The following is a 56101-nucleotide window of genomic DNA, read 5'->3' on the forward strand; positions in this document are numbered from 1 at the left end:
GGCCTTCAGCCATCTGTACATGCCGCACATGCATCGCCAGGGCTTTGTCGCGCCCAATCTCGGCGATACGCCGCCGGAGTCAAGTCCGGGTGGCTTCGTCATGGATTCGCAGGCGGGTCTCTACGATTCGGTGCTGGTGCTGGATTACAAGAGCCTGTATCCGTCCATCATTCGTACCTTTCTGATCGATCCGGTGGGTCTGATCGAGGGGCTGGCGCATCCGGATGACGCCGATTCGATACCGGGATTTCGCGGGGCGCGCTTCTCGCGCACCAAGCACAGCTTGCCGGCCATCATCGCAAAGATCTGGCAGGGGCGTGAAGCCGCCAAACGTCAGCAAAACAAGCCCCTGTCGCAGGCTTTGAAAATCATCATGAACTCCCTGTATGGCGTGCTCGGCGCGACCATCTGCCGCTTCTTCGATGCGCGGCTGGCGTCGTCGATCACCATGCGCGGCCACGAGATCATGCATCGCACCCGTGAGCTGATCGAGGCGCAGGGGTATCAGGTGATTTACGGTGATACCGACTCTACCTTTGTCTGGCTGAAATCGGCGCATGACGAGCAGGAAGCCGATGCCATCGGTAATGCGCTGGTTCAGCACGTCAACAACTGGTGGCGTGCCCATCTGGAGGAGCAATACGGACTGGATAGTGCACTGGAGCTGCAATACGAAACACATTACCGCCGCTTCCTCATGCCCAACGTGCGCGGTACCGACTTCGGCAGCAAGAAACGTTACGCAGGCATGATCGTCAAGCCCGACGGCAGCGAGGAAATGGTCTATAAAGGGCTGGAAACCGTACGCACCGACTGGACGCCGTTGGCGCAGCAGTTCCAGCAAGAACTGTATCGGCGCATCTTCCGGCGTGAGCCTTACCAGGCCTACGTGCGCGACTACGTGGCAAGCACGCTGCGCGGTGAACGCGACGATGCGCTGGTCTACCGCAAGCGTCTGCGCCGTCCGTTGGATGCCTACGAGCGCAATGTGCCGCCACACGTGCGCGCGGCGCGTATGGCGGACGAATTGAACCGTGAGCAGGGACGTCCGCTGCAATATCAGAACCGTGGCTGGATCAGCTATCTCATGACCACAACAGGCCCGGAACCATTGGAGATGCCTGAGACGCGGCGTTCGGCGATCGACTACGACCACTACGTCACGCGCCAGTTGCAGCCGGTGGCGGACGCCATCCTGCCTTTTTTGCAAGATGACTTTGCGGCACTGATTACCGGGCAAAAGGAATTGTTCTGATCGGTCGACGATGCGAATTCAATGACTCAATGCATTGAGCAAGATCGGTCAGGTCGCTGTGATCGTATTTCGATAGTCTTTGGATACCAGGTTCCAGGGAAAACAGATGAATGGCCATATGAACGATGATGCAGGCGACAACTTGACCGGAGAAAAGCCCGGACGCGAAGACAGCCGATTGTATAGCCGCTTCTACAGCCGATTCCGCAGGGTTCTTGACCATATCGACAATCACCTCGATGGTGATTTGTCGGTGGAGCGGCTGAGCGGCGTGGCGGCATTTTCGAAGTATCACTTTCATCGGCAGTTCAGCGGCTTGTTCGGCGTCAACGTGTATCGCTACGTGCAGTTGAGGCGTATGCGGCGCGCGTCGTATCAATTGGCGTTTCGGAATGATCAGATCATCGACATCGCATTGGCCAATGGCTACGAAACACCCGAATCGTTTTCCCGCGCATTCAAGAAGGAGAGCGGTCAGTCACCGTCCAGTTTTCGTGAACAGCCGCAGTGGGATCCCTGGTATGCCATCTATCAATCATTGAAAGAACTGAGGATCCTCACCATGCAAAATACGTATAGCATTGAAGACGTCAAGATCGTCGATTTCAACGACACGCGGGTTGCCGCATTCGAGCATCGCGGCGACCCACGCGGTATCGGCGACTCGGTGCGTCGCTTCATCGATTGGCGCAAGCAACACCACCTGCCGCCTTCTGTCAGTGCAACCTTCAACATCCTCTATGACAATCCTGCAGAGGTCGCGCCGCAAGATTTTCGTCTTGATATTTGTGCTGCCACGGCGCAAGCGATTGAGGCGAATGCCGCAGGCATCGTCGAAAAGACAATTCCCGCCGGTCGCTGTGCGGTACTGCGGGTAATCGGGCCGGAAGAAATGCTGGAGCAGGCAGCGCACTATCTGTACCTGGAGTGGTTGCCGCCGAGCGGCGAAGAGTTGCGCGACTTTCCGTTGTTTGCACAGCGTATCAGGTTCTTTCCTGATGTCCCGGAAGGCGAGGCCGTACTTGATCTGTTTTTACCGATTTGCTGAAGTAAAAAAAGGCCGGATTGAAGCAGATGTGGTTACTTTGCTATTGAAAACTTAGTTCCTTCTGACGGTGTCATACTTTGCAACGACATCCTGAATGGCTAAACGATGAAGGTAGAGATATGAGTCTGTCCGGCAAGATACTAATGGTGGCAGGTGTGCTGATTCTGGCCGGCGGTAGTCTGGTGGCCTGCTCGCCACTGAAGGTGCTCAATGCGATGACGCCGGGCGCTGCTTATCAAAAGACTGCAGATATTCCTTATGGCACGAATCCGCGCCAGCAACTGGATATCTATGTTCCTCGCGAGCCGGCGGCCGGCAAAGCGCTGCCTGTCGTGGTGTTTTTCTACGGCGGCAGCTGGAATGACGGCAGCCGCAAGGATTATGGCTTCGTCGGCGAGGCTCTGAGTTCGCGTGGATTTATCGTGGTAGTGGCGGATTACCGTGTTTATCCGGAGGTGAAGTATCCGGAGTTTCTTAAAGACAGCGCGCAGGCTGTCGCATGGACGCTTCAGCACGCCGGAGAATACGGCGGCGACCTGAAGCGCATCTTCGTCATGGGCCATAGTGCCGGGGCATATAACGCCGCGATGGTCGCCCTGGATGCGCGCTGGTTGAAAGAAGCCGGCGCCTCGCCGCAGCAATTGCGCGGCTGGATTGGTCTCGCCGGGCCTTACGATTTTCTGCCGATTGAAAATGCGGATGTCAAACCCGTATTCTGGTTTCCCGATTCACCGCTGGATTCGCAACCGGTGCGGCATGTCGGCGATGACAGTCCGGCTGCTTTGCTGATTGCTTCGCACAAGGACAAGATCGTCAATGCCGTGCGCAATACCGGTGGCATGGCGCAGCTGTTGCGTGATCATCACGTGCCTGTCGAGGAAATCTATTTTGACAATACAACCCACGCTACGCTTGTTGCGAGCCTGTCGCGTCCGTTGCGCCATCTTGCGCCGACGCTGGATCGTGTTGCGGATTTCATTGAAAATACGCCATCGAGATAAGATCGTTGTACCAAGAGGCCCGCAGCGGCAACCATAGCGATAACCACCATGACGCCAGAACGAAAGACACCGGAAAGTTTGCTGTCGGTACAAGAGCAACTGATCGCACGTGAACCGATTTTTCATCGTCCGGAATTTGGCGTTACCCGCGCTGATTTCGAAGCGATGATGGCCGAGGAATTCTGGGAAACCGGCGCTTCCGGCCAGCGCTACAGCAAGCAATTCATTCTCGATACCTTGGCGGCGCGCCACGCACAGCCGCATGACGACCCTTGGCAAACTTCGGATTTTTATTGCCAGCAAATTTCACCGGACAATTTTTTGCTGACGTATACGTTGACGCAAGGAGCGCGCATCACGCAGCGTATGACCTTGTGGCGACGAGAGTCGACGCGCTGGCTGATTGTCTATCACCAAGGGACGGTGGCCTGAATGTCGTGTTTTTCCAGGTAAATTCAAGGTTCGTCTTACGTGGTGGCGGTCGTTTCTCTGACGATGGCAAGGGACTCGCTCTGACTTCATTTTCTTGACGATGCTCTTAAGATGGACTCACGCCGGGCGCATTGCAGCGGCGACCACTAATCCAAGGAGATACCTATGAAAAAGCAACTCGCTCTGTTGTTGATGGCCGGCGCATTGAGTGTCGGCGCACACGCTCAGACCAAGGGCGGCGAAGGCGACACCAAGGCAGGCGCCGGCGCCAATAGCGCCAATGAAGTCCGCGACAATGCGCAAGGCAAGTCGCGCGCAACCAAGTCGGCAGAACGCAAGGAAAAGCGCGCTTCTGAGGCCGGCACCAAGACACCGACCTCTGGCGGCGATGGCGACGACAAGAGTATTCCAGCCAATAGTCCTAACATGCCGGGTAATCCTGGTGCGAAGAAGTAAGTTATGGAATGACGATTCAGTGCGAAGAGACTGGATGTCGGATGGATAAAAAAAGCGCCTGATTCGAGGCGCTTTTTTACTTTCTTCAAACCAGATTCCGGGCTGGATTCTTAGCCGGAATTCGGGCGAAAACTGACGCTGAAACTCAGATCGGGACTCAGATCGGGACTTAGACCGTAAACCATTCGTTGCCACGTTGCTCGAACTCTTGCGTGGCCGTTTGGACAAATTTTCCTTCCTCGTCTTGCCAATGCATGCGTTCAACGGCAATGCGATGCGGATCCACGCGCAAGACGTTGAACGAGTTCGCTTCACCACGGCTGCGGGTGGAAGTCGCTGTGCCGGCTTGCACCACCAATGCGGAATAGCCCGCGATGTCGTAGCGTGCTGCACTGCTGGCGGCGGAACTGGTATGAACATGTCCGGCAAGTAGCACGTCGGCGCCGCAGATGGCGAATGCACGCATGGCCGGTAAGGCTTTGCCGACCAGATCGTGATGCTGCGGGCCCGGTGGCAGATCGAAGGGATGATGGGTGACGATGATTTTGACGACATGGTCGCCGACGGCAGCCAGCTCTCGGCGCGCCAGTTCGATCTGGCGATCGTTGACGCGTCCATCTTTAATGGTGAGCGAGCGCGCGGTATTGATGCCGATCACGGCAATCTCTTCATCGATAAAAATCGGTTGTAACTGCTGCGTGATGTAGCGGCGGTATTTTGTCAATGGACGGAAAAAACGCGCTATCACATTGAACAGCGGCACATCGTGATTTCCCGGTACGACGATCTGCGGTTGCGGCAGGGCGTCGAGAAACTGACGCGCTTCTCTGAATTGTTCAGACTTTGCCCGTTGCGTCAGGTCACCGGAAACGACGATCAGGTCCGGTGCAATCTCGTGTATCTGCGCAATGATGGGGGCAATCAGCGCCTCGTCAATGCGGCCGAAATGAAGGTCGGAGAGATGAACGATGGTGCGCATGATCAAGCCTTTCCGGTAGTTGTGGACGTGGCATTGACTGGCGCCGGTGCGGTCGTGTCTGCATTGGGCACGATAACGGTCAGTGACGCAGGATTGATGCGATAGAGCAATGGCGTCTGCATGATGTTGACTTCGCCATCAGTAGCGACGCGTAGTCGTTTCGCGCGGCGATGGTGGGTTTCAATTTCGATCTCGGTAGTGCTGAGCATGTCGAAATCCCGCGCTTCCTTCAGCTTCCCGAACAAGGCATGCAGCGCCAGGCGCACCAGCCCCAGCCGGCCGGTGCGATGGCAGACATAAAGGCTCAGCTTGCCGGCTGAAAGAGTTTTACGCGTGCCGATATTCAGGCCGTCCATTAGATATTCGTTGTTGCCGATAAAGACGAAGGGCGTGCGCCGACGATGTTCGGCGTTGTCGATACGCAGTCGGACATCGAGGAAGGGATACCGCCGCAGCGCCTCCATGGCGGCCCAGCAAAAGGCCAGCCACTTGCCACGTCCGAGGCGGCTTTGCTGTTTTTCCCGATCACGCACGATGTCCGGATAGAGACCCAGGCTGGAGTTGTTGATGAATAGCACGCCGTTGACTTCGCCGGTATCGATTGCCAGCGGGCTACCTTGGGCGATAGTGCGGATGGCATCTTCCAGTACGAGTGGAATTTGCAGATCCTTGGCAAAATGGTTGAGCGTTCCCAGAGGCAGCACACCGAATGCTGACCGGCTGCCGGCGACTTTCGAGGCGACCGCGTTGACGCTGCCATCACCGCCACCGGCGACAACGATTGCCGCGCCTTCCTGTACGGCTTTCTCTGCCGCACTGATGAGCTGTGCGCCGTCTTCGGCCAGCGTGACATGGGCTTGTATTGCGTAATGCTGGAAACCGTCGATGACGCGTTGTGCTAATTCTTGTGCATGGCCGGCGCCCGCGTGGGCGTTGATGATGACGGCAATGTGGCGAGACGATTCGGGCTTTACTGTCATGGGCAAATTGAAATGGAGAATGGTCAAGTCAGTTTGAAGACATTCGCGTCGATTGGTGCCGCTGTATTGTAAAAATAATCGTTGTCCAAAAAGCAAACCATCCCCAGCCTTCCAGCATGGCGGCGATTACATCGCTAAAAAAATGTACGCCCAGGTAGATGCGGCTCAGTCCTGTCAGCACGGTCAGCGCAACTGCTGCGGCAACGATGGGAAAGCGTCGTTGGGCACCGGCCGGCCGCGTCGTCAGCCAGGCCGCCAGTACGCTGTAGAACACTGCTGCGCCGATGGTGTGACCGCTTGGAAAGCTGTAGCTATGCAAGACCAGAATAGGTTGCTCGAACTGCGGACGCACGCGCTGGAAGATGAATTTCAATCCATAGTTGAACAGCATGCCGCCTGGCACCGATACGAGCAGCAACAGCAGCCACACCCAGGCTTTGTCGCGGATCAGCCGCGCCGCCAGCAGGGCGCTCATGGCAAGAATCCCTATGGTGCCGTGCAGATGGGTGAAAGCCAGCACGGCAATCGTCAAGCTGCTTGATGCACGGACGTGAAACCAGTCGGCAATCTGTTGATCGAGATTCGGCAAGGCGCCGGGATTAAGCGCGTGCAAGGCGACCAGTGCAAACAACGCCGCAGTGCAGAGTACGGCCAGAATGCCGGTGGTCAGTGGCAGGCCGAGGTAATGATCCCGGGCCAGCCGGGCTTGCAGGAAGGATGGTTTAGATGATTTCAGAGTGTCTTGATTCGCCATGCGCTTGTGGTTGTGTTGGGGGCCTTTTGCCGGGGTGGTTCTGCGGCAGATCAGCAGGCTGGCGTACCTAGCGCAATCGAGCGCAGCGCAGGCAAGTCCAGCAGTTCCAGATCGCGATGATTGACGTCGACGATGCCGTTCTTCTTGAAGCTGGACAAGAGTCGGCTGACACTTTCGACGGCCAGACCGAGGTAATTGCCGATTTCTTCCCGCGTCATGCGCAGCTGAAAGCGCGTGGCCGAATAGCCGCGTGTGACATAGCGTGACGACAGGTTGACCAGGAAGGCGGCGAGTTTTTGCTGGGCGCTCATGTTGTTGAGCGCCAGCATGACGCCTTGCTCGCGCGAGATTTCTTTACTCATGATGCGGTGAAACTGGCGTAGCAATACCGGCATGTCCTGGAACAGTGCTTCGAGCTGGACGAATGGGATTTCACAGACCTCGCTGTCTTCCAGCGCCACCGCTTCGCATTGGTGACGGCTGGTGCCGATCGCATCCATGCCCAGCAACTCGCCGGCCATCTGGAAGCCGGTGATCTGCTGGCTGCCATTGCTGTTCATCTGATAGGTCTTGAAATGCCCCAGGCGAATTGCGTACAGCGTATTGAAGGTATCGCCCATGCGGTACAGGCTCTGATCGCGTTTGACGCGGCGACGGCGCCCGATGATCTGATCAAGGCGAAGCATGTCGGCTTCATCCAGACCCATGGGCAGGCACAGCTGGTGCATGCTGCAGGCAGCACAACCTTCCTGAAGCGCCTGCACTGTCAATATCGGCGCGGTATTGGTGGGACTGGACATACTATTTTTTGCTCCTCGGCAATGACATGGTTGCGAGTTCATCTGAACTGACTCGGCTTGTCGGTTTGGTAACTTGCTTGATAGTTACACAATATGGGTAAGAGTTTACTTGATTAGCTTGAGGACTTCGCGAAATAACGGGTGACGGCTGTCTCGCATCCATTCGAACGCCACCATCTCCAACGTCACCAGATGCGCCCCGGCCTGCGCCAGACGGGTGAAGGCCGCGTCGCGGTCGGCGATTTTGCGTGAGCCCGTGGCGTCCGTTACCACCCAGACGCGATAGCCGTTCTGCAGTAGCGTCATCGCGGTTTGCAGCATGCAGACGTGTGCCTCGCAACCGCTGATGACGACTTCCTTGCACGCCGACAGAAAGGCCGCCGGCAGACCATCGACGCAGGCATCGAAGTGCGTCTTGACCAGGGTGCGATCGCACAGGCGTTTGATGTCGGGATGGTTCGCTCCCAGTTTTTCGGGCGTCTGCTCGGTCGCAATGACGGGCAGGCCGAGGAGGCTGGCGATGGTTGCCAGTTTGATGTTTTGCGCCAGAACGGCAGCGCCGTCGTGGATGGCCGGCATCAGCTTTTCCTGCACATCGATGATCAGCAAGGCGGATTCATTGGCATTCATCAGCATAAGCGCTCCTCAGGTGTTTTTTCATTCTTTGGCATTTTCGCCCGGATGGTCGCGCCGGACGCATTGGCAGAAATTGAAAGTTTTGTGTCATTGACGACATTTTGCGCGGATTCGACAATTCCACTCAACTGTTCGTGTCGGCTGACGTAGAGCCAACTTCCGCAGATTACAGTCGATTTCACTATAGGGATGGAACGTGAGCGAGCCAAAATCACATCAAGAGTCAAATCAAAAATCAGATCAAAAGCTGAAGGATGGCCAGCCTCTGCTACCTGAGGCTGATGAAACGAGTACTGTTAAAACAGGGTATCGCAATGCCCGTATCTTGGCTATATGCCAGGGCTTGTTCACCTGTGCCATCTCGATCGATCTGACCCTGACCGCGCTGACAGGGTATCAGTTGGCCCCCGACAAATCGTTGGCGACCTTGCCGTTTGCACTGATCACTGTGGCCGGTGCGGTAGTGACGTGGTTTGCGGCTTTTCTGATCCAGCGGCTGGGGCGGCGGCTCAGTTTTTCGCTGGGCGCCCTGGCAGGGGCTATCGGCGGGGCGATTTCGGTGTGGTCGGTATTCAACGGACATTTCTGGAGTTTTTGTATTGGCACGGCGGGCGTCGGTGTGTTTCAGGCCTTTGCCCAGTACTACCGGTTAGCCGCTGCCGATGCGGTCGGACCGGAACTCAAGAGCAAGGCGATCTCTACCGTGCTTACCGGCGGTGTGATTGCCGCAGTGTTGGGGCCGGCGCTCGCTGCCTGGAGCAAAGACTTGTTTCCTGCCGCCTTGTTTTCCGGCGCCTATCTGATGGTGGCCTTGCTCAGTCTGCTGTCGATGATCGTGTTGCTGGCGTTCTACCGCGACGTGGAAAATACCGAAGCCGCCATCGACACAGCAATGTCAGCGCCACCAGCGCCGCCACGCTCAACCGGTGAAATCGCGCGTCAGCCGGTGTTCATCGCGGCGCTGGCAAACAACGTCGTCGGCTCGATGGTGATGATGTTCATCATGACTGCCGCGCCTTTGGCTGCTGTGGCCTGCCATCACGGCATTAATGATGGCGCCAACATCATTCAGTGGCATCTGGTCGGGATGTACGCGCCGTCGTTCTTTGCCGGTCACCTGATCAAACGCTTTGGACTGGGGCCGATTGTGCTCAGCGGCGTGGTGCTGAATCTGGCGTGCGCGCTGATCGCCATGGCGTCGACGACTTTGCCGGCGTTCTATGTCGCCTTGCTGTGTCTGGGCATCGGCTGGAATTTCATGTTCGTCTGCGGCACGACCTTGCTGGCGCAATCGTATCGTCCCAATGAGCGCGCCAGGGCGCAGGGTCTGTCGGAATTTTTACGCTATGCTGCTACCGCACTGGCGACGCTGGCAGCGGGGCCGCTGTTGGAGCATTACGGCTGGCAGGCGCTGAATATTGCCATCTTGCCCTTGCTGGCGGTGTGCGCGATTCTTAGTATTCGCTGGATGGCGGCAAGCTCTACGAAAACCGTCCCGGCCTGATCACCCTACATCGCATCATTTACTTCAGAAACACGAGAACATCATGAAGCACGGTAAGACCTTGCGCATTGTCTTGTTGGCCTATCCAGGCATGAACCTGATCGACCTCAGCGGCCCGCTGCAAACCTTCGTGACCGCCACCCGTACCGCACTGTCAGCAGGCGTGAGCGAGCCGCGCCCCTTGTATGAAGTCCAGGTACTGTCCTCGCAAGGCGGTCCGTTGCTGACGGGGGCAGGTCTGACCGTGATGACGGAGCCGCTGGAAGCTTTCGAAGGCCAAAGCATGGATACGCTGATCGTCCCGGGCGGCAGCATCGGTGCAACGTTTGAGGCCGATCCGGCGTTGGTTGCATGGATCGGTCGCCATGCCGGCAAGGCGCGCCGGGTGTGTTCCGTCTGCACCGGCGCATTCCTGCTGGCCGCCGCCGGATTGCTAAAAGGCAGGCGCGTGACCACGCATTGGGACTGGGCCTTGCGCCTGCAGCAGCAATATCCGGACATCGAAGTCGATCCTGAGCCGATCTTCATCCGCGAAGGGGATGTCTGGACCTCGGCCGGCGTCACGGCCGGCATCGATCTGTCGCTGGCGCTGGTGGAAGAAGACTATGGCCACAAGGTCGCCATTGCGACGGCGCGGCAACTGGTGATGTTCATCAAACGGCCGGGCGGGCAGTCGCAGTTCAGCGTGCCGCTAGTGTCGCAATCATCCGAAAACGCGCGCTTCGCCGAGCTGCACGCCTGGATTGCGTCCAATTTGAAAAACGACCTGCGGGTGGAAAATCTTGCCAATCGCGTCAACATGAGTCCGCGTACTTTCGCCCGTACTTATGTCGCCGAGCAAGGGCGCACGCCAGCCAAGACGGTCGAGGCGATGCGATTGGAGGCGGCTTGCCGCGCGCTGGAAGAAACCGACCTGCCGCTCAAGAGCATCGCCACCGAAACCGGCCACGGCGAAGAGCAGAACCTGCGACGCGTGTTTCAGCGCCAGCTTGGCGTGAGCCCGGCGCAGTATCGGAGCCGGTTTTCAGCGCATTGAACTTGACACCGTACGTCGTCCTGACGGAAGTCAGGACCCAGCGTCGTAGCTGCGGTCTTCACGACACTGGATCCCAGCATGCGCTGGTACGACGGTGGAATGCAATGACGGGTATGAACTGAACATGCCTCACTCGGTGACGTTGATCCCATCCAGCGTCTTCAACGCCGCCAGCGAGTCCAGCCACCACGACAAGGCCGGTCCCGCACGATAGTCGGGCCGGTAGACACACTGGATCGGCAGGGCCATGCCTTCCGGCGCATGTTGCGAGGTCAGGATTCTGACCAGCTTGCCATTGTGCAGATCGTCTTTCACCACATGCTGCGGCATGTATCCCCATCCCATGCCGGCCCGCAGCAGGGCGTGTTTGGTGCCGAGATCGCTCATGCGCCAGGACAGGCGCGAATGCACCGAGAAATCCTGGCGCGCCGTCAGTTCGCTGCGGTCGCTGAGCACCAGTTGCGTTTGTTGCGCCAGCAGTTTGTCGGGAATTCGTCCTTTGACTGCCGCCAGCGGATGCTGGGGCGAGACGACGCCGACCACCATCACGCTGGGCAGGCTCACGCGTAACAGATTGGGTGGCGTGGTCGGCAGGGTGCCGAGAATACCGAGCATGGAGCGGCCGTCGAGTACGCGTTCCGCCACAGCGCCCAGGGCTTCGATTTCCAGTCGCACCGTCACCGCAGGAAAGGCGTCGCGAAAGCGCCGCAGCAGATCCACCAGACAGTCGGTGGGAAAGAACACGTCCACCGCCAGCGCCACTTCCAGTTCCTGCCCTTGCGAAAACGCATTGGCGCGCACTTGCAGCGAATCCACCTGATCCAGTACCTGGCGCGCGTCGCGCAGCAAGGCTTCGCCCGCGTCGGTCAGTTGCGGACGGTAACCACTGCGGTCGAACAAGGAGACATTGAGCTGGCTTTCCAGCGTGCCGATGGCGTAGCTGACCGCCGACTGGGCGCGGGTAAGGATGCGGGAAGCCGCCAGAAAGCTGCCGCTGTCGGCAACCTGGACGAACACGCGTAACTGGTCGAGGGAGAAACGTTCTATGTTCATGATGGCAACACTATCTATTTATTAGATATTGATTATAGAAAAATAATCAATTTCATGTTGCGCTTATTCGCATTATTCTGACTGTGCTTTCTGATTCATCTCGGTTTCAGAGTTTTAAAAGTTACTAACCACACACATACGTCGTTATCCAAAACAATTTTTAGGGAGTTTCATCATGACCATTTCCAAATCCACTTATACCTTCGGCCGCATCCTGCTGGCATCGCTGTTCGTCGTCTCCGGCATTTTCAAGATCATCGGCTTTGCCGGCACGGTCGGCTACATGGGCAGCCTCGGTCTGCCGGTGCCGACACTGGCCGTCATCGTGACGATCTTCGTCGAAGTCGGCGCCGGTCTGGCACTGATGAGCGGCAGCCGTCTGGCCCGTCCGGCAGCGTTGCTGATCGCGATCTTCACCGTTGGCGCAACGCTGGCCGCACACCGCTTCTGGGCGGTTGATCCAGCTGCGATGCAAGGCCAACTGACCAACTTCCTGAAGAACTTGTCGATCATCGGCGGTCTGCTGGTTTTCTGGTCGATCAAGCCAACTGAGTAATTGAGTAAGTTGGATAGGTTGAACCAGCAGCGAATGCATCAATCTGTAGCCTTTATCTGAAGTCGCAGGCGACGGTGGCCGATCCAGCCGCAGTCGCCACAAGTACCCACAACAGGAGAAACACCATGAGCACCACTTTTACCCGCCAGCTGGAACGGCTGGTCAACGGCATCCCGACCCAGGATGGCGCAGGTGTCAGCCTTACCCGCGTGCTGACCCATGATTTGCAACGCCGGTTGGATCCTTTCCTGATGCTGGACGCTTTTCACTCGGACAAACCGGACGATTATCTGGCCGGTTTCCCCGACCATCCGCATCGCGGCTTTGAAACCGTGACTTACATGTTGCAAGGACGCATGCGTCACCGCGACAACGCCGGTAACGAAGGTCTGCTGGAACCGGGCGGCATGCAGTGGATGACCGCCGGTCGCGGCCTGGTGCATTCGGAGCTGCCGGAGCAGGAAGACGGACTCATGAGCGGTTTTCAGCTGTGGGTGAACCTGGCAGGGCGCGACAAGATGGCGACGCCGGCGTATAGCGACATTCCGTCGGCCGGCATTCCGGAAGTCTCGCCGCAGGATGGCTTGACCGTCCGCGTGCTGGCAGGCGAAGCCTTCGGCACCAAGGGCGCGGTAGAGCGTCCCACTACGGCACCGCTGTATCTCGACCTGCATCTGGAGGCCGACAAACAGGTGGCCTTGCCGATTCCTGCGACGCATAATGCCTTCCTGTATGTGTACGAGGGCGAGTTGCAGATTGGTCAGGACAAACGCGTGGCAGCAGCAGGTCGCATGGCGATCCTGAGCAATACGCCCGGCGCCGAGGGGGTTGAAATCCATGCCAGCAAGGACAGCCGTTTTCTGCTGATCTCCGGCCAGCCGTTGAATGAGCCGATTGCACAGTGGGGACCGTTTGTCATGAACACGCGCGAAGAAGTCGAGCAGGCTATCGACGATTTTCGTGCCGGACGTTTCTAATCTTTACTTTTTAAAAGGACCGCCATGAGCAGCATCCGTCATCTGATCCACGGCCTGGTACGCGATATCGGCTTCCCGGTACGCCGCCTGTTGCCTGCCGCTGCCGTCCGCACTGTCGGCCCCTTCGTGTTCTTCGATCACATGGGGCCGGTGGAATTCGACAGCGACACCACCGAAGGCGACGTCCGTCCGCATCCGCATATCGGCCTGGCGACGGTGACCTATCTGTTCTCGGGCGCAATGATGCATCGCGACAGCCTCGGCGTCGTGCAGCGCATTACCCCGGGTGCGGTCAACTGGATGGCGGCCGGGCGCGGTATCGTGCATTCGGAGCGTGTTCCGGAAGACATCCGCAATGACAAGGTGCCGGTGCACGGTTTGCAGATGTGGGTGGCATTGCCGAAGGATCAGGAGCAGGGCGACGCCAGCTTTCATCACTATCCCGAAACCGACATGCCGCGCATCGAGCTGGATGGCGCCAGCCTGCATCTGCTGGCCGGTCAAGCCTACGGTCAGCAGTCGCCGGTCAAAACATCCAGCCCGACTCTCTATTTATCGGGACGCATCAAGGCCGGCGGTACGCTGACTTTGCCTGCCGACTATAGCGAGCGCGCCGTCTATGTCGTCACCGGTGCTGCCTCGCTGGATGGCGAAGCGCTGGAAGCTGGCGTGCTGGCCGTATTGGAGCCGGGTGTGGAAGTGACGCTGACGGCGCAGAGCGATACGCTGTTCATGCTGCTGGGTGGCGAGCCGATCGATGGCCCGCGCTTTGTCTGGTGGAATTTTGTTGCCAGCAGCAAGGAAATGATCGAAAGCGCCAAACTGGCGTGGCGGGCTCAGGATCGTTCGGTGTTTCCGGCGATTCCCGGTGAAGTTGAGTGGATTCCGCTGCCAGAGAAATGAAGCTGAAAAACTGAGCGGGCAAGTCCATCGTTCTTCCATATAAAAAGGCCTGATAGTGATATCAGGCCTTTTTTGCTTCCATATCCTTGCCGCTTCAGTCACGCGTCACGCGGCGGCTTGCGTACCCCGGATAATCCAGACCGGCAAAGGACATTGATGCATGACCTTTTCCGCGACACTGCCAAGCACCATCTTGCGGAAGCCTTTTTGCCCGTGAGAACCGATAACGACCAGCTCGGCACTGCTTTCCTTGGCGGCATGCAGGATGGTGCCGGGAATATCGCCGGGTGCTATCGGACTCTCGATGAGGCGCGTGTTGCCGGGCAGACCAGCGGCTTCCACACGTTTTCTTGCGTCGTCGAGGATGTCCTGTCCGGCGCTGACGAAGTCAGTGTGCAAACCGGCCGGCGGCTGGTAACCGGTGTCGTAGAGGATGTAGCTATTGTCGACGACATGGACAACCTCGATTTTGCTGCCGAGAGTTTTAGCAAGCCGAATGGCTTCGTCCAGTGCCTGGTTGGAGGTCGGACTACCATCGACGGGGACAAGGATTTTTGCGTACATACCGGTCAGATCATGCCGAGGATGCGGCCAAGCTCCGCGACGTAGGGGCTGTCTTTCAGAATCGCCCCTTCGACCGAGTCCATCAGATTCATGGCGGAATTCTGTGTCTTGCCTATATGCTCGCGCAAGACGCCGGCTTCGACTTCAGGTGTGTTCAGGTGACTTTTCAGGATGGCAAAATCGTTCTTCAACGTTCTTGCTTCTGGATTATCGACGTCGATGTTCTGAAGTTCCAGTTCCAGCTCAGCCAAAATCTGTTTCAGTCGTACGTGATGGGAATCATCTTGACGCAGGATGGGATCAGACATATCGGCTCCAGCGGTTAGGGTATGCAGTGTTGAGGCAACGAGCATCGCCGGTGCGGCGAATGCTGCTGATTTTTATGTTTTCTGGTGCTGTTGTTTTCAAGTTAAGTCCTTATCATAAGAGAAGTTTCGATCTCGTGCAGGATATCGCTTCAGACATTTTGTTACACTGCGCCATGTCAAACGATTACGAAAGAAGCAGCATGAGCGATTACCCCCTTATAAGCTGGACTGAAGCAGGGGAAATTCGTTCCGCCCGCTGGCGTTCCGAAGCCGGCAACCCACCTCCAAAAAATGTCACCGTAGCGGACGACCGCATACCGGCCGATGTCGCCTACAAGCTGATCTGCGAAGGCACCGGCTTGCTGTGGCGTGGCGATTATCAAAATGCCCGTCAATTGCTGCAAGCCCTGGCCAGACGCATCGACAAAAAGTCAGATCGCAAAAGCAGCAAGGCGGCTGATAAAGCGGCAGCGGACAAAGCTGCCGGCAAAACAAGTAAAACAGTTGCTCCAACGACAACTCCCGCAATCACCATCACACAGGCATTCCACCAGCATCGTCAGGCGCAGGCCCAACGCGCACGTATTCTCGGCATGCTGCTGCTGCCGATGGAAGCCGATTACAGCGTTCCTCTGCGTCGGGCGCCGGATCTGGCGCAGGCTTGTACGGAGGTGTACGGCCCCGGTGAGGAAGCTAGCGTCGTGTCGATGCGTGAACTACTGGGCCTGGTCGGCGCGCATGAGTGGCGCAAGAAGGGGGTGCCGATCCCGGCATTGGGCGGCAGCATTCATCCTTACTACGGTGTGTTTTCACCGGTGCGCGGCGAATATGTCGACCTGATCGCGCAAGCGGTGTTGCCGACGGTCGATCTGGCCTTTGATATCGGCACCGGCACCGGCGTGCTGGCGGCGCTGCTGGCCAAGCGCGGCGTCAAACGTATCGTTGCCACTGATCAGAGCGAACGCGCACTTGATTGCGCCGCCGCAAACCTGAAACGCCTGGGCGTGAACAAGCAGGTTGAGTTGATGAGCGCGGATCTGTTTCCTGCCGGACGCGCGCCGCTGGTGGTCTGTAACCCGCCGTGGGTGCCGGCCAAGCCGAGTTCGGCCATTGAAGCAGCAGTCTACGACCCCGACAGCCGCATGTTGCGCGGCTTCATCGAAGGCTTGTCCGAGCATCTGACACCGGGTGGCGAAGGCTGGCTGATCATGTCTGACTTCGCCGAGCATCTTGGCTTGCGCGCGCGTGGCGAGATACAGGCGATGATCGACAAGGCGGGTTTGCAGGTTGTCGGCAAGACCGACATCAAGCCGCGTCATCCCCGTTCAAGCGATGCGGAAGATCCCTTGTCGGCCGCTCGCATGAAGGAAGTGACGTCGCTGTGGAAGTTGAAGGTAAAGAAGGCTTAAGCTGCTTAGGCGGCTTAAGTCGTGGAGCCATGCAAAAGGACTGTCTATGAAACCATCCCTGTCGTCCGTCTTTTCGTCTTTCGGGTCGGTGGCTTTGCTGGCGACATTCTGGGCCGGTTCGGCGTCGGCCCAGTTGATCGAGCGGCATCCTTTCGGTTATCCGCCGCCTGCGCCTGACAAGCCGGTGGTGACCACCAGCGCCAATACCTGCAAATGTGAAGTCGCCGACACCAGCGGCAGCGCCTGCATGATTTACATGCGCACCAACGCTGCCGACTGGATTGCTCAAAATGCGCCTCAGACACGCTTGCGGTCGTCTAATGACGGCCGCTATTACGATACGCCGTTCGCATTGGCGGCCAGCGCCTGCGCCGGACGCAAGGTCAATGCTTCCACTGTGAAGGTGCATTGGCTGGATAAGAAAAATGCGATTTTGGAGTGGAAGTAATTTGTTAAGTTTAGCTCCCAGTTGCTTGATTTTGTTGATGTAATCCTGCCTGGCTGAAGAGCCAGTCGCGAAAGCGGACGATGTTCTTGCTGTTCTTCTCCGCTTCGCGATAGCTCAGAAAGTGCGTCTCGCGCCAGACTGACTTCAGCGTACCGCCGCTGAGCGTCACCAATTCCCCGTTGGCAATTTCCTGCTCCGCCAGCCTCGTACTTTCCAATGCAATGCCAACCTGATTGACCGCCGCCGCTAATGCCAGCGAGGCGCGGTCGAAGGATGGCATCGGCCTTCCGGGCGGCAGCTTCATGCCGTTGAGAGCGAACCAGTCGCTCCAGCGTACGGGGTTGAGTGTGGATTGGATTAGCGTCATTGCTGCGATATCTACCAGCGCCGGCACCGCGCGGTCACGCAGCAAGGCCGGTGAGCACAGCGGGACGATGGTTTCCGATCCGATGGCTTCGCTGACGATACCGGCACGCGTGGGAGCGTTGCCGTAGGCAATGGTCAGATCCAGTTCTTCATGGCGTAGCAAGTCCATTGGCTCCGCGCCGGACGACATGCTGATATTGATGTCAGGATACTGCTGCATGAAGCGCGGCAGGCGCGGCCCCAACCATTTGGCGGCGAAGCTGGGCGAGCAGTGCACTGCCAGCGCATCGCTGCGACGCGCCGGGCCCAGCTCTTCACAGGCTGCCTCCATGAGGTCGAAAGCCACCGACAATTGATCCTGCAAGCGGCGGCCATCGGCGGTCAGCTCGACGCGGCGGAAAGAGCGGGTGAACAGGGATTTGCCGAAATAGGTTTCCAGGCCGCGTACCTGATGGCTGATTGCAGAGGGGGAAAGATGCAGTTCTTCGCTGGCGAGCGCAAAGCTTTGCAGGCGGGCTGCTGCTTCAAAGGCGCGCAGGGAGAAGAAACTGGGGAGTTTTCGCATCGCAGCCTTGGCATCCGCTCATGAGGTGAATCAGATTCATCATATTGTGAATACTCGTCATTTGTCAAAGCGACGAGCTTCTTGGGATGATCTGCTCACCATAAAGATTCGATTTCCAAAGATTCGATTTCCAAATTTCCAATAAAGCAGGAGACCCAGCCATGACGATCGATGTTGCCGAACGCGCCGCCCAGTCAGCCGATTTAACTTCAGCCAAATCTAGCTTCAGCGCCCTCAATGCCGCCGACCAGCGGGTATCGGTCTATCAGCCGGAACAGCAAGGCCTGAAATTTCCTCAGGTGCCGGTATTCGCCACCCATGCAGAGGAGCGTCAGCATCGCAAGGAGCGCCTGGTCGCCGCCTGCCGGGCATTCGCCCTGCATGGACTCGATTACGGCTTTGCCGGACATCTGACGGTGCGCGACCCGGAATTCCCGGATCTGTACTGGACCAATCCGATGGCTGTGCATTTTTCGCAGGTCAAGCTTTCCAACCTCATCCTTGCCAACCACCATGGTGAAGTGGTGCAGGGCTCGTATGCGCTCAATCGCGCCGGGTTTGTGCTGCATGCCGCAGTGCATGAGATGCATCAGGACATCGTTGCCATGTGCCACGCCCATACTGTCTACGGCACCGCCTGGTCGGCGCTGGGACGTCCGCTGGATCCGATCACCCAGGACGCGGCCGTATTCTTTGAAGATCACGTGGTCATTACCGCTGAGGCCGGTGCCGTCGCGGTCAAGACTGAGGCCGGCAAGTCGGTCGCCGCCGCTTTCGGCAAGAACAAGGCGGCGATCCACCAGAGCCACGGTTTGTTTACCGCCAGCCGTCACAGCATTGAAGACGCTGCCTTCTGGTTCATCGCGCTGGAACGCTGCTGCCAGGTCCAGCTCATGGTGGAAGCCACCGGCATCAAACCGATCATGGTGCCGCCGGATCGTGCGCGTTACAGTCGCGAGAACGTCGGCAATTCCTTCATCGGCTGGCTGCACTTCCAGCCGATTTATGAACAACTGGTGCAAACCAGCCCGGACATGTTCGACTAGTTTTGCCCGACCGCCTTGTCCATCCAAGAAGGTAAATGCCGGTCAGTTGATGACTGGCATTTGTCGTTACCGCGCCATATTTCACCCAAGGAGACCGCTACCGTACCTATTCTTCACCGCCGTCCTGATACGTCAAACCGTACGTCAAATCATATAACCGCGCCAACGCGGGCCCATCCGTTCTAACCGAAGGAGCAGGAGACATGACGAAGTTAAGCAGACGCGAATTTCTGATCGCCAGCGCGGCATCCGCCGCAGCCGCCTCGACCATGGGAAGCAGCGCATTCGCTGCCCCGACGGCGCCTGGCGGCATCGATTACCCGATAGAAAAAGGCGCGACCCTGCGCGTCTTGCGCTGGAAGCGCTTCGTCCAGGGCGACGAGGACTTGTGGAACGAGAACGTCAAGAAGTTCACAGAACTGACCGGCGTTACCGTGCGTACCGACAGCGAAGGTTTTGAGGATGTCCGCCCCAAGGCTGCCGTTGCAGCAAATGTGGGCAGCGGGCCCGACATTGTTCTGGGCTGGTTCGACGACCCGCATCAGTATCCGACCAAACTGCTCGACGTCACTGACCTGGCGAATTCGCTGGGCACGCGTTACGGCGGCTGGTATGACGTCTTTCAAAAATACGGCAAGAGCAACGGCAAGTGGATTGCCATCCCGCTGGGCGTGATCGGCATCTGCCTGGTGTATCGCGACAGCCAGCTCAAGGCCGCCGGGTTCGAGACGGTGCCCAAGGATCTGCCCGGTTTCCTCAAGATGGCGCAGGCGCTCAAGGCCAAGAATACGCCGCTCGGTTTTGCGCATGGTAAAGCCGTCGGCGACGCCAACAACTATGCACATTGGCTGTTGTGGGCGCATGGCGGTAAGCTGGTGGACGAACACGGTAACGTCGTCATCAATTCGCCGGAGACCCGGGCTGCCTTGGAATACGGCAAGCAGATCTATCCGACCATGGCGCCGGGCACGCTGTCCTGGCAGGACCCATCCAACAACAAGGCCTATCTCGATGGTCAGATCAGTCTGACCAATAATGGTATTTCGATCTATTACGCCGCCAAGAACTCGACCGATCCCAAACTGCAGGAGCTGGCCAAGGACACCCAGCATGCGCACTATCCGATCGGGGTATCGGGCAAGCCGACTGAGCTGATGCAACTGACGCAGATGATGGCGTTCAAGCACACCAAGTATCCCAATGCAGCCAAGGCCTTCATGCAATTCATGATGGAGCCGGATCAGTTCAATCCCTGGATGAAGGCCGCCATCGGTTACGTTAGCCAGCCGCTCAAGGCCTATGAAAAGAACCCGGTCTGGACTGCCGATCCTAAGGCCACGCCGTACCGCGACGCGGCATCATTGATGCTCGATCACGGTCACGCAGGCCCGCTGGGGCAAGCGTCGGCGGCCTGTCTGGCGGATTACGTACTGGTTGATATGGTGGCGGAAGCCGCCAGCGGATCGAAGACCGTGCAACAGGCGATCGACAGGGCTGCGGAACGGGCCAAGCGGTTTTATAAAACCTAGTCAATAAGCAAGAAGACGCTGTGATCCCGGCGAAAGCCGGGGCACAGCGGGTTGATGTACGGCTATGTCTGTGACGGCGCTCCCGCCGGAAAACTCAACACCACCATAAAGCTCCCCGCGCCGCTGTAACCAAATCGCAGCAGGCCGCCATGCGTACGCATGACTTCTTCCACAATGGACAGGCCGAGACTGGCGCCGACGCGTTCGCCGCTGCGTGGGGCGAAGGGTTTGCGGATGCGTTCCCAGTCGTTTTCCGGGATGCCGGGGCCGTCGTCGATGACGCGCAGTTCGTACAGGTTTTCTATCTGCTCCAATTGCACATGCAGAAAGCTCACTGCGCCATATTGCAGCGCGTTGCCGAGCACGTTCTTGATTGCCTCGCGCAGGCTGATGGAGTCGCCCATGATCAGGCAGGGTTGCTCGGGCGCTTCCATGGCGAGATCGAGTTGCCGTTCCTGATGGGACAGCATATCGGCCATTTCGTGACGGACCAGCTCTCCGAGGTCGATTTTTTCGAAGGCGGCGGTGTCGCTGCGATGCTGCACCATGGCGTGGTTGATCAGTTGATTGACCAGTGCACCAAGGTGGCGGGTACGGTCGCGCAGACGATCGAGATGATGGCGGCGGCCGGCCTCGTCATGTTGCGCAGAGAGCAATTCCATCTGCGAAATCAGCGCCGTCACCGGCGTGCGCAACTGATGCGCAGCGTCGCCGATGACGCGTCGCATGGTCGCACGGTGTACCGCCAGCCGCTGCATAAAGGCGTTGATCGAGCTGACCAGCGCATGGGTTTCTACCGGCACCGTGATCGATAGCGGCGACAAGTCGTTGAGGTCGCGCTCGCGGATGGCGGCTTCGATTTTTTTCAACGGCGACAAGGCTTGATACAGGGTAAACATCGCCGCAATCAGCGTCAGCACGCCCATTGCCAGAATCACCAGCAGGGCGCGTGTACCGACGCTTTTGGCGAAAGACAGGCGGGCGTTGTTGGTCTGGGCCAGTACGATGACCGCCCACGGGTGTTCGTTGGCGACCGGCATGCGGCGACCGACAATGGCCATGCGCACGGGCGTATCCAGATAAGCGCCATCCTGCAGCAGCGGGCCGTCTTTCAGTTTCTTCCACGGAATCTCGGGTTTGAAATCGGGATCGCCGGCGATCGTGCGGCCATCCGGATCGACCACCACATAGAACACCTGATCGCCCGCCGTCAGCATCGAGAAGGCGGCCAGCGGCACGTCGACATTCACGGCGCCGTTCTGATACCAGGTGTTTTCTGCAATCTGCAAGGCGCTGCCGGTGAGGATGCGGTCATAGGCTTCGTTGGCGGCGAGTTGGGTTGATATCCAGATGGCGATCAGCAGGGCGATGGAACTGATGGACAACACCAGCCCGACGCGCATGACCAGTCGCGTGTAGAGCGAACGTCCGGCGATGATCACGCGGGCCTCACTGTGCGGTTGCCGCTGAAGGCGGCGTGCCGGCCGGCAGCAGCACCAGCTGATAGCCCAGTCCACGCAAGGTACGGATTTCAAAACCGGCGCCGGCGAGCTTCTTGCGCAGGCGGCCGATGTACTGTTCGACGGTGTTGGCGTTGGGCGTGTCGTCGACGCTGAACAGCCGGTCGATCAGTTCTTCTTTGCCAAAGATACGGCCCGGCCGCGCGGCGATGATTTCCAGCAGCGTTACTTCGCGCCGTGTCAGCTCCAGCGGCATGCCGTCGAGCGAGGCGGTGCGGCTTTTGCGATCGATGGTGAGATTGGCGCAACTCAGCAGATTGGTCGCTTCGCCGCCGCTACGGCGCAGCAGTACGCGAATGCGCGCATCCAGCTCACGAAAGTCGAAGGGTTTGATCAGATAGTCGTCGGCGCCGAGGTCAAGCGCGCGTACGCGTTCTTCAATTTCGGCACACGCAGTCAGCATCATGACGGGCGTGGTCAAACCTTTTTCACGCACGCGCGTAAGCAGCGAGAAACCGTCCTGTTGCGGCAACATCACATCGAGGATCAGCAGATCGTAGGGATCGGTGACGAGTTTGGCAGCCTCATTGCCTTTGCTTTGCCAGTCCACCGTATGACCGATGCGCGACAAGTGGGCGATGATCGCCTCGGCGACGTCTGCCGTGTCTTCGACCAAAAGAATGCGCATGATGAGTCCGTGGTGGATAAGGCTTGATGGCTGGATTGTGGCTTGATTTTGATAAGCCGGGATGGCGGCATATCGTCAACGTATCGAAAGCGTTGTTTCTTCGTATGTCAGTTTCGTTACAGGTTGCGAGATTAGCATTCTTCACAGAACTTATAAAAGTACCTAAAGGAGATTTTGTGAAAAACGATTTTGCGGCAGCGCCGCAGTCTTCCTCCACGCCTGTGGATCCTTCCGTGCCTCTGCTGGAAATCGACAACGTCACCCTGCAATACAAGACTTCCGACTCGCTCGTTACTGCGACGCAGCAAGTCAGCTTCAACGTCCACCCGTCGGATCGCTACATTTTGCTCGGCCCGTCCGGTTGCGGCAAATCGACGCTGCTCAAGGCTATCGGTGGCTATCTGCAGCCGACCAGCGGCAGGATTCGCCTCAAAGGCAAGGAAGTCAGCCAGCCAGGGCCTGACCGCATGATGGTGTTTCAGGAGTTCGACCAACTGCTGCCGTGGAAGACCGTGCGCCAGAACGTCGAATTCGCGCTGCACGCCAGCGGTCGCCTGCACGGCAAGGAAGCATCCGATCGCGCCGCCTATTACATCGAAAAGGTCGGCCTCGCCAAATTCATCGACAGCTATCCGCATACGTTGTCAGGCGGTATGAAGCAGCGCGTATCCATCGCACGCGGTATGGCGATGGAGCCGGACGTGCTGCTGATGGATGAACCCTTCGCCGCACTCGACGCGCTGACCCGCCGCAAGATGCAGGATGAGCTGCTGCGTTTGTGGGACGACACCAATTTCACGGTGCTGTTCGTCACCCACTCGATCGAAGAAGCAATCCGCATCGGTACCCGCATCCTGTTGCTGTCGCCGCATCCGGGCCAGGTTCGGGCCGAGCTCAACAGCATTCCGCCGGAAGAAATGGGCACCGCCAGCCAGGCGCAGCTGGAACAGCGCATCAATGACATGCTGTTCGCGCACTAATAACGATTAACGATAAATAAAGAGACAAGCTATGAGCAAAAACAACACACTCTTCGTGCGTCCGGAAATCGTCGTCGAGCCGAACCGCAACGCTGTCGCCGAGGTTCAGCGTCCGCTGTCAGCCTTTGAGGCTATCTACCGCATCAGCTGGATCCGCAAGACCGCTATCCTGCTGGTGTTGGCGCTGGTCTGGGAAGTCTACGGCCGCTGGCTCGACAACTCGCTGCTGTTCCCGAGCTTCAGCGAAACCCTGCACGCCTTCATGAGCGGCATCAGCAGCGGCGTTCTGCTGCAACGCGCCGCCGTCTCGCTGGAGACTTTGCTGATCGGCTATGGCCTCGGCATCTTGCTGGCAGGTTTGTTGACCACGCTGGCAATCAGCTCGCGCATCGGCAATGACTTTCTGGAAACGCTGACCTCCATGTTCAATCCGCTGCCGGCGATTGCCTTGCTGCCGCTGGCGCTGATCTGGTTCGGTCTCGGTACCGGCAGCATCATCTTCGTGCTGGTGCACTCGGTCTTGTGGGCGGTGGCGTTGAACACGCACGCCGGTTTCCGCTCGGTCTCGAACACCTTGCGCATGGTAGGTCAGAACTATGGCCTGAAACGCTTTTCGCTGGTGCGTTCGGTGTTGATTCCCGCCGCTTTCCCAAGCATTCTCACCGGCCTCAAGATCGGCTGGGCGTTTGCCTGGCGCACGCTGATCGCGGCCGAACTGGTGTTCGGCGTGTCGTCCGGCGCGGGCGGCCTGGGCTGGTACATCTTTGAAAATCGCAATCAGCTTGAAACCGCAAACGTGTTCTCGGGCTTGTTCTTTGTGATCATGATCGGCTTGTTTGTTGAAAACATGATTTTTGCCCAGATAGAAAAACGGACAATCCGCCGCTGGGGCATGCAGCACTAAACCTGTCCGTGATCCTACTGCGAAGCCATGATCCGGCGTCGGGCGGTGCTCGGAATCCTCATGTACTAAAGTACACTCCGGTTCCTCCGCTCCGGCCGCCACCGGCTGATGGCTTCTCGCTACGGATCACAAACAGGTTCGGCTAAATAAATTAGAACCTTTTAAAGGAGACCAAATGAAACGCAGAAATTTTTCAAAACTGATGATGGCCGCAACGCTCGGTCTGTCCATGCTGGCAGCGAGTGTTCCGGCCCGTGCCGAAGCGCCGGTGGTACGCCTGTCGCACGGTTACGGCTTGCTGTATTTGCCGCTGATGGTAATTCGCGATCAGGGCTTGATCGAGAAGCGCGCCAAGGCGCTTGGCCTCGGCGACGTCAAAACCAACTGGGTGCTGCTCGATGGCGGCAACGTGATCAACGACGCCATGCTGTCGGGTAATCTGGACATCGCCGGCACCGGCGCACCGGGATTCATCACCTTGTGGTCGAAAGCACACGGCATTCCGCGTTCGGAAGTCATCGGTCTTGGTGCACTGAGCACTTCGCCGCTGTGGCTCAACACCAATAACCCGAACGTCAAATCCCTGAAGGATTTCACCTCCAAGGACAAGATCGCGATTCCGGGTATCAAGACTTCGCTGTCGGCTGTGCTGCTGCAAATGGCTGCCGCTAAGACCTTCGGGATCGACAACTATGCCAAGCTCGATCCGTTGACCGTCAGCCTGAGTCATCCGGAAGCGCTGGGTTCGCTGTTGTCGGGCAAGACCGAGATCACCGGCCATTTCACTTCGCCACCGTTCTCGTATCAGGAAGTCAAGGATCCGAAGATCAAGCGCGTGCTGAATTCTTCCGACGTCCTGGGCCACATCACCATCGACGTCGTATTCGCGCTCAAGCAATTTACCGACAAGAATCCGAAACTGACGCAAGCTTTCATGGAAGCACAGGAAGAAGCCAACGCCTACATCGCCAAGAACCGCAAGGGCGCCGCAGAAACTTTCCTGCGCGTGTCGAAGATGAAGCTGACGCAGGATGAAGTCGAGAAGATGCTGGCCGATCCGGACACGCAATTCACCACGACACCGGAAGACATCATGCAATACGTGGTGTTCATGGATAAGGCAGGCACTATCAAGACCAAGCCTGCGGTGTGGTCGGATTTGTTTGTGCCTGCGTTCAAGACACGCAAGGGCAGCTGAGTAGAGATTCTGGTTTCAGAAGATCGAATGAAAAACGGGGAGTGCACAGTGTGCCTCCCCGTTTTTCATTTTCCGAAGCTTTGCTTAACCGTAGTAGGGAAACTGCTCCGACTTGTCCATGAAAGCATGGTAGTGCACTACCACGCCGGCGTCGCGCAAACTCAGCACGGCGTAGGCGGGCGGCTCCATTGAAGTCGTCGCCGGGCCGGTCAGGGCGAAGTCGAGTGCGTGCTGATGGTTGGTGCCGGGTACGGTGGCGAAGGGCGTGCCATACCAGGTGCCGCCTGACGGGCGGTGTACGTGACCGGAGAACATATAGCGCACGTTGCCGTGTTTCTTCACCAGCGCGCGTAAATCGGCTTCTTCGCGCAGGCGGATCCAGTCCATCGACGGCAGATCGAGTTCAAATGGCGGGTGGTGCGAGAACAGATAGACCTGACGTTCGCCGGCTTCGGCCAGTGTACGATCCAGCCATTCCAGACGATCCGTACAGAGACGACCTTCGTGCGTGCCTACTTCTTTGGTGTCGAGAAAAACCAGGCGCGTGCTATCCGTATCGTGTACGCCCTGGATGAAGCCGTTGCCGTCCACCGGCATGTCGGGAAAGATGCTGCGGAACACCGGCCGCTCATCGTGATTGCCGAGCAGCAGCCGCACCGGCAGCTTCAACTCTTTCAGGCAATCGGCCAGGATGCGGTAAGAAGCTTCGTCGCCGTCATGGGTGAGGTCACCGGTAATGACGCACAAATCAGCGTCGGGATGGTGTTCATTGACGTGCGCAATGCAGGTGCGAAAACGCGCTACCGAATCTTCGCCGAACAAGAGGTTCCCATCCGGCACCAGGTGGATGTCGGTAATTTGTATGACTTTCATCAGGATGTGTTGTTGGTGTTGAATAAAGAGAGTTATCGGATACCTGCGCGCAGGAAGGCTTGAATGAACTGCCGCTGGAATACGAGGAAGCCGATCATCAGCGGTGCAATTGCCACCAGCGTGGCGGCGCTGATGATGGAGATGTTGACGCCGCTTTCAGGCGCGCCGAACAGCGACAGGCCGACCGTCAGCGGGCGTGTCATCGGCGAGTTGGTCACGATCAGCGGCCACAGGAAATTATTCCAGTGCGTCGCCACCGACACCAGTGCATAGGCCAGATAGACCGGTTTGGCCGCCGGCACATACACGCGCCATAGCACGCCGAACCAGCCGCAACCTTCGATGCGCGCCGCTTCTTCCAGCTCACGGGGAATCTGCATGAAGGCCTGGCGCAGCAAAAATATACCGAAGGCGCTGGCCATATAAGGTACGGCCATACCCAGCGGCGTATCGAACATGCCAAGACGCGTCACCATGGCGTAGTTTTCAACGATCAGGATTTCCGGCAGCACAAACAATTGCAACAGCACCAGCACGAACAGCAGATTCTTGCCGACGAACTGGAAGCGCGCGAACGCAAAGCCGGCCAATGTACACAGCGTGAACTGACCGATCAGGATCAGACTGACGAGCACGAAGGTATTGAAAAAGTAACGCAGCCAAGGCGCCGACTGCCATGCGTCTCTGAAATTCTGCAGAATCAATGGTGCACGCCAGTCCAGCGCCAGCGCTGCGTTGGAGGTATGGAAAGCGGCCCAGAGTGCAAACAACAGCGGGGCGATCCACACCAGCGCCAGCGACCACGCGCCGATGGTATCGACGATATTCCAGAGTCGTTCGCCGGGGGCCGAAGATGTCGTGGCAGCGTTATTGCCGGTGACGGGTGAGGCGTTGATAGTAGCGGTATTCATCGACAGTTTTCAGCGGTTTAACGGTAGTGGATGCGGCGGTCAAAGAACAGGAATTGCAGCGCCGCGATCAGGCCCAGTACAGCCAGCACCATCACGGTCATCACGGCGGCGCCGGATTGATCGAGATAGGCGAAAGCCATTTCCCAGATCCAGTACAGAATCAGCTTGGAGGCGTTGTCCGGGCCGCCCTTGGTCAGGATGAACAGGTGATCGATCAGCCGCACCGAATTGATCAGCGCATTGATCGTCACGAACAGCGTGGTCGGCATCAGCAGCGGCAACACCACGCGGCGCGTATAAGCCCAGCGCCCGGCGCCTTCGATGCGGGCGGCTTCGCGCAGGTCGGGCGGGATCGCCTGCAGCGCGGCGAGATAGAAGATCATGAAGAAGCCGGACTCTTTCCAGATCGTCACCGCCATCACCGACCACAAAGCGGTGCCCGGTTGGCCGAGCCAGTTGGTCGGGCCGATACCGAACAGCGCCGTGATGTGGTCGAGCAGACCGAGTCCGGGCGTATAAAAGAACAGCCACAGGTTGGCCGCCGCAATCATCGGCAGCATGGTCGGCGTGAAGAAGGCGGTGCGCACCAGGCCGCGGCCGCCGATGCGGGCGTTGGCCCACAGCGCCATGCCCAGTGCCAGTGCAATCGACACCGGAACGGTCACGCCCGCATACAGCAGGTTGTTGCCGACGACTTGCCAGAAGGCCGGATCGGCCAGCAGGTCGCGATAGTTGTCGAGACCGTTGAATACGCTCGGACGGCGCGCAGTGCCGCGCGAGAAGAAGCTGGCCCACAAGGTCGCCAGCATCGGAAAGAACGCGAACAGCGTCAGCAGAATCAGCGACGGCGTCAGCAGTCCCCAGCCGAACAGATTGTGCAGACGGCGTTCGGCGGGATTGGCCGGTGGCAGGTTTGTTACTTGGTTCATCAGGATGTTATCCGGTGATCATATTTTTCGCAGTCGTCCCAGCGTACGCTGGGACCCAGTGTCGTGACGATCATTGCGACGACACTGGGTTCTGACTTTCGTCAGGACGACAGGAATACAAGACTTGCAGCGTCCTGGGACGATTAACGGTAAGGCTTCAGCAAACGTTCTGCAGTTGCCTGTGCTTCATCCAGCGCTTGCTTCGATGTCTTGGTACCGGTCAGGGCAGCCTGAACAGCGTTGGACAATGCTTCACGCACGCGGGCGGTCTGCTCGGTCGAGAACTCCGGAATCGCTACAGCCAGCTGATCGCGGGCAACCAGTGCCTGCGGGAAGGTCTTGGCGTAATCGCGCAAGGCCGGCGTGTTGTACGAAGCAGGGCTGGTGCCGACGTAGCCGGTGGCAATCGACCATTGCGCAGCGCGTTCCGGCGCGGTCATCCAGCGTACGAAAGTGACCGAAGCAGCTTGCTGTGCAGGCGTTGAACCTTTGAACAGGTAGAAGTTGCCGCCACCGACCGGCGAGCCGGGTTGCTTGTTGGCAGGCAGCATGGCGACGCCGAAGTCAAACTTTGCTTCTTTCTTCACGGCGGTCAGGTTGCCGGTGGTGTGCCACATCATGGCAGTCTGGCCTTGCACGAAAGCCTGGCGCAGCGTGCCCCACTCAATCGCACCGGCCGGGCTGACCTTGTGTGTCGCTGCCAGCGAACGCCAGAATTCCAGCGCTTCGACGGCTGCCGGGGTGTTGAAGTAGACCTGTGTGCCTTCCTTGTTCATCAGCGATACGCCGTTCTGGATCGCAAACGCCTGGAACATCCAATATGGATAGCCGGTCGACGGAATCATCAGGCCGAACTTGTCCTTGCCGGTCAGCTTGGTGGCGGCGGCCAGCATTTCCTTCCAGGTCTTTGGCGGTGCGTCCGGATTCAGGCCAGCGGCGCGGAACATGTCCTTGTTGTAGAACATCACGATGGTCGAACGTTGGAACGGAATGCCCCAGACGTGGCCGCCGATGGTGCCGTTGGCCATCAGGCCTGGATAGAAGCTTTGCAGCCAGGCCTTGTCTTCGGCGCTGGTGGCGACCTTGTCGAAAGGCTCGATCAGGTTCTGGTCGATCAGGTCATAGGTGTCGAGCGCACCCAGTACCGACAGCTGTGCAGGCTGGCCGCCTTTGATTGCTGACAAGGCACGCACGCGTGTTTCGTCGTAGTTACCGGAGTAGACCGCCTTGACCTTGATGTCTGGATTAGCCTTCTGGAAATCATTGATCATGCCGTCGATCACATCGGTCAGCGGGCCGCCGACGGCGATCGGGTAGTACATGGTCAGATCGGTGGCTGCGCTTGCCAGCGAGGATGCTGTCAGGGCGCTTGCGAAGAGTGCCGCCAAGGTTGTTTTTCTGATGAGTTTGCTCAGCATTGCGGTTCCTTTGTGGGGGAGGTTCATGTTGAAAAGCACGGGATAAATTCGGGTGACTTCCAGTTACAGCGCCGCTGCGCGTGGCTGCAAGCTGTGGACGTTCGATGTGTCGGCCGTCAGAAATGCAGGCACGGGCGAAGGTGCCGGTACCGGTGAAAGACGGCGTCCGTCATCGGCAGCAAAAACATGCGCGTCTACCGGATCCCAGCCGAGGCCGACGCGGTCGCCGAGTTTCAGCAGACTCTTTTCCGGGCTGCGTACGATGATGGCGTCGCCGCCCGGCAGATCGAGATAGATGTAGGATTCCGCACCCTGAAATTCGACGCCGGTAACCGTACCGAAGAACTCGGTGGACGATGGCGCCACAATGCGGAAATGTTCGGGGCGTACGCCGATCAACTGTTTTTCTTGCCCGGTGCCGACCGGGATCACGCTTGCGCGCAGTGCAGCAGGCAGCTTTTCTGCATCCATCAGCATCATCGGCGGGCTGCCGATGAACGCCGCAGAGAACGCGCTCGACGGTGTTTCATACAGTTCTGCCGGGGTGCCGCTTTGTACGATGCTACCTGCGTTCATCAGGACGATTTTGTCGGCCATGCCCATGGCTTCGGTCTGATCGTGCGTGACATAGACGACGGTCATGTTCAGGCGTTGCTGCAAGGCGCGGATTTCGTGGCGCACGGAATGGCGCAGCTTGGCATCGAGATTGGACAGCGGCTCGTCCATCAGGCAGATCGAATGACCGGCGACGATGGCGCGTGCCAGCGCCACGCGCTGACGTTGTCCGCCGGACAGTTGCGCCGGCTTGCGTTGCTCCAGCCCCTGCAGGTTCGTCAACTCCAGAGCATCCAACAGACGCTGGCGGCGTTCTGCCGCATGCACACCGCGCACCTGCATGCCGAAACAGATGTTTTCAGCAACGCTCAGATGCGGGAACAGTGCATACGACTGAAACACCATCGACAGGCCGCGTGCCGAAGGCGTTGCAGTGGTCACGTCCTTTCCGTCGATCTCTACACTGCCGCTGTCGGGCGTTTCGAGACCTGCGAGCAAGCGCAGCAACGTTGATTTTCCACAGCCTGAAGGGCCGAGCAGTGCGACCAGCTGGCCGCGTTCAAACTCAAGGTCGAGCGATTTGATGACCTGGTGCGCACCCCAGGATTTGCTGATGCCTGAGAGACGGATGGCGATATCGTTTTTTTCGTTTTGCATAGTCATTTTCCTGCTGCGATGGCCGCGTCATTGGTCATGGCGAATTCGCGTTCTTCTGCGTTGCTGTCGGATTGCGAAGTCACGACGACGCGCGTGTTACCGGCCAGCATGGCGGCCAGGTTCGAGGTCAGGGGACTGTCGGTGACGAGGATGTCGGGGTCGGACAAATGGCCGCCGCGCACCGGCGCCTGACGGCCGAATTTGGAGTTGTCGGTGACCAGAATCTGGGTGCGGCAGCTTTCGCGCAATGCCTGGCGCGAGCTTGATTCCATGCGGTCAAAGTCGAGCAGCGTGCCATCGGTGTCAACACCGCCGACGCCATAGATGCCGAAGTCCGCACGAAAATTGCGGAACAATTTATCGGCATCGTTGCCAAGGATTTCCGGATTGGGAAATCGCAAAGTCCCTCCCGGCACGATGACCTGGTTGTTCTGATTGGTTGACAAGGCCAGCGCTGCACGCAGGTTGTTGGTGATGACGGTGAGATGGTCGTGCTTGGCCAATGCCAGCGCAACTTGTTCTGGTGTGGTGCCGATGCCGATCAGCACGCTGCACGAGTTGGGGATCAGCTTGGCGACCGCAGCACCGATCTCGGCTTTTTGTTCGAGATTGTTGATGCGTCGCATGTCATAAGGCTGGTTGCGCGCAGACAAAATCAGCTCGGCGCCGCCATGTCGCCGACGCAGGATATCGGCATCGCACAAGGCGTTGATGTCGCGACGAATGGTTTGCGTCGTGACGGCGAAATGCTCTGCCAATGACTCCATCGTCATGAAGCCGTGCTGGCGGAACAGCGCAATGATTTCGTTATGCCGCAGCGAAGCAGGCTTGATGACGGGCTTTCCTTCTGGCTTGGAGCTGAGATTGTTTGCAGGATTCGCCGGCATGTTCACTTATCCATTCACTCGTTCATTTGAAAACGTTGTGAATGTTATCGGGCGATTGTTACGGGATCGTGACCTTGTTGATGTTCATATGAACGTCATTTGTCTTTCACATAATCACAACGTCATGGCGATGTCATATATCGGAGGCATAGTTCGCAGCGTTTCATCACTGCTCGCAATTTCCCTTTTCAACTTTCCTGAAAACCATTCATGAAAAAATATGCTCTCGCCATTTCGCTCTCCGCCGCAGGCCTGTCCGTCGCGGGAGGCGCCTATGCGCAAACCAACGTCGCCTCATCGGGCGTCACCATCTACGGGATCATCAATCCCAGCCTGACCTACACCGACAAGGTCGCCAACGCTACGTCAGCCAATCCAACCAGCACCGGTTCACGTCTGAGCATGGACACCGCCGTCGCGCAAGGTTCGCGCATCGGCTTCAAGGGTGTGGAAGATCTGGGTGATGGACTGAAAGCACTGTTCACATTGGAGAACGGCTTCAACGCCGACACCGGCCAGTTGGCGCAAGGCGGTCTGTTCTTCGGCCGTACTGCCATCATCGGTTTGTCGGGCAGGGCCGGTACCATTTATCTCGGTCGCCAGAAGGATTACATCGATGACCTCGCTCCTTACAACGGCGCGCTGGATTTCGGCAGCTTGGTCAACAACATCCACGCATTGAATCTGGATCGCACGCAAGGTTCGCGCGTCAACAACTCGTTACGCTATAACTCGCCGGTGATGGGCGGTGTCACATTGAGCGCCTTGTACGGTTTCGGCGAGCAGGCCGGATCGACTGGCGCCGGTCAATCTTTCGGCGTGGGCGGTAGCTACAACAACGGTCCGTTGTCGTTTGGCGCTGCGTATTTCCAGAACAAGCTGACGGCCAACAATACCTTCACCGGTTCCAGCGACTCCGGTATTGCACCGGGCGCCACCACCGGCAGCATTGCCAGCACCTCGCTCAAGACTTTCCTGATCGGTGGTTCGTACAAACTCGGTGATGTGCGCATGTACGGTTCGTACTCGCAGGTCAAGCAACCGCTGGCGGTTGCCGCCGGTACAGTAATGACTGGTTTCACCGGCGCGACAGGCGCGGCCTTTACGTTTGGCGGCGTCAATAACAGCAAGGTCGATCTGATCGACTTCGGCGTCAACTACAACGTCACGCCGACCACACAACTGCTCGCCAACTTCGTCGGTACGCGCTCCAAGTTTGTCGGCGCCAAAGACGGCAAGGCCTCGCAGGTGTCGCTGGGCGTGGACTATTTCCTCTCCAAACGCACGGATGTGTATCTGTTCTACGCAAACATTCGTTCGTCGGACATGTTCAATCCAGGCTTGTACGTTGCGCCGGGCGGCACCAATACCCAGAACGTCCTGACGGCCGGTATCCGTCACAAGTTCTGATCGGCTTGTTCGCCTACAAGGAGAAACAGATGAACATAGTTAACAACGGATTGAGACTTGCTGTCTGCGCCGCGCTCTTGAGCGTATCGCTGGCGGTCAGTGCCGACCCGCTGATTGCCGCGCATCGGGGCGGTACCGGTGACGGTCCGGAAAATACAATCCCCACGCTGCAGAATTCACTCAAGCATGGCGCGGATATTTTGTGGATGACGGTGCAGGTGTCCAGTGATGGCATTCCGGTGCTGTATCGTCCGGCCGACGTTGCGGCGCTGACCGACGGTAAAGGCGTGGTCAATAGCTTGACCGCAGCACAACTGACTGCACTTAATGCCGGCTATATGTACAGCGCGACAGACGCTGCCGGAAACAAGAGCTATCCCTATCGCCAGCATCCGGTGAAGGTACCCACCTTGCGTGACGCATTGCGTGCAGTGCCTGCGTCGGTGCCGATCATGATCGACATGAAGCAGCTGCCTGCTGAAGTGCTCGTGAATGCGGTCGCCAAAGTCATTGAGGAAGAAAACGCATGGCAACGCGTGCGCTTTTATTCCACGGATGCTGATGTGATCGCGCTGATGGCAAAGCAGCCGAAGGCGCAGGTGTTCGAATCGCGCGACGCCACACGCGACCGCCTGGCACGCATCGCGCTCAACGGAGGTGCTTGCGACATGCCGCCAGCAGCGGGTACGTGGTCGGGTATCGAGCTGGAGCGCAAGGTCACCGTGGTGGAGAAGTTCACCCTCGGTGAGGGCGTCTCAGAAGTGGTAGCGCACTGGTGGACACCGGCGGCGATGAAATGCTTCAAGAGTAATCCCGGCACCAGAGTAATGGTGTTCGGCGTTGACTCAGCGGCGGCCTATCGCAGCGCGCAGCAGTTGGGTGTGGATGTGGTGATGACGGATTCGCCGTTGAGGATGAAGGCGTTACGCGAATCTGCCAAATAGGCGGCAGCAGACGTAAAAAAGCGGGAAGGGCGCAAGCCGCTTCCCGCTTTTCTTTTGTACTGATCGATCAGGCAGCCAGCGGTACAGCCAGCGACTTTTTACGATACAGAATCAATGTTGCGATCAGACCGCAGACGGCAGCGAAGCTCATCCACAGGCCAGGCGCAGCCTTGTCATGCGTCAGTTCGATCAGGCCGGTGGCGATCGCCGGTGTGAAGCCGCCGAAGATCGCTGTCGCCAGGCTGTATGCCAGCGAGAAGCCGGCGGTACGCACATCGACCGGCATCACTTCGGTCAGCGCCACGACCATCGCGCCGTTGTAGCTGGCGTAGAGGAAGGACAGCCACAGTTCCACGATCAGCATCTTGCCGAAGGTAGCGTCGCCAACCAGCCAGGTCATTGCCGGGTATGCGGTCAGGATGGTCAGTACGGTGAACACCAGCAGCAAAGGACGACGACCGATACGGTCGGACAGCGCGCCCATTACCGGCAACCAGATGAAGTTGGAGATACCGACGCAGAAGGTGACGATCAGCGCGCTTTCGGTGCTCAGTTTGAGCACGTTCTTGCCGAAGGTCGGTGTGTAGACGGTGATCAGGTAGAACGAGACCGTGGTCATCGAGACCAGCATCATGCCGGCGACGATCAGCTTCCAATTTTCCAGCATCGAGCGGAAGATTTCGTTCAGGTTAGGCTTGCGCTTCCGAGCCATGAATTCTTCAGTCTCTTGCAGCGAGCGGCGAATGACGAACAGCACCGGCACGATCAGGCAGCCGATGAAGAACGGGACGCGCCAGCCCCAGTCACCGACCTGATCCTTGGTCAGCCACATGTTCAGGCCGTAGCCGATAGCGGCAGCCACGATGATGGCGACTTGCTGGCTGGCGGACTGCCAGCTCACATAGAAACCCTTGCGGCCCGGTGTTGCCATTTCAGCCAGATAGACCGATACGCCACCCAGTTCGACACCTGCAGAGAATCCTTGTAGCAAGCGGCCGATCAGCACCAGCGCGGGTGCCAGCAGACCGATGCTCGCATAGCCCGGCACGAAGGCGATCAGCATGGTACCGAGAGCCATCAATGCCAGAGTGACGATCAGACCCTGACGACGGCCGACACGGTCAACGTAAGCGCCGAGAATGATCGCGCCCAATGGACGCATCAGGAAGCCGGCGCCGAAGGTCATAAAGGTCAGCATCAGCGAAGCGAATTCATCACCGGCCGGGAAAAAGGCCTTCGAGATATAGCTGGCGTAAAAACCGAAGAGGAAAAAGTCGAACATTTCCATGAAATTGCCACTGGTGACGCGTAATACAGTGACGAATTTCGAGGACGATGCAGATGACTGAGATGTTTGAGATGTCATGGTTTGTCTCTCTCTACCCGAGGTGATCAGGTTATGTGTTTTCTGAACAGTGCGTGCGACGCGGATTTTTTGTTATTGAGCGTCGGCGGAGCGCAGTCTATCGCAACCAAAGGAAGCATAGCTTTCTAACAGCTTTCATGTTGCGTTTATTTTATGCGTTGCTATTTGGATAAGGATGGCAAGGAATCCAGGCCGCTTTTGTTGACTTCCGGCGCTGCCTCGGGCGATGCCAGGAAGCGGATCAGTTGCCGCGCCTCGTCAGGATGTTGCGCACCGGTGGGGATGCCTGCGGCAAACACGGTGACGCTTTGCAGCGACTCCGGAATTTTGCCGACAAAGTCGGCGCCAGCAACTGGCAACAGCTCGCTGACCTGCTGGAAGCCGAGCTCGTAGTCGCCACTGGCAATTACACCGGCGACCGGAATTTTGGGAATCATCTTCGCCTTGCCTTTGACTTGATCTTCGATACCGAGTTTTTTGAACAATTCACGCTCTATATAGACACCGCTGGCGCTGTCCGAATACGCGATCGATTTCGCTTGCAGCAAGGTTTTCTTGAGTGCTTCAGGAGTACTGATGTCCGGTTTGGCGCTGCCGGCGCGTACGACCATGCCGATGCGCGAATCGGCGAGCGCGGCGCGGCTACCGGGAATAACCTTGCCCTGTTTGATCAGCTCGTCCAGTGCGTAGCCGACCATGATCACGACGTCGGCTGGTTCGCCGCGTTGCAGGCGATTGGGGATAGCTTCGGGTGCGGCCCCCATGGATGGGCCCCAGGCAGTCGACAAGGTATTACCGGTGGCTTGCTCAAACTTGGGCGCAAGCGCTTTATATGCTGCGGTAAAGCCGCCCGAGTTCATGACCTTGAGTTCTGCGGACCAGCTGCTTACTGACAATGTGCTGACAATAATTGTCAGGCAGAAAATGATAAATGGGCGGCGCGTGATGAGCATGATGTTCTCAGTCCTGATTGAAGTATTGTCTCTGGTCGTTATTGTTTTTACGCAGCCTGCATTGCAGCGCCGTGCCAGTGAATAGTATTGAGTATTCCCGATCTTTCCCGATTTTTCACGTCGGAGCGGGAATCAAGAACGCGATTCTTGCAAATAGAATTGATAAAGTAAAATGCATAATTTAGTAATATTGATTCGTTATAGACATCAATAAGATTTGATTTTTATTCAAGGTCACGCATGAAACAACTCCGTTTCGATATCGCCGACTTGCAGGCAATGGTCGCCGTCGTGGAGCGTGGTGGATTTCGCGCTGCGGCAAGCGCCATCAATTTGTCGCAGCCGGCCTTGTCGCGTCGCATCGACAAGCTGGAAGATGCGCTTAATGTCAGATTGTTCGAACGCACCACGCGCCGCGTGGCAATGACGGTGGTGGGGCGCGAGTTCTATATAAAGGCGCAGGAAATTCTCGCCAATGTCGAAAGCTCCTTACTGAGCATTAGCGACATTGCCGCCAGTTCCGGCGGCGAAGTGACCATTGCTTGTGTGCCATCGATGGCGTATCACTATTTGCCGCCGGTGATCAAACAGTTCAATGCTCTCTATCCGAATATCCGCATCAAGGTGATTGATGAGGGCGCCAACGAAGTGCTTAACGGTGTTTTGCGCGGTGAAGCCGATTTCGGGATCAACTTCATTGGCGCACAGCAGGCTGACATCGATTTTGAAGAGATCATGAGCGAGCGTTTTGTACTGGCTTGTCTGCATGATCATCCTCTGGCACAACGGCGCTCAGTGAAATGGCGTGAGATCGACAAATATCCCTATGTGGCAGTAGCTCGCTCCAGCGGTAACCGGCTCCTGCTGGACCAGGCTCTGGCGGCGACGGACGTGCGTCCGAGCGCGGTCTATGAAGTGCGCCACGTCGCGACTTCATTAGCCTGGGTCGCTGCTGGCCTGGGTATCGCTGCAGTGCCTCACCTGGCGATGCCGACCGAACATGACTCGCCGTTGAAAGCTATCCCGCTGGTGGAACCCAAGGTGGAGCGCACCCTCGGGCTGATCCGTAAAAAAGGACGGAAGCTGTCTTCGAGCGCGCAGCATTTGTATGACGCGCTTAAAAATAAACCGCCCAGACCTTTTCAGGCATAGGCGGCAAGATACGACAGGGGAAGAACTGTTTTTCTTGGCTTCGTTTGTCTCCTCAGCCCCGAGCTTATTGCTTCAATTTCATCAATCGCACTTCATTAACGTGCCTTGGTCAACTTGTTTTTGTCACCTTGCTCAGATGACGCGGCTTGTCCGGATCCATGCCGCGCGCGACCGCCAGCTGTGCCGCCATCACGTAGAAAGCCTGAATCGCGACGATGGGATCGAGATCCGGCGTGACGGCTGTCGGTAAGGTCAGATCCCGTTCGGCCACATCGTCCGGTGCTGCCAGCAAAACCTTCGCGCCGCGCTGGCGCATCTCCGCGGCCAGTTGCAACATGCCGGCCTGTGTCGGGCCGCGCGTGGCAAACATCAGCAATGGATAGCCTTCGTTGATCAATGCCATCGGGCCGTGTTTGATTTCCGCGCCGCTGAATGCTTCAGCCTGGATGGCGGAGGTCTCCTTGAATTTCAATGCTGCTTCCAGCGCCAGCGGGAAACCGATACCGCGACCGACGACCATGATGCTGCTGGCCGGCGCCAGTACGTCGATGGCTTTTGACCAGTCGCTGTCGGCAGCGCGTTGCAATGAATCCGGCAGGCTTTCCAGCGCCTTCAGGAAATTGGCGTCGTCTTGCCAGTGACCTGCAAACATGGCGCCGGCAACCAGGCTGGCGATGAAGCTTTTGGTCGCGGCGACGCTGAGTTCAGGGCCGGCGCGTAGCGGGATGGACCACTCGGCTGCCTTCGCCAATGGCGATTCGGCGTCGTTGACCAGCGCCAGCGTGGTGGCACCGCCGTCGCGGAAATAACGAATGGGTTCGATCACGTCGGGGCTTTGGCCCGATTGCGAGATGGCGATGGCCAGTCGATCGCGGGCAATCAGCGGCGCCTTGTTGAGCGTCACCAGCGACATCGGCAGCGAAGCGACGATGTGGCCCAGGCGTGCCATGGTGAGGTAGGCGCAATAGCTGGCGGCGTGGTCGGAACTGCCGCGCGCCACGGTGACGATGCCTGACGGTGGCGCGGCGCGCAGCCAGCGGCCCAGTTCGGCATAGCGGCCGTGGTCTTGCGCGAGCTGGTCGGCAACGTGCGTGCCGGCCGAGCGCGCCTCCTTAAGCATGAGCGAGGTCAATCTTTTCTCCTTCTACGTAGACTTCTTTTAATTTGAACTGGCGATCGAACACCAGGATGTCGGCAAAGCAGCCGGGCTTGAGGCGGCCGCGTTCCTTGACGCCGAGATAGTCGGCCGGATAGGTCGACGTGCGCAGGGAGGCTTCGGAGACGTCGAGGCCCATGGCGATCAGATTGCGCAGCGCCTGATCCATGGTCAGCGTGCTGCCGGCCAGCGTGCCGTCGGCGAGGCGCACGCCGCCTGCGCATTTGTGGACGACCTGGCGGCCCAACGTGTAGTCGCCGTCAGGCATGCCGGCAGCGGCGGTGGAGTCAGTAACGCAATACAGGCGCGGAATGGCGCGCAAGGCTGCGCGAATCGCGCCCGGATGCACATGCAGCATGTCGGGAATCAGTTCGGCGTATTCGGCATGCGCCATCGCCGCACCGGCCATGCCGGGTTCGCGATGATGAAAGCCGCTCATGGCGTTGAACAGATGGGTAAAGCCTGCCGCGCCGTTCTTGAGCGCGGCGACGCCGTCGTCGTAGGTGCCCAACGTATGGCCGATCTGCACCAGCATGCCGGCGGTAGTCAGGGTACGCACCAGTTCCAGATGGCCATCGATTTCAGGCGCGATGGTGATCAGTTTGATCGGGGCGAAACTGGCCAGCCAGTCGACTTGCTCCAGCGTCGCTTCGACGGCGAAGTCGGGTTGCGCGCCGAGTTTGCCGGGATTGATATAGGGGCCTTCAAGATGTACACCGAGGATGCGGGCGCGGCCGCTGCCTGGTTCGCGCTTGCGGCTGGCGCTGCCAATGGCTTTGAGCGCAACTTCCAGTTCTTCCAGCGGCGCGGTCATGGTGGTGGCGAGCAGGCTGGTGGTGCCGTGCCGCGCATGCAGGCGCGCGATGACATCGACGGCGTCGCCGCCTTCCATGATGTCCTTGCCGCCACCGCCATGCACGTGTAGATCGATGAAGCCGGGCAGGATGTAATCGCCGTCGTTGGCATACGGTGAACCGTCGACCGGCTCATGATCAAGCGCATGGCCATCGATATTGCAGATCAGGTCGCCGAAGTTGATGGCGCCGTTGATCCAGCCATGCGGCGTGAGGACGTTGCCGCGGACTTGGGTAATGGAGGACGTGGAGGACATGGTTTTCTCCGTTAAGAAAGTATCAGGCTCTTGCGCACCAGCAGCAAAGCGCCGTCGGCGGAATCCGCCAATGGCGGCGTGATGCGCTGTTGCAGCGCCGGTGAAAAATAAGTTTGCAGAGCGGCCGCCAGACCACCGCACAGCGCCAGCGGCAACTGCTGCTCGGGATCAAGCGTCGCGGCCATCAGCTCGAGTTCGGCAGCAGCTTGGACGAGGATGTTACGGGCAGCGGGATCGTTGTCTGCATGCGCGATCACCAATCGCGCCAGCCGGGCGAAGGCTGCCTGATCGGCCTGCGAAAGCCAGTCGAGTACGACGTCACGCTCCGCGCGTCCGGGCATATTGCTGGCGCCGTCGGTCTCGCAAAACGCCACTGTGGCGGCCGACAGCGCGCCATGCGGCGCACGGCCGTCGACGACGTGTTGCACGTGGTTGATGGCGCGCAAGCCCATCCATGCGCCGCTGGCGTCGTCGCCGGAAGGAAAGCCCCAGCCATCCACCACGCGTTCGCTGCCGTCTGCATACAAGGCCACGCCGATGGTGCCGGTGCCGACCGCAATGATGGCGCCGGTCTTGCCCTGATGTGCACCGAGCAAAGTCGTGGTGGCGTCGCTTGCCAATTGTAGTGCACCGAACGCGGGGGCTTTGGCGCGAAAATCCTCTGCCCATTGCGCCACATTGAATCCGGCCACGCCCATGCCAGCCGCCAGTTTCCTGAATGGCGGCATGGCCACCCCTGCGTTCGAAAAGGCTCTTTGCAGCGTCGTCAGGATGGCGTCCCAGGCAGTTGCTGCGCCATTGCGCAGCGCCGAGCCGGCGCCGACTGCTTCGCCCAGCAAGCTGCCGTCGGCACGAACGACGCGCACCAGTGTCTTGGTGCCGCCGCCATCCACGCCGATCAGATAGTCATACGCCTGGTCCATGCATTGCTCCGTTGTTGGTTCTGTGCGATCAATGCTGAGTCGGTTGGCGAGACGACACCAGATTTCCCGGCTTCAGGCGGCGGAATGCCTCGCCATTGGCATCGAACAGATGGAAGGCATGGCTGCCGGCCGAGAGTGCAATGCGCTCGCCGATCTCGACGTTGCGATTGCCGTCGCCGCGCACCACGATGTCTTGTCCGCTGGTGAGCGTCACGTAGATGAAGTTGGCTTCGCCCAGATGCTCCACCAGATTGACAGTGCCGTTGAAATGTTCCGAGCCGGTGGCGCCGCCAAAGCCATCCTCAAGGATGTGTTCTGCGCGCAGGCCCAGCGTGACCTTGTCGCCGGCCTTGGCCGCACCCGGCGCAACGTCGACACGTACTTGCTGGCCGCCGACGATGGCGACGTGCAGGCAATCTTCGCCCACGGCGGATACCACGCCGGGTAGCAGGTTCATCTTGGGTGAGCCGATGAAGCCGGCCACGAACAGATTCTGCGGATGCTGATACAGCTCCAATGGCGTACCGGCTTGCTGGATGTGACCGTCGTGCATGACGACGATCTTGTCGCCCAGCGTCATCGCCTCAACCTGATCATGCGTGACATAGACGATGGTGGCGGCCAGCTGCTTGTGCAGCTTGGCGATTTCCAGACGGGTCTGCACCCGCAGGGCGGCGTCGAGGTTGGACAGCGGTTCGTCGAAGAGGAACAGCTTCGGCTTGCGCACGATGGCGCGGCCGATGGCCACGCGCTGGCGCTGGCCGCCGGAGAGTTCGCGCGGTAGGCGTTCCAGCAGATGATCGATCTTGAGGATGCCGGCGGCATGGCGGATACGCTCGTCGATGTCGGCCTTGTTGCTGCCCGCGATCTTGAGACCGAAGGCCATGTTCTTGTACACGTTCATGTGCGGATAGAGCGCGTAGCTTTGAAACACCATCGCGATGCCACGCTTGGCCGGCGGCAGATGATTGACGACTTCGCCGCCGATGGCGAGTTCGCCGCCGCTGATGTCCTCAAGACCGCAGAGCATGCGCAGCAAGGTCGACTTGCCGCAGCCGGAAGGGCCGACCAGCACGCAGAATTCGCCGTCGCGGATGTCGAGGTTGAGACCGGCCAGTACATCCTGCTTGCCGTCGTAGGATTTTTTCAGTTCTTTGATGCTTACGTTTGCCATGATTTGCCTTGCGTATGTTGGATTACTTCACTGCGCCGGCCGTCAAGCCGCGGATCAACTGGCGCGAGAACAGCGTGTACAAGATCAGGATCGGGATGACCGCCATCGACAGCGCCGCCAGTACCGAATTCCAGTCGGTGGCGTACTGGCCGATGAACTGCTGCACACCAAGCGTGACGGTCTTGGTCTGATCGCCGGGCGCAAGGATCAGCGGAAACCACAGGTCGTTCCAAGCCGGGATCATCGTGAACACCGCGACGGTGGCGATGGCTGGCCGGATCAGCGGGAGGATCACCTGGAAGAAGATCTTGAACTCGCCGACGCCGTCGCAGCGCGCGGCGTCTTTCAATTCCGTCGGAATCTGGCGAATGAACTCCGACAGGATCATCACCGCCAGCGGCAGGCCTTGGGCCGTGTAGACCAGGATCAGCGCCGTACGGGTATTGATCAGATCGAGTGCCACCACCAGCTGGAGGATGGAGACCGTGCCGAGGCGGATCGGGATCATGATGCCGATGGCCATGAACAGCGTCATCAGGCGATTGCCGCGAAATTTGTATTCCGACAGCGCCCATCCCGCCATCGCGCCGAACAGGACGATCAGCAGCAGGGAGCCGAGCGTCACGATCAGACTGTTACCGAAGTACAGCAGAAAGTTGGTGTTCGATAGCACCTTGTGAAAACCGATCAGCGAGAAGGTTTCCACAGTCGGGAAGGCCAGCGGATTATCGAAGATTGCCTGGCGTGACTTGACTGAATTGATCAGGATCAGCGCAATCGGAAACAGTGCAATCACGGCGTACATACACAGCACGATGTGCACCCAGATGTGACCGGCCGGACCGAAGCTGCGCTGGATCAGTGATGGGCCGCGTCTGGTCGTCAGCTTGCCGGCATTGTTGCCCGCGTCGTCCACGTTGTCAGCGCCGTGTGTTGTCGGGGCGATGGAGGAAGAAACAGAATTCATCGCGATTCCTTAAAGCTCGTAACGGGTCAGCTTGCGCTGCACCAGATAAAAATACGTACCGACGCCGGCCAGGATCACCAGAAACATCAATGTCGCGACTGCTGCGCCCATGGTCGGGCTGCCGACTTGCGCCTGGTAGCCGAAGAAGGTGCGATAGAAGAAGGTGCCCAGCAAGTCACTGGAGTAATTCGGCCCGGCCAACGCGCCCTTGACCGAATAGATCAGATCGAAGGCATTGAAGTTGGCGACGAAGGTCAGAATGGTGACCAACCCCAGCGTCGGCCAGATCAGCGGCAGCTTGATCTGCCAGAAAATCCGCATGGCGCTGGCGCCTTCGGCATGGGCGGCTTCCAGAACTTCTTCGGGGACTGCCAGCAAGGCCGCGTAAATCAGCATCATCGGGATACCGATGTATTGCCATACCGATATCAGCGAGAGCGTGAACAGTGCGGTCGATTCCTGGCCCAAAAAGGGGGCGAAGTAATCGCCGAGACCGACCAGCGTCATGAGCTTTTCGCCGACGCCCCACAGCGGAGAAATGATTAACTGCCAGATGAAGCCGATGATCACCACCGACAACAAGGTCGGCAAGAAAATCAGAGTGCGGTAAGTACGCGCACCACGCAGGCCCTTGAGGCTGAATAACGTCGCCAGCAGCAGGCCGATGGGATTTTGCAGCAGCATGTGGATGCAGAAGAACTTGACGTTGTTCCACATCGCATTCCAGAAAGCCGTCGACCAGTCAGAGTCAAACAGGATGGTGCGATAGTTGTCGAGGCCGACAAAGCTGTGCATGCCGGCGTCGTTGGCGGTATAGAAGCCAAGGCGTAGCGTGTCCAGCAAAGGCAGGGCGCTGAACAGGGAATAGATAATGACCGCCGGCGCCAAGAAGACGACGATGTGCCAGGGACGAGCTGTTTTCACTGCAACTCCTAGTATGAAACATGCGAATCCCGGCGCAGAACGATGAAGTGTCTGGCCGGTTTAGATCTCAAATACGGTTGATGCACCGTAACCTGCTTACGATCTGTAGCGAGAGGCCATCAGCCGGTATCGGCCGGAGCACAGCTCAGTTGAAACCCTTGGAATGTACTTCAGTACATGAGGATTCCGAGCACCGCCCAAGGATTGCCATTTCGCGGATCATGGCCTCGCAGTAAGATCGTATGCAGGTTATTGCTGTGGCTTGTACCACTTGGCGAAGCCGGTCTGGATCTTGGTCGCAGCGTCCTTCGGCGTCATCTTGCCGTTCAAGACCTGGGCGTTGACGTTCCACATTTCGTTTTCCATGCTTGGCGTACCGCGGTTCAGGATCTGCGAGTTGACACGGATGGTCGACGAGCAGGACTTGCGCCAGTCGATCATCTGCTTGGCGATCGGATCCTTGACCGAGATCAGGTGGTTCGACAGCGAGAAGAAGCCGGTGACCTTGTTGGTGTAGATGTCGGCAAACTCTTGCGAGCCCAGCCATGCCAGGAACTTGTAGGCGTCTTCCTTGTTCTTGGATTTCTTGTTCACGCCCATGCCGATGTCGTTGTGGTCGGAGATGTAGCAAGCGTCGCCGGCCTTCGGCACTGGCGGCGGGAATACACCCAGTTCCAGCTTGGCGTTGGCATTGGCGTTGAAGTAGGCGATGTCCCACGAACCAGCGGCATATACAGCGCCTTGGCCGAGTGCGAACATATTCTGGCTGTCGCCGTAGGTTTGTGCCGATGCGCCCTTGGACAGAAACTTGCCGAGCTTGGCTTCATATTCCCAGGCGGCCAGGAATTGCGGGTCGGTGAACTTGGCTTTGCCGGCGATCAGCGCCTTGCGGCCGGTTTCGCCCTTCCAGTAGTTGGGGCCGACGCCGGTGAACAGCACCTGATGTGCTTCCCATTGATCAGCCGTGCCGAGCACCAGCGGGGTGTACTTGCCGCCGGCCTTGACGGTTTCCAGCAGCTTCAGGAATTCAGCTTCCGTCTTGGGTGGCTGCAGGTTCATTTCCTTGAAGATCTTCTGGTTGTACAGGAAGCCGTGCATCACGGATGCAATCGGCATACAGAAGGTGTCTTTGCCGTCATCGGTCTGCCATGCGACCTTGGACGATGCCGGGAAGGATTCCATGCCGGCCTTGCCATCCAGTTTTTCCAGATGGCCCTTGTTATAGAGCGATAGTGAGACGTCGAACGGACGGCAGGCAACCAGGTCGCCTGCGGTGCCGCCGGCCAGACGTGCGGTCAGGCTGGAGTCGTATTCGGTTGGTGCGGTCGGCGAGAATTTGACGGTGATGCCGGGGTTCTTTTTCTGGAAGGCCGGAATCAGGACGTTTTCCCACAGCGCCAGATCGTCGACGCGCCAGCTTTCAATGGTCAGCGTGCCGGCCTGCGCATTGCCGCCTGCCAGTGCGAGCAGCACGGCGCTGCTGAGGGTAGCGAGAGCGAGGGCTTTTTTTACGGTTTGCATCAAAGGTCTCCTAATGGTGTTTTTGCATTGATGGTGGGAGTTGGCCGCTCTGAGCTTCCCCAAAAAAGTCCGCAATTGCAGAGCCAGCGCCGCGACAGTAGCACCGGGGAACATGTGATGCGAGCATTTCGGATTACAGCCTGAAATACTTCTTAAGCCTTTGATTTAATTGGATAATGACAAAAACTGCAACGATGTCGGATTACATATATTTACAGAACGACGGAGGTGCTTTGCGGCTACGCCAATGGCATCGGGGCATAGGGCTTTGTAAGGAAGAGGATTGGGTAAACAGGAAACTAAATAAAACATTACATTTCTTTACAAAGCGTGAATCCAATTAATGTTCTTATCGCGTGGTGACAGTGACTTGGGCTATAGTCACACGCGCTCTGGAGACGCAAGAAAACATAATGATAAAAATGACAAGGCTCATGATGGGAGAGGCAAAGCTGCGCGCAGTGTGCGTGTTGGTGTTCGCTTTTTCTGCTCAACCGGTTTTTGCCGCGCCGCCGGTTACGCCCGTTATGCCTGCCGTATCTGCAAACAATAATCCCGGTCCCTCGCTGCAAGTGCTGCATTGGTGGACATCCGCTGGTGAACGCAAGGCCGTCGGTGTACTGATCAACAAGCTGGCTGAACAGAATATCCAATGGCGCGATTTCGCCATTCCAGGCGGTGCCGGCATCGGCGCCGGCAAGGTATTGAAAAGTATGGTGTTGGCTGGCCATGCGCCCGAAGTGACGCAGTTAAATGGCGTGATCTTCGGCGAGTGGGCCGATCTTGGCTTGCTGCTGGAACTCGATACCGTAGCGACCCAGGGTAATTGGCAAAAGCTGCTGTTTCCGACGGCATGGTCGCTGCTGAACAATCACGGTCATGTGGTTGCAGCGCCGTTGGGCATTCATCGCATCAACAATCTGTACTACAACATTGCGGTGTTCAACCGTCTGGGATTGCGCCCGCCGCGCAGTTGGGACGAGTTTGATCAGGTGGCGGCCAAGCTGAAGCAGGCCGGCATTACGCCCTTGGCCCAGAGCAGTGAATCATGGCAGGTGGCGACCTTGTTCGAAACGCTGGTGCTGGCCGAAAGCGGGCCGGCGTATTACCGCGAACTGTTCGTTGACCTTAGTCCTCGTGCCTTTGCCGATGCGCGCTTGTTGCATGCATTGAAGCGGCTGCGCAACCTCAAGCAGGTAATGCAATTGCCGGTGCGTGAGCGGGCATGGACGGAAATAGCGCATCAATTGGCCGACGGCGAAGCGGGCATGTTCATCATGGGTGACTGGGCCAAGGGAGATTTCAATGCCTGGGGCTTGAGCGCCGATCAGCAGTTCGGTTGCGCTGCCGTGCCGGGTACGGCCGATTACCATTTGTATAGCATCGACACGCTGGCGATGTTCGCCGACGACTATTCGCATCAGCCTGCACAGGAAGTGCTGGCACAAATTGCGATGTCACCGGCGGTGCAATCCGACTACAATAAATTCAAGGGTGCGATCCCGGTATGGCGTTCGCCGGACACTAGCAAGATGGACAGCTGCTCGCTCAATTCGTGGCGGACGTTCAGCAAGGGCGCCGCGTTTCAGGCTCCAAGTCTGGTACATCGCATGGCGACCGATGAAACCACCAAGGACGCCATCGTCGCCGAGCTGCGGCGATTCTTTGTCGATGACCAGATTTCCGAAGCGGAGGTGCAGCGCAAGCTGGCCTCCATCGCACGGGCACTGTCGCGCACCGGTAAAGTGGAGTAGGCAAGTCAGTCAGCCAAGTTAAGCAAACAAACAACAATGACCCGCAAAATCCTCATCGTCGACGACGACCAGAAAACCCGGACTCTCCTGAAAACCTATCTGGAGAAGAACCAGTATGAAGTGCGCCTGGCGCATAACGGCGAAGCCTTTCTGGCGGAGTTTCAACGCTACGCCGACGAACTATCGCTGGTAATCCTCGACGTCATGCTGCCGGATACCGACGGTTTTGCGCTGTGCAAGATCGTGCGGCGAAAATCGAATGTGCCGATCATCATGCTGACCGCCAGCTCGGACGAAACCGATCGCGTGGTCGGTCTGGAGCTGGGCGCCGACGACTACATCGCCAAGCCTTACAGCCCGCGTGAACTGCTGGCGCGCATCAAGGCCATCCATCGCCGCACCGGTATCGACAATGCCGCTGCGCCGCGTTTTTATCGCTTCGTCGGCTTCACCCTTGATACCGTGGAGCGCACGTTGCTCGATAGCGCCGGGCAGGTGGTGGCGTTGACGGGGATGGATTATCAGTTGCTGAAATATTTCGTCGAGCATCCCGGCGACGTATTGGATCGCAATGTTCTCAGCGAAGAAACCCGCGGCCGCGATTCCGGCCCCTTGGATCGCTCGCTTGATGTACAGATCAGCAAGCTGCGCTTGCGCCTGAACGACGGCGGCAAGCAGCCGCATCTGATCAAGACAGTGCGCGGCGCGGGTTATGTGTTCTCGGCCGATGTGACTGCGGCGTCGGTCTGACGATGTCCGGTATTCCACCTCCCGTATTGCCGGCGCCGCCCAAGGCTTTGCGCCGACAGTACTTTCCTGCGGTGGCGCATGTGCTGGACTGGCTGTTGCCGAATTCCTTGCTGGGGCGGTTGTCGGTGGTGATGATCTTTGGCGTGCTGGTGACGCAACTGGCCGGCGGCCTGATCTGGGCGGCGCAATTGCGCACCAAGTCAGAAGCGGAAACCCGCATCGCCGCACAGCATCTGGCGCACAGCGCCTCGGGCGCGATCCGCTATTTCATGAGCCTGCCGTCCAATTACCGTCCCATCATGATCCAGCAATTGCGTGAAATGGGCGGTACGCGCTTCTTCGTCAACGCCAATACCGCGCTGGTGCCGATCCAGCCGATCACGCAGAATTCATTGGCGGATATTGCCGTCGAATCCGCTGAAGAAGCCTTGAAATCCGATTTGCCGTTTTTGCCGGAATTCCATCTGGCGTTTGCCTGGCCGGACAACTTGCCGGTATCCGATGACGGCTTGAAAATCGGCGATCTGCCCGACAGCTGGGTGCAGCACATCCTGTTGATCAAGCCGAACCCGGCGCCGGTGTTGGTGATCCAGACGCAGATCGAGTCCGGCAAATGGCTTTATTTGGCGGCATTGATGCCTAATCCCTATTTCCTCGACAGCAGCAATCCTCTATCGCTGGATCGTGTGGTCTTGCAAGGGCTGTCGCTGGCGGCGATTTTGCTGCTGACCATTCTGGTGGTGCGCTGGACCACACGTCCACTGGCGGCTTTGTCGGATGCGGCCGAAGCCTTCGGTAAGGGCGAGACCGTACCGGAACTGCCTGAAACCGGCAGCCGCGAATTCGTCAAAACTGCGCGTGCCTTCAGCGGCATGCGCGAGCGCATCAAGCGCTATCTGGAAGATCGCGAGCGACTGTTCGTTTCGATTTCACATGATCTGCGCACACCGATCACGCGCCTCAAGCTGCGCACGGAGTTGCTTGATGACGATGATATGCGCACTGAATTCCACGACGACCTGGATGAGCTGGACATGATGGTGAAGGGCGCATTGCAATCCGTCAAAGACAGCGACATCCACGAAAACCGTACCGAAGTCCGACTCGATGCGCTGGTGGCGCGGATGATTCGGGATGCCAGCATGGCAGGCCATGAAGTTGCTTTTGAACCCGCCGGCATCAGCGTCATGGCCAAACCGCTGGCCTTGAAGCGCGCCATCGGCAACCTGTTCGACAATGCGCTGTTTTATGGCGAGAAAGTGGAAATCGTGATCCGGCAGTCACAAGGAGTTGACGGCGATATGGTTGAGATCGAACTCCGCGACCATGGCCCCGGTGTACCGGAAGATGCGATGGGCAGTCTGTTTCAGCCCTATCTGAGACTGGAACACGGACGCAACCTGAATAGCGGCGGAATGGGCCTGGGGCTGGGCATTGCGCGCAATATCGTCCAGGCGCATGGCGGTGAATTGTTGTTACGTAATCATCCACAAGGCGGTCTCATCGCGACGATCATCCTCCCGGCGAAGTGAACGCTCCGTGTCGTTATTGAGAACCGCTATTGAGAACCTTTCGCAAATCCCTGTGAAGAAATGTCAATAGAGGTCTACAATGCTGGCTATTCGACATCATCGTAATTTTGTATCGCATGGACCAGAGCGCACGCACAGAACATCTGCAAGAGAGGCATCAGGAACGGCAGCGGGATCACGCCGTTATCTTGCTGCACGGACTGTGTGGCTCAAGCCTTGAGCTGGGAACCATTCCCAAAGCATTGAAGAAAGCCAACTGCACCGTGGTCGAGATGCAGATCCCCAATTATTCCGCTGCATTAACCGATCCCACCGTCACGCCGAACTGGATGGACTGGTGCGCCATGGTCGAAAGCAAGATCGTTAAGCTCAAGGAAGAGCACAAAACGGTGTCGCTGTGCGGTCTGAGCATGGGTGCCACGCTGGCGTTGGCAGTGGCCAGCTTCAGCCGGGAAATCCTGAGTGTCGTGCTGTTGTCGCCGGTTCTGAAATACGACGGCTGGTCGATTCCCTGGTATCACCGTTTGATGAACATCCCGTATACCTTGGGGTATCGCAACTGGACCTACAAAGAAAGCGATCCCTACGGGATCAAGAATTTTGAAATGCGTCGTCGCGTTGCCAACGCCCTCAAGAAAGACGGCGTGGCGGCAGTCGGTGCTGCAGCCATTCCGGCGCGGCATTTATGGGCGGCGCAAAAGCTGATGGCCTACGTGCGGCAGTCGTTGCCGCTGGTGCGCGCCAGCACCCTGGTGATTCATTCGATCGACGATGAAACCGCCGCACCGCGCAATGCCGAGATGATCATGGAAAACATCAAGTCGGAAGTCCGCAAGGTGATCTGGCTGGGTGATTGTTATCACATCATCACGGTAGATAACGAACGCGAGATCGTGACCAACGAAGCGGCGCAGTTCATCAAACGCAATATCGACATGCACAGCAACGATATTTCTCTCAAGTATCTTTTGCACAATTCTCCATTGAAGGACCGACGGTCGGCATCTGCACCATGACTATGATGAATAAGGAGCTTCTCATGGGCATCATCAAATTGAGAAATGCGAAGCGCTGGAAAGCGGTCAATCTCAATCCGACGCTGGTGTGCACCTTCGGCTTTCTGGTGGCGTTCGCGTTGCGCTATGTGTTGAGTCCGTTTGTCGATGAATCAATGTCGATGCTGTTTTTCGCGCTGAATTGTATTGTGATGAGTTATCTGTTCGGCTATGCGCAGTCGCTGATTTTGCTGATTATCAGTATTCCGACGGCACTATTTTTTTTCCGCAAGCCGTATTTCATGATGGATGGTTTGGGCCACAAGGATGTATTCCTGATCGTGGTCTACGGCACGATCGTGATGCTGGCGTCGGTCATTATCGAATGGCTGCAGCGTGAGCGCTATTCGGCCGTCCTGCAGCAGCGTGTGTCGGAAACACGCTATCAGATGCTGATCGAGTCAGATCAGGCGCGCCGGGCTGAATACGCCGAGCATTTTGCAGCCGTCAGCAAGCGCCAGAGCGAAGAAGCGGCTGCAACCAGCGCCGGCGTGGCACCTCAATAAATAATTCCTTGTTTCGCCGCATGCCGGTGGAGCAGGGCAGCGCGAGCCGCAATGGCTCGCTTCGCTGATAGTCACCCACTCATTTCCGGATCCAAACGCTCATCGCGAGTCAGGTACGACTTCGCGAAGTATTCGTGAGTCATCAGTGCTTCACTGAGTCGTCACCGCGTTGTCAATGCCGAGTCAATGCGCAGGCACAGTCTGATTTTGCAGCAATTGCTGCAAGGTCTTGATGGTGTAGTCGATTTCTGCTTCCGTCGTATAACGGCCCAGTGAAAAGCGGATGGCGCTGCGCGCCAGTGCGTCAGGGCGGCCGATTGCCGAGAGTACGTAAGACGGCGCCGCATTGGCAGAGTTACAGGCCGAACCGGCCGATACCGCGATATCCAGCAGCTGTCCTGCTACCGAGATTTCTCCACCCAGATCGAAACTCACGTTCAGGTTATGCGGAATACGCGCTTGTTCGCAGCCATTCATTACGACGCCCGGCAGGTCGCGCAGGCCGTGCCAGAGGCGATCGCGCAAGACACGGATGCGCGCGCTTTCTTCCGTCTGCAATTGTGCGGCCAAGGCAAATGCTTCGCCCATACCGACGATCTGATGCGTGGCCAGCGTTCCTGAACGCATACCGTTTTCATGCCCGCCGCCATCGATCTGTGCTTCCAGTTTCAGCGCCGGATTGTGGCGGACGTATAGGGCGCCGATGCCTTTGGGGCCATAAATCTTGTGCGCGCTGAATGACATCAGATCGACCTTCAGCGTCTGCAGATCGATGGTGATCTTGCCGGCAGCCTGCACCGCGTCAACGTGGAAAAGGATGCCGCGTTCCGCACAAATCTCGCCGAGTTCGGCGATTGGCTGGATGACGCCGATTTCGTTGTTCACCATCATGACCGAAGCCAGGATGGTGTCGGGGCGCAATGCCGCCTTGAATTGTTCGATGGTGATCAGACCATTGGGCTGAGGTTGCAGGAACGTCACGTCGAAACCTGCACGCTCAAGCGTGTGCATGGTGTCCAGGACAGCCTTGTGTTCCGTGGCGACCGTAATCAGGTGCTTGCCGCGACCGGCCTCCCGCAAGACATGTGCCGCGCCCTTGAGCGCCAGGTTGTTGGATTCTGTCGCGCCGGACGTCCACACGATCTCAACTGCCTTTGCGCCGACGAGTGCAGCGACCTGCTTGCGCGCCTTTTCCACCGCGGCTTTGGCTTCCCAGCCGAAAGAGTGGGAGCTGCTGGCCGGATTGCCGAATTTCTCCGTCAGGTAAGCGCACATCTTGACTGCAACCGCCGGGTCGACCGGGGTTGTGGCCGAATAATCCAGGTAAATGGGAAATTGCAGCGCGGCCTTGTCGCCGCTAGGGCTGGCGGAGCTGTCGGAGGTAATACAGGCGGAGGAAGCATTCATGGCAATGAATCCGTAATGAAGGTGTGCTTACAGGTGTGCTTAAGTTACGATGAAACGTATAGATGAAAAACGAATATAAAGTTATTTCAATATGCAATTTTCGATTTAAAGAGAGTGGTAACCCAGCTTTCCGTCAAAAATTTTAGCTAATTCGCATCTGCTTCCCGTTTGTTCGAGATACGCCCAAAAAGCTTTCATGCTTTGCACTCGCTGCTTATGCAGTTTTTTCGTATTAACTTATGCAAAATGATTATACTTAAATGGAATGAACATATGTCTATAATCCGAAAATCGTATAAACCATAATAATATGGACCTGAATCAACTGGAAGCTTTTTCGGCGGTGATGACTATCGGCAGCGTGACGGGAGCCGGGCGTAGTCTTGGCCGTTCGCAACCGGCTGTCAGCAAGGCGATTCAGGATCTGGAAGGTGAACTCGGCTATCCCTTGTTTGATCGTAACGGCCCGCGCGTGACGCCGACCGACAAGGCTTTCCTGTTATATGAAGAAGTTGAGCGCTCGCTGGTCGGGCTGCGCACTATCCGTGAGCGCGCCATCGAAATCGGTCGCGAAGAATTACAACCCATCCATCTGGTGGCAACTCCGGCCCTGGCATCGACCATTGCGCCGGCGGCACTCAAGCTGATTGAAAAGAACGGGTTGCCAGAGCATATCCATCTGCGCAGCGCCTCGGCGGAGCAAGTGGTGCATTCGGTGTTGCACCGCACGGTCAGCCTCGGTCTGACCAGCCTTCCGGTGGCGCATCGCGGCCTGGATCTGCACTGGATCGGCCAGGCACCTTGCGTGGCGGTGCTGCGCGCGGACAGTCCTTTGGCTAAAGCCGACGTGATAACGGTCGATGCCTTGCGCCATGAGCGCGTGATCACCATGTCCAACCGTTATCGCCTGCGTCAGCGCATCGACATGGCGCTCGGCCATGACAAGCCGCTGAACGTGGCAATCGAAACCAATACGTCTTTTAACGCCATCATGGCGGCGCATGCAGGCCTTGGCGTCGCGCTGGTGGAACCGATCACCGCGCTGGGGATGCCGATCGAAGGTCTGGCGGTGCGCCCGCTGGCAGAGAACATTCCCTTTTATTTCGGCGTCGTCACCCCCTTTGGCAAGCCGGTCGACAGTGTCACGCAAGCGTTGATCGGCGCTATTGAAATAGCGGCGAGAGATATCTTGCACGGCTTCGTCAAACGCGATGCCGGCGACCACGACGATTTGCTGTAACGAGATGACAACGAAATGCGGGACTGCATTTCTTAGTGCAAGTACATTGACCGAACAAACGAGCAACAGAATTAAACGGCAGGTAAGTACATGATTTTTTACATTCAGCCGACAGGGAAGGGGCGCTCATCGTGAGTGAAACTACAGAGGCCGCGAACGCCACAAACGCAGTTACCGGCACCGGAGCGAGTGGTCTGGCTGCGCTGGAAGCGCGCCTGCAACAAGACCTGGCGTGGCTGGAATTGCCCGCCAAATCATGGGTGCCGCCCAAGACCGTGAACGGTCAGCAGGTACTGGATGTCGCCGTTATCGGCGGCGGCCAGGCCGGGATGGCTGCTGCGGTGTCGCTGCTGCATCTGGGTATCAACGCTGTCATTTACGATCAGTCGCCGGCAGGTTTTGAGGGGCCCTGGGCAACCACTGCGCGGATGGAAACCCTGCGCTCGCCAAAGAAGCTGACCGGCCCGGCACTGGGCTTCGCAGCATTGACATTCCGTGCCTGGTTTGAAGCGCAATTTGGACTGGCCGCCTGGGAAGCACTGGATAAAATCCCGCGTCTGCAATGGATGGATTATCTGCGCTGGTACCGCAAGGTCATGGCGCTGGATATCCGCAATGATCATCGCATCGACGCCATCCTGCCGCGCGCCGACGGTGTCGTGGAGCTGCATATTGATGCCCCGGCGGGCAAGTCCGTAGTGTTGGCACGCCGCGTCGTGTTGGCCACCGGTCGTGACGGTCTTGGCGGCGCGTATCTGCCGCCTTTGGCCGAGAGCCTGCCGCGCGCGTTGTGGGCGCATTCTTCGGACGACATGGACTACAGCAAACTGGCCGGCAAGCGCATCGGCGTGATCGGTGCCGGCGCCTCGTCCATGGACAGCGCAGCAACCGCGCTGGAATCGGGCGCTGAACGCGTCGACCTGCTGATCCGTCGCAAGGAACTGCCGCGCATCAACAAAGGCAAGGGAGCAGGTAGCCCCGGTCTGACCAATGGTCACATCAATCTGCCGGATGAGTGGAAATGGCGCATCCGCCATTACATCAACGTGCAACAGACGCCGCCGCCAAGCGGCAGCGTGCAGCGCGTGTCGAAGTTTGCCAACGCGCGCTTCCTGTTCGGTGCGTCCATCGACAAGGTCGAGGTTGTCGGTGACAGCCTGCGCATCACCACGCCGCGCGGTCTGTTCGAGATCGATTTCCTGATTTTCTCGACGGGCTTTCGTATCGACTGGACTGTGCGTCCGGAATTTGCCGCCATTGCGCCGCATATCCGGAATTGGCGTTCGCGCTACATGCCACCGGTCGGTGACGAAGACATGGAGTTGTCCGATTCTCCCGATCTCGGCCCGGCATTCGAATTCCAGCAAAAGCATCCCGGCGACTTGCCGGGACTGGAGCGTGTGCATTGCTTCTGCTATCCGGCGGCATTGAGCCATGGCACGCTGTCTGGCGATATTCCTGCCATCAGCGATGGCGCGCAACGGCTGGCGCAAGGCATCGCGTCCTTGCTCTATGGCGAAGACGTCGATACGCATTACAAAAATATTCAAGCCTACGCCGAGCCGGAACTGATCGGCGACGAATGGACACCGTCCGAGCCGACCGAGCAAGAACGCCGGGGAGCCAGCCGATGAGCGGGGCGATTCTGCGCAGCGTCTTACAGGCGCTTGCGGTGCTGCTGCTGATGACGGTGATCGTCTTCTTCGGCCTGCACATGATCGGCAATCCAGTCGACATTCTGATCGGTCAGGACGTTGATCAGGTTGATCGTCTGCGCATCATCAAAGAACTCGGTCTGGATCAGCCGATCTGGCGGCAATATCTGGCCTTCCTCAATGGCGCGCTGCACGGCAACCTGGGCAACAGCTTCGTCTACAACGAGCCGGCCATCAAACTGATCTTCCAACGTCTTCCCGCCACACTGGAACTGGCTTTTGCAGCCTTGATCCTTGCTGTTCTGGTGGGTATTCCACTGGGCTTGCTGGCAGGTTTGTTTCCGGAAAATATCTTCTCGCGCATGATCATGACCGGTAGCATCCTTGGTTTTTCACTGCCGACATTCTGGATCGGCCTGATGCTGATCATGGCCTTCAGCGTGTCGCTGGGCTGGCTGCCTTCCGGCGGACGCGGCCAGACGGCGGGCTTGTTCGGGATACAGTGGTCGTGGCTGACGGTGGATGGTTTGCGCCAT

55 protein-coding genes and 1 other RNA gene (2 of these 56 only partly in view) are annotated in these 56101 nt (G+C 58.1%); 29 read left to right on the plus strand and 27 right to left on the minus strand.

The features are described from left to right. The 5 genes from PQR63_RS15705 to PQR63_RS15725 all read left to right on the plus strand — a co-directional run. Positions 1 to 1255 carry the 3' portion of a DNA polymerase II gene (locus tag PQR63_RS15705; RefSeq protein WP_408168936.1) on the plus strand. Its footprint begins 1166 nt before the window's first position, so 1255 of the gene's 2421 nt are visible here — the last part of the coding sequence; the start codon falls outside the window, past its left edge; its stop codon occupies positions 1253 to 1255. A gap of 118 nt (positions 1256 to 1373) precedes the next feature. Further along, positions 1374 to 2303, plus strand: a complete 930-nt coding sequence (locus PQR63_RS15710) for an AraC family transcriptional regulator (protein WP_408168937.1) — start codon at positions 1374 to 1376, stop codon at positions 2301 to 2303. Positions 2304 to 2422: 119 nt separating this feature from the next. Then, on the plus strand, positions 2423 to 3304 hold the full coding sequence (locus tag PQR63_RS15715) for an alpha/beta hydrolase (protein WP_408168938.1): 882 nt from the start codon (positions 2423 to 2425) through the stop codon (positions 3302 to 3304). 48 nt (positions 3305 to 3352) lie between these two features. Continuing rightward, positions 3353 to 3736: a nuclear transport factor 2 family protein gene (locus PQR63_RS15720; protein ID WP_408168939.1), complete on the plus strand. Its 384-nt coding sequence runs from the start codon at positions 3353 to 3355 to the stop codon at positions 3734 to 3736. Positions 3737 to 3901: 165 nt separating this feature from the next. After that, the gene (locus PQR63_RS15725) at positions 3902 to 4192 is read left to right on the plus strand and encodes a hypothetical protein (protein ID WP_408168940.1); all 291 of its coding nucleotides are present in this window, start codon (positions 3902 to 3904) and stop codon (positions 4190 to 4192) included. A 169-nt stretch (positions 4193 to 4361) separates the two neighbouring features. Here PQR63_RS15725 and PQR63_RS15730 read toward each other — a convergent pair whose 3' ends face one another. From PQR63_RS15730 to PQR63_RS15750, 5 genes are all read right to left on the minus strand, one after another. Next, positions 4362 to 5171, minus strand: a complete 810-nt coding sequence (locus PQR63_RS15730) for a metallophosphoesterase family protein (RefSeq protein WP_408168941.1) — start codon at positions 5169 to 5171, stop codon at positions 4362 to 4364. Positions 5172 to 5173: 2 nt separating this feature from the next. Next, positions 5174 to 6151 (minus strand): diacylglycerol/lipid kinase family protein, encoded by a 978-nt coding sequence (locus PQR63_RS15735; RefSeq protein ID WP_408168942.1) that lies wholly within the window; start codon positions 6149 to 6151, stop codon positions 5174 to 5176. Between the two features lie 28 nt (positions 6152 to 6179). After that, the gene (locus tag PQR63_RS15740; RefSeq protein ID WP_408168943.1) at positions 6180 to 6905 is read right to left on the minus strand and encodes a phosphatase PAP2 family protein; all 726 of its coding nucleotides are present in this window, start codon (positions 6903 to 6905) and stop codon (positions 6180 to 6182) included. A gap of 50 nt (positions 6906 to 6955) precedes the next feature. Next, a complete protein-coding gene (gene fnr, locus PQR63_RS15745) occupies positions 6956 to 7705 on the minus strand; it encodes a fumarate/nitrate reduction transcriptional regulator Fnr (protein WP_408168944.1) in 750 nt (249 codons plus the stop codon). Positions 7706 to 7810: 105 nt separating this feature from the next. After that, positions 7811 to 8341 (minus strand): isochorismatase family protein, encoded by a 531-nt coding sequence (locus tag PQR63_RS15750; protein ID WP_408168945.1) that lies wholly within the window; start codon positions 8339 to 8341, stop codon positions 7811 to 7813. A gap of 325 nt (positions 8342 to 8666) precedes the next feature. On the opposite strand from PQR63_RS15750, the gene PQR63_RS15755 reads away from it, so the two are divergent. Both PQR63_RS15755 and PQR63_RS15760 read left to right on the plus strand, forming a co-directional pair. Further along, positions 8667 to 9845 carry an MFS transporter gene (locus PQR63_RS15755; RefSeq protein WP_408168946.1) on the plus strand — a complete coding sequence of 393 codons (1179 nt, stop codon included), beginning with the start codon at positions 8667 to 8669 and terminating at the stop codon, positions 9843 to 9845. A gap of 61 nt (positions 9846 to 9906) precedes the next feature. Next, complete coding sequence (locus PQR63_RS15760) at positions 9907 to 10881, plus strand: GlxA family transcriptional regulator (protein WP_408169099.1); 975 nt, start codon at positions 9907 to 9909, stop codon at positions 10879 to 10881. Positions 10882 to 11010: 129 nt separating this feature from the next. Here PQR63_RS15760 and PQR63_RS15765 read toward each other — a convergent pair whose 3' ends face one another. After that, the gene (locus PQR63_RS15765) at positions 11011 to 11934 is read right to left on the minus strand and encodes a LysR family transcriptional regulator (RefSeq protein WP_408168947.1); all 924 of its coding nucleotides are present in this window, start codon (positions 11932 to 11934) and stop codon (positions 11011 to 11013) included. 175 nt (positions 11935 to 12109) lie between these two features. On the opposite strand from PQR63_RS15765, the gene PQR63_RS15770 reads away from it, so the two are divergent. The 3 genes from PQR63_RS15770 (at position 12110) to PQR63_RS15780 (ending at position 14370) form a co-directional block, all read left to right on the plus strand. Next, positions 12110 to 12490, plus strand: coding sequence for a DoxX family protein (locus PQR63_RS15770; protein ID WP_094563734.1), 381 nt, complete (start codon positions 12110 to 12112; stop codon positions 12488 to 12490). Between the two features lie 125 nt (positions 12491 to 12615). Continuing rightward, positions 12616 to 13467, plus strand: a complete 852-nt coding sequence (locus tag PQR63_RS15775) for a pirin family protein (RefSeq protein WP_408168948.1) — start codon at positions 12616 to 12618, stop codon at positions 13465 to 13467. A gap of 24 nt (positions 13468 to 13491) precedes the next feature. Beyond that, entirely contained in the window at positions 13492 to 14370 is an 879-nt protein-coding gene (locus tag PQR63_RS15780) for a pirin family protein (RefSeq protein ID WP_408168949.1), read from the plus strand. A gap of 105 nt (positions 14371 to 14475) precedes the next feature. Here the strand turns inward: PQR63_RS15780 and PQR63_RS15785 are convergent, their stop codons facing one another. Beyond that, complete coding sequence (locus PQR63_RS15785; protein WP_408168950.1) at positions 14476 to 14934, minus strand: universal stress protein; 459 nt, start codon at positions 14932 to 14934, stop codon at positions 14476 to 14478. 5 nt (positions 14935 to 14939) lie between these two features. Then, positions 14940 to 15242 carry a hypothetical protein gene (locus PQR63_RS15790; protein ID WP_408168951.1) on the minus strand — a complete coding sequence of 101 codons (303 nt, stop codon included), beginning with the start codon at positions 15240 to 15242 and terminating at the stop codon, positions 14940 to 14942. A gap of 200 nt (positions 15243 to 15442) precedes the next feature. Here PQR63_RS15790 and PQR63_RS15795 point away from each other — a divergent pair, with 200 nt between their 5' ends. Further along, positions 15443 to 16651 carry a methyltransferase gene (locus PQR63_RS15795; protein ID WP_408168952.1) on the plus strand — a complete coding sequence of 403 codons (1209 nt, stop codon included), beginning with the start codon at positions 15443 to 15445 and terminating at the stop codon, positions 16649 to 16651. 46 nt (positions 16652 to 16697) lie between these two features. Beyond that, positions 16698 to 17099, plus strand: a complete 402-nt coding sequence (locus PQR63_RS15800) for a hypothetical protein (RefSeq protein ID WP_408168953.1) — start codon at positions 16698 to 16700, stop codon at positions 17097 to 17099. Positions 17100 to 17109: 10 nt separating this feature from the next. Here the strand turns inward: PQR63_RS15800 and PQR63_RS15805 are convergent, their stop codons facing one another. Continuing rightward, complete coding sequence (locus PQR63_RS15805) at positions 17110 to 18030, minus strand: LysR substrate-binding domain-containing protein (RefSeq protein ID WP_408168954.1); 921 nt, start codon at positions 18028 to 18030, stop codon at positions 17110 to 17112. Positions 18031 to 18191: 161 nt separating this feature from the next. On the opposite strand from PQR63_RS15805, the gene PQR63_RS15810 reads away from it, so the two are divergent. Both PQR63_RS15810 and PQR63_RS15815 read left to right on the plus strand, forming a co-directional pair. After that, positions 18192 to 19076 carry a class II aldolase/adducin family protein gene (locus PQR63_RS15810; RefSeq protein WP_408168955.1) on the plus strand — a complete coding sequence of 295 codons (885 nt, stop codon included), beginning with the start codon at positions 18192 to 18194 and terminating at the stop codon, positions 19074 to 19076. Positions 19077 to 19279: 203 nt separating this feature from the next. After that, complete coding sequence (locus PQR63_RS15815) at positions 19280 to 20605, plus strand: ABC transporter substrate-binding protein (RefSeq protein ID WP_408168956.1); 1326 nt, start codon at positions 19280 to 19282, stop codon at positions 20603 to 20605. Positions 20606 to 20667: 62 nt separating this feature from the next. Here the strand turns inward: PQR63_RS15815 and PQR63_RS15820 are convergent, their stop codons facing one another. Beyond that, positions 20668 to 22047: a sensor histidine kinase gene (locus tag PQR63_RS15820; RefSeq protein ID WP_408168957.1), complete on the minus strand. Its 1380-nt coding sequence runs from the start codon at positions 22045 to 22047 to the stop codon at positions 20668 to 20670. A 7-nt stretch (positions 22048 to 22054) separates the two neighbouring features. Continuing rightward, positions 22055 to 22753 (minus strand): response regulator transcription factor, encoded by a 699-nt coding sequence (locus PQR63_RS15825; protein WP_408168958.1) that lies wholly within the window; start codon positions 22751 to 22753, stop codon positions 22055 to 22057. A 176-nt stretch (positions 22754 to 22929) separates the two neighbouring features. On the opposite strand from PQR63_RS15825, the gene PQR63_RS15830 reads away from it, so the two are divergent. The 4 genes from PQR63_RS15830 (at position 22930) to PQR63_RS15845 (ending at position 25835) form a co-directional block, all read left to right on the plus strand. Then, positions 22930 to 23733: an ABC transporter ATP-binding protein gene (locus PQR63_RS15830; protein WP_094563743.1), complete on the plus strand. Its 804-nt coding sequence runs from the start codon at positions 22930 to 22932 to the stop codon at positions 23731 to 23733. A gap of 31 nt (positions 23734 to 23764) precedes the next feature. Continuing rightward, on the plus strand, positions 23765 to 24637 hold the full coding sequence (locus tag PQR63_RS15835) for an ABC transporter permease (RefSeq protein WP_408168959.1): 873 nt from the start codon (positions 23765 to 23767) through the stop codon (positions 24635 to 24637). Between the two features lie 60 nt (positions 24638 to 24697). Next, positions 24698 to 24771, plus strand: a non-coding RNA gene (locus PQR63_RS15840) — sX9 sRNA. A gap of 41 nt (positions 24772 to 24812) precedes the next feature. Beyond that, a complete protein-coding gene (locus PQR63_RS15845; protein WP_408168960.1) occupies positions 24813 to 25835 on the plus strand; it encodes an ABC transporter substrate-binding protein in 1023 nt (340 codons plus the stop codon). Between the two features lie 84 nt (positions 25836 to 25919). On the opposite strand, the gene PQR63_RS15850 is transcribed toward PQR63_RS15845, so the two are convergent. From PQR63_RS15850 to PQR63_RS15875, 6 genes are all read right to left on the minus strand, one after another. Then, positions 25920 to 26708 (minus strand): phosphodiesterase, encoded by a 789-nt coding sequence (locus tag PQR63_RS15850; protein ID WP_408168961.1) that lies wholly within the window; start codon positions 26706 to 26708, stop codon positions 25920 to 25922. Between the two features lie 32 nt (positions 26709 to 26740). After that, positions 26741 to 27619 carry a carbohydrate ABC transporter permease gene (locus PQR63_RS15855; RefSeq protein ID WP_408168962.1) on the minus strand — a complete coding sequence of 293 codons (879 nt, stop codon included), beginning with the start codon at positions 27617 to 27619 and terminating at the stop codon, positions 26741 to 26743. A 17-nt stretch (positions 27620 to 27636) separates the two neighbouring features. Continuing rightward, complete coding sequence (locus tag PQR63_RS15860) at positions 27637 to 28548, minus strand: carbohydrate ABC transporter permease (protein WP_408168963.1); 912 nt, start codon at positions 28546 to 28548, stop codon at positions 27637 to 27639. A 143-nt stretch (positions 28549 to 28691) separates the two neighbouring features. Continuing rightward, positions 28692 to 29966, minus strand: a complete 1275-nt coding sequence (locus PQR63_RS15865) for an ABC transporter substrate-binding protein (protein WP_408168964.1) — start codon at positions 29964 to 29966, stop codon at positions 28692 to 28694. Between the two features lie 63 nt (positions 29967 to 30029). Continuing rightward, positions 30030 to 31178 (minus strand): ABC transporter ATP-binding protein, encoded by a 1149-nt coding sequence (locus PQR63_RS15870; RefSeq protein WP_408168965.1) that lies wholly within the window; start codon positions 31176 to 31178, stop codon positions 30030 to 30032. A gap of 2 nt (positions 31179 to 31180) precedes the next feature. Next, on the minus strand, positions 31181 to 32065 hold the full coding sequence (locus tag PQR63_RS15875; protein WP_408168966.1) for a DeoR/GlpR family DNA-binding transcription regulator: 885 nt from the start codon (positions 32063 to 32065) through the stop codon (positions 31181 to 31183). A 210-nt stretch (positions 32066 to 32275) separates the two neighbouring features. Between PQR63_RS15875 and PQR63_RS15880 the strand changes: the two genes are divergently transcribed. Next, the gene (locus tag PQR63_RS15880) at positions 32276 to 33475 is read left to right on the plus strand and encodes a porin (RefSeq protein ID WP_408168967.1); all 1200 of its coding nucleotides are present in this window, start codon (positions 32276 to 32278) and stop codon (positions 33473 to 33475) included. A 29-nt stretch (positions 33476 to 33504) separates the two neighbouring features. Beyond that, positions 33505 to 34419, plus strand: a complete 915-nt coding sequence (locus PQR63_RS15885; protein WP_408168968.1) for a glycerophosphodiester phosphodiesterase family protein — start codon at positions 33505 to 33507, stop codon at positions 34417 to 34419. A gap of 67 nt (positions 34420 to 34486) precedes the next feature. Here PQR63_RS15885 and PQR63_RS15890 read toward each other — a convergent pair whose 3' ends face one another. Both PQR63_RS15890 and PQR63_RS15895 read right to left on the minus strand, forming a co-directional pair. Next, positions 34487 to 35785: an MFS transporter gene (locus tag PQR63_RS15890; RefSeq protein WP_408168969.1), complete on the minus strand. Its 1299-nt coding sequence runs from the start codon at positions 35783 to 35785 to the stop codon at positions 34487 to 34489. 161 nt (positions 35786 to 35946) lie between these two features. Then, positions 35947 to 36738, minus strand: a complete 792-nt coding sequence (locus PQR63_RS15895; protein WP_408168970.1) for a substrate-binding domain-containing protein — start codon at positions 36736 to 36738, stop codon at positions 35947 to 35949. Between the two features lie 240 nt (positions 36739 to 36978). Between PQR63_RS15895 and PQR63_RS15900 the strand changes: the two genes are divergently transcribed. Then, positions 36979 to 37890, plus strand: coding sequence for a LysR family transcriptional regulator (locus PQR63_RS15900; protein WP_408168971.1), 912 nt, complete (start codon positions 36979 to 36981; stop codon positions 37888 to 37890). 109 nt (positions 37891 to 37999) lie between these two features. On the opposite strand, the gene PQR63_RS15905 is transcribed toward PQR63_RS15900, so the two are convergent. The 7 genes from PQR63_RS15905 to PQR63_RS15935 form a co-directional block, all read right to left on the minus strand. Further along, positions 38000 to 39010: an SIS domain-containing protein gene (locus PQR63_RS15905; protein ID WP_408169100.1), complete on the minus strand. Its 1011-nt coding sequence runs from the start codon at positions 39008 to 39010 to the stop codon at positions 38000 to 38002. Next, positions 39003 to 40157 carry an N-acetylglucosamine-6-phosphate deacetylase gene (nagA, locus tag PQR63_RS15910; RefSeq protein WP_408168972.1) on the minus strand — a complete coding sequence of 385 codons (1155 nt, stop codon included), beginning with the start codon at positions 40155 to 40157 and terminating at the stop codon, positions 39003 to 39005. The genes PQR63_RS15905 and nagA overlap by 8 nt, the downstream gene beginning before the upstream one ends. An 11-nt stretch (positions 40158 to 40168) precedes the next feature. Continuing rightward, a complete protein-coding gene (locus PQR63_RS15915; RefSeq protein WP_408168973.1) occupies positions 40169 to 41080 on the minus strand; it encodes a glucosamine kinase nucleotide-binding domain-containing protein in 912 nt (303 codons plus the stop codon). 28 nt (positions 41081 to 41108) lie between these two features. Further along, positions 41109 to 42254 carry an ABC transporter ATP-binding protein gene (locus PQR63_RS15920; RefSeq protein WP_408168974.1) on the minus strand — a complete coding sequence of 382 codons (1146 nt, stop codon included), beginning with the start codon at positions 42252 to 42254 and terminating at the stop codon, positions 41109 to 41111. 22 nt (positions 42255 to 42276) lie between these two features. After that, entirely contained in the window at positions 42277 to 43221 is a 945-nt protein-coding gene (locus PQR63_RS15925) for a carbohydrate ABC transporter permease (protein ID WP_408168975.1), read from the minus strand. Positions 43222 to 43230: 9 nt separating this feature from the next. After that, entirely contained in the window at positions 43231 to 44145 is a 915-nt protein-coding gene (locus tag PQR63_RS15930; protein WP_408168976.1) for a carbohydrate ABC transporter permease, read from the minus strand. Between the two features lie 249 nt (positions 44146 to 44394). Further along, entirely contained in the window at positions 44395 to 45666 is a 1272-nt protein-coding gene (locus PQR63_RS15935; protein ID WP_408168977.1) for an ABC transporter substrate-binding protein, read from the minus strand. A 434-nt stretch (positions 45667 to 46100) separates the two neighbouring features. Between PQR63_RS15935 and PQR63_RS15940 the strand changes: the two genes are divergently transcribed. From PQR63_RS15940 to PQR63_RS15960, 5 genes are all read left to right on the plus strand, one after another. Then, positions 46101 to 47420, plus strand: a complete 1320-nt coding sequence (locus PQR63_RS15940) for an ABC transporter substrate-binding protein (protein ID WP_408168978.1) — start codon at positions 46101 to 46103, stop codon at positions 47418 to 47420. 36 nt (positions 47421 to 47456) lie between these two features. Next, positions 47457 to 48170 carry a response regulator gene (locus tag PQR63_RS15945; RefSeq protein ID WP_007883659.1) on the plus strand — a complete coding sequence of 238 codons (714 nt, stop codon included), beginning with the start codon at positions 47457 to 47459 and terminating at the stop codon, positions 48168 to 48170. 2 nt (positions 48171 to 48172) lie between these two features. After that, on the plus strand, positions 48173 to 49702 hold the full coding sequence (locus tag PQR63_RS15950; protein WP_408168979.1) for an ATP-binding protein: 1530 nt from the start codon (positions 48173 to 48175) through the stop codon (positions 49700 to 49702). Positions 49703 to 49818: 116 nt separating this feature from the next. Beyond that, complete coding sequence (locus PQR63_RS15955) at positions 49819 to 50718, plus strand: alpha/beta hydrolase (protein WP_408168980.1); 900 nt, start codon at positions 49819 to 49821, stop codon at positions 50716 to 50718. A 23-nt stretch (positions 50719 to 50741) separates the two neighbouring features. Further along, positions 50742 to 51263 carry a DUF4118 domain-containing protein gene (locus tag PQR63_RS15960; RefSeq protein ID WP_408168981.1) on the plus strand — a complete coding sequence of 174 codons (522 nt, stop codon included), beginning with the start codon at positions 50742 to 50744 and terminating at the stop codon, positions 51261 to 51263. Positions 51264 to 51446: 183 nt separating this feature from the next. On the opposite strand, the gene PQR63_RS15965 is transcribed toward PQR63_RS15960, so the two are convergent. Further along, the gene (locus tag PQR63_RS15965) at positions 51447 to 52670 is read right to left on the minus strand and encodes an IscS subfamily cysteine desulfurase (protein WP_408168982.1); all 1224 of its coding nucleotides are present in this window, start codon (positions 52668 to 52670) and stop codon (positions 51447 to 51449) included. 310 nt (positions 52671 to 52980) lie between these two features. On the opposite strand from PQR63_RS15965, the gene PQR63_RS15970 reads away from it, so the two are divergent. From PQR63_RS15970 to PQR63_RS15980, 3 genes are all read left to right on the plus strand, one after another. After that, positions 52981 to 53910: a LysR family transcriptional regulator gene (locus tag PQR63_RS15970; protein ID WP_408168983.1), complete on the plus strand. Its 930-nt coding sequence runs from the start codon at positions 52981 to 52983 to the stop codon at positions 53908 to 53910. 131 nt (positions 53911 to 54041) lie between these two features. Next, positions 54042 to 55544, plus strand: a complete 1503-nt coding sequence (locus PQR63_RS15975; RefSeq protein ID WP_408168984.1) for an NAD(P)-binding domain-containing protein — start codon at positions 54042 to 54044, stop codon at positions 55542 to 55544. Further along, positions 55541 to 56101, plus strand: the 5' portion of a protein-coding gene (locus PQR63_RS15980; RefSeq protein ID WP_408168985.1) for an ABC transporter permease. It continues 414 nt past the right edge of the window; only the first 561 of its 975 coding nucleotides appear in the window; its start codon is at positions 55541 to 55543; its stop codon lies off the right edge, out of view. The genes PQR63_RS15975 and PQR63_RS15980 overlap by 4 nt, the downstream gene beginning before the upstream one ends.

Origin of the sequence: Herbaspirillum rhizosphaerae (assembly GCF_046025915.1) — a bacterium.
Classification (GTDB): domain Bacteria; phylum Pseudomonadota; class Gammaproteobacteria; order Burkholderiales; family Burkholderiaceae_D; genus Herbaspirillum; species Herbaspirillum rhizosphaerae_A.

Coding starts and splice junctions, on each gene's coding strand:
- PQR63_RS15720 (WP_408168939.1), top strand. CDS start 3,353: ATGACGCCAGAACGAAAGACACCGGAAAGTTTGCTGTCGGTACAAGAG.
- PQR63_RS15875 (WP_408168966.1), bottom strand. CDS start 32,065: ATGCCGGCGAATCCTGCAAACAATCTCAGCTCCAAGCCAGAAGGAAAG.
- nagA (WP_408168972.1), bottom strand. CDS start 40,157: ATGTCCTCCACGTCCTCCATTACCCAAGTCCGCGGCAACGTCCTCACG.
- PQR63_RS15945 (WP_007883659.1), top strand. CDS start 47,457: ATGACCCGCAAAATCCTCATCGTCGACGACGACCAGAAAACCCGGACT.
- PQR63_RS15880 (WP_408168967.1), top strand. CDS start 32,276: ATGAAAAAATATGCTCTCGCCATTTCGCTCTCCGCCGCAGGCCTGTCC.
- PQR63_RS15740 (WP_408168943.1), bottom strand. CDS start 6,905: ATGGCGAATCAAGACACTCTGAAATCATCTAAACCATCCTTCCTGCAA.
- PQR63_RS15890 (WP_408168969.1), bottom strand. CDS start 35,785: ATGACATCTCAAACATCTCAGTCATCTGCATCGTCCTCGAAATTCGTC.
- PQR63_RS15730 (WP_408168941.1), bottom strand. CDS start 5,171: ATGCGCACCATCGTTCATCTCTCCGACCTTCATTTCGGCCGCATTGAC.
- PQR63_RS15870 (WP_408168965.1), bottom strand. CDS start 31,178: ATGCAAAACGAAAAAAACGATATCGCCATCCGTCTCTCAGGCATCAGC.
- PQR63_RS15855 (WP_408168962.1), bottom strand. CDS start 27,619: ATGAATACCGCTACTATCAACGCCTCACCCGTCACCGGCAATAACGCT.
- PQR63_RS15825 (WP_408168958.1), bottom strand. CDS start 22,753: ATGCGCATTCTTTTGGTCGAAGACACGGCAGACGTCGCCGAGGCGATC.
- PQR63_RS15885 (WP_408168968.1), top strand. CDS start 33,505: ATGAACATAGTTAACAACGGATTGAGACTTGCTGTCTGCGCCGCGCTC.
- PQR63_RS15765 (WP_408168947.1), bottom strand. CDS start 11,934: ATGAACATAGAACGTTTCTCCCTCGACCAGTTACGCGTGTTCGTCCAG.
- PQR63_RS15905 (WP_408169100.1), bottom strand. CDS start 39,010: ATGCTTAAGGAGGCGCGCTCGGCCGGCACGCACGTTGCCGACCAGCTC.
- PQR63_RS15940 (WP_408168978.1), top strand. CDS start 46,101: ATGATGGGAGAGGCAAAGCTGCGCGCAGTGTGCGTGTTGGTGTTCGCT.
- PQR63_RS15725 (WP_408168940.1), top strand. CDS start 3,902: ATGAAAAAGCAACTCGCTCTGTTGTTGATGGCCGGCGCATTGAGTGTC.
- PQR63_RS15790 (WP_408168951.1), bottom strand. CDS start 15,242: ATGTCTGATCCCATCCTGCGTCAAGATGATTCCCATCACGTACGACTG.
- PQR63_RS15835 (WP_408168959.1), top strand. CDS start 23,765: ATGAGCAAAAACAACACACTCTTCGTGCGTCCGGAAATCGTCGTCGAG.
- PQR63_RS15815 (WP_408168956.1), top strand. CDS start 19,280: ATGACGAAGTTAAGCAGACGCGAATTTCTGATCGCCAGCGCGGCATCC.
- PQR63_RS15785 (WP_408168950.1), bottom strand. CDS start 14,934: ATGTACGCAAAAATCCTTGTCCCCGTCGATGGTAGTCCGACCTCCAAC.
- PQR63_RS15800 (WP_408168953.1), top strand. CDS start 16,698: ATGAAACCATCCCTGTCGTCCGTCTTTTCGTCTTTCGGGTCGGTGGCT.
- PQR63_RS15915 (WP_408168973.1), bottom strand. CDS start 41,080: ATGGACCAGGCGTATGACTATCTGATCGGCGTGGATGGCGGCGGCACC.
- PQR63_RS15780 (WP_408168949.1), top strand. CDS start 13,492: ATGAGCAGCATCCGTCATCTGATCCACGGCCTGGTACGCGATATCGGC.
- PQR63_RS15845 (WP_408168960.1), top strand. CDS start 24,813: ATGAAACGCAGAAATTTTTCAAAACTGATGATGGCCGCAACGCTCGGT.
- PQR63_RS15895 (WP_408168970.1), bottom strand. CDS start 36,738: ATGCTCATCACGCGCCGCCCATTTATCATTTTCTGCCTGACAATTATT.
- PQR63_RS15795 (WP_408168952.1), top strand. CDS start 15,443: ATGAGCGATTACCCCCTTATAAGCTGGACTGAAGCAGGGGAAATTCGT.
- PQR63_RS15805 (WP_408168954.1), bottom strand. CDS start 18,030: ATGCGAAAACTCCCCAGTTTCTTCTCCCTGCGCGCCTTTGAAGCAGCA.
- PQR63_RS15925 (WP_408168975.1), bottom strand. CDS start 43,221: ATGAATTCTGTTTCTTCCTCCATCGCCCCGACAACACACGGCGCTGAC.
- PQR63_RS15715 (WP_408168938.1), top strand. CDS start 2,423: ATGAGTCTGTCCGGCAAGATACTAATGGTGGCAGGTGTGCTGATTCTG.
- PQR63_RS15920 (WP_408168974.1), bottom strand. CDS start 42,254: ATGGCAAACGTAAGCATCAAAGAACTGAAAAAATCCTACGACGGCAAG.
- PQR63_RS15750 (WP_408168945.1), bottom strand. CDS start 8,341: ATGCTGATGAATGCCAATGAATCCGCCTTGCTGATCATCGATGTGCAG.
- PQR63_RS15735 (WP_408168942.1), bottom strand. CDS start 6,151: ATGACAGTAAAGCCCGAATCGTCTCGCCACATTGCCGTCATCATCAAC.
- fnr (WP_408168944.1), bottom strand. CDS start 7,705: ATGTCCAGTCCCACCAATACCGCGCCGATATTGACAGTGCAGGCGCTT.
- PQR63_RS15960 (WP_408168981.1), top strand. CDS start 50,742: ATGGGCATCATCAAATTGAGAAATGCGAAGCGCTGGAAAGCGGTCAAT.
- PQR63_RS15970 (WP_408168983.1), top strand. CDS start 52,981: ATGGACCTGAATCAACTGGAAGCTTTTTCGGCGGTGATGACTATCGGC.
- PQR63_RS15950 (WP_408168979.1), top strand. CDS start 48,173: ATGTCCGGTATTCCACCTCCCGTATTGCCGGCGCCGCCCAAGGCTTTG.
- PQR63_RS15965 (WP_408168982.1), bottom strand. CDS start 52,670: ATGAATGCTTCCTCCGCCTGTATTACCTCCGACAGCTCCGCCAGCCCT.
- PQR63_RS15935 (WP_408168977.1), bottom strand. CDS start 45,666: ATGCAAACCGTAAAAAAAGCCCTCGCTCTCGCTACCCTCAGCAGCGCC.
- PQR63_RS15865 (WP_408168964.1), bottom strand. CDS start 29,966: ATGCTGAGCAAACTCATCAGAAAAACAACCTTGGCGGCACTCTTCGCA.
- PQR63_RS15710 (WP_408168937.1), top strand. CDS start 1,374: ATGAACGATGATGCAGGCGACAACTTGACCGGAGAAAAGCCCGGACGC.
- PQR63_RS15775 (WP_408168948.1), top strand. CDS start 12,616: ATGAGCACCACTTTTACCCGCCAGCTGGAACGGCTGGTCAACGGCATC.
- PQR63_RS15900 (WP_408168971.1), top strand. CDS start 36,979: ATGAAACAACTCCGTTTCGATATCGCCGACTTGCAGGCAATGGTCGCC.
- PQR63_RS15810 (WP_408168955.1), top strand. CDS start 18,192: ATGACGATCGATGTTGCCGAACGCGCCGCCCAGTCAGCCGATTTAACT.
- PQR63_RS15850 (WP_408168961.1), bottom strand. CDS start 26,708: ATGAAAGTCATACAAATTACCGACATCCACCTGGTGCCGGATGGGAAC.
- PQR63_RS15770 (WP_094563734.1), top strand. CDS start 12,110: ATGACCATTTCCAAATCCACTTATACCTTCGGCCGCATCCTGCTGGCA.
- PQR63_RS15955 (WP_408168980.1), top strand. CDS start 49,819: ATGGACCAGAGCGCACGCACAGAACATCTGCAAGAGAGGCATCAGGAA.
- PQR63_RS15860 (WP_408168963.1), bottom strand. CDS start 28,548: ATGAACCAAGTAACAAACCTGCCACCGGCCAATCCCGCCGAACGCCGT.